The following is a 57119-nucleotide window of genomic DNA, read 5'->3' on the forward strand; positions in this document are numbered from 1 at the left end:
GTCCCCAGCCCATGAACTTGGAATCAACCTTATCCCACCAGCCGCCAGCTTGCGGCCCACCTTCTTGTTGTTCCATGTCCTTGATGCGGAAACCAAGCAACACGGCCTTCTTGGCCCACTGGTTCACGTGCCAGGATCCGTCGTCCTGCTTTTCGGCAACGCGCAGCTTACCGCTGTCCAGGGCGTTCAGCGTATCTTCGATCGCGTCACGCTGTTCGCCACGGGTCTGTGGCGTGATTGAATCACGGGCATCCCACGCAGCTTCGATGGCGGTTTCAAGTGCGGCATTCGACATGGTAATCCCTCGTGCAGTTGCAAAAACTCGCGCTGGCTATAAGCGCAGGATGGCACCGGCGCAATGTCGCGTTAACCCAAAATCAAGGTTAACGCCCCCCTTTCGTCTTTCTGTGTCCACTCAAACTTCGGGGTGAGCCGCAGGCGAGGGGCAGCGCCCCTAGCGCCATTTGATCGAACAGCCCATCGACGGGGTCTGCACGCGCGGCCCGCCCGCACCCTTCGCGACAGACATCATGGCGTTGCGCAATTCAGGCACGCGGTTGGCCGCATCCTTCATCATCGCGCTATCGATCCGGCCGCGATATTGCAATCCACCAGCCCGATCGAATCCGAATAAATCAGGTGTGCAAACAGCACCATAGGCACGGGCAACAGACTGATCCTCATCCACAAGGTAAGGCACGGTCAGCCCGTGCGTGTCAGCAAAAGCCAGCATCTTGTCCGGCGCATCCGCCGGGTAGGCGGCATAGTCATTGGACATCACACATGCCACACCGACCCCGGCCTCCTTGATTGCGTTGATGTCTGCCACCAGCCTGTCAATAACGGCGATGACATACGGACAATGATTGCAAATGAATGCGATCAGCATGCCGTTCCCGCCCATCACCCGATCGCGTGTCCACGCGACACCATCTGGCGTTTTCAGTTCGAAATCAGGGGCCTGCCAACCGAAATCGCAGACGGGCGTTTCAAGCAACATGTTGTTCTCCCATTGCATCTTGGGGCCGCACAGGTGACCCTGTCGCAAAGCAAGAAAAGGCGACGACATGAACGAACAGCGCAATCACCCATTCCGCGACAGCAGCCAGGACCGCGAGACAGCATCGCATATTCCGGTCACGCCGCAAACCCAGGCCCCGTCCTACCGCCTGGCATTCGCGGACGAGGACTTCATGTGCCGCGACGAACTGCGGCCCGTGCGGTTGCAACTGGAACTGCTGAAACCGGAAATGGGCATGAACGAGGCGGGCGTGAACTCGACCATTGTTCTTTTCGGCGGTGCGCGCATCCCCGAACCGGCGAACAAGGGCAGCGCCAAGACGGAAACACTCGCCGAACTGTCAAAATACTATGAAGAGGCGCGGCGTTTCGCGCGGATCATGACGGAACGCTCGCTCGAAAACGGCGGCACGGACGATGTCATCGTGACCGGCGGCGGGCCAGGGGTGATGGAGGCGGGGAACCGCGGCGCAATGGAGGCGGGCGGCAAATCCGTCGGCCTGAACATCGTGCTGCCCCACGAACAGGCACCAAACACCTACGTAACACCCGAACTTTGCTACAATTTCCACTACTTCGCGATCCGCAAGATGCACTTCTTGATGCGGGCCAGCGCGATCACGGTGTTCCCGGGCGGGTTCGGCACGCTGGATGAAACATTCGAGGCGCTGACGCTGATCCAGACCGGACGCATGGCGCGCGTGCCGTTCCTTCTGTTCGGGCGGTCGTTCTGGGAAAAAATCATCAACTGGGACGCATTGGCGGACGCGGGCACTATCTCGCCCGAGGATCTGGAACTCTTCCGGTTCGTGGAAACCGCCGAAGAAGCAGTCGCCGCGTTGGACAACTGGGAAGGCAAAGGCGAAAAAAGAGGCGCAATTCCCGGTCGCTGAAATGGGCCTGTCGTTACACAGTCTTAGGACGAACCATGCTAAACTGCATATGGAACGCGCAAAACATGGGTCTTATAGTGCATTTCGAATTGGCGGCTGTACACAAACCCACCGCGCATGGGCACCGCAGCAGGTGAACCGGCAGACCGAAGGCTGGAAGTACGCAGATGAATGAAGTCATTCTTGTCATGGGGGTCGCTGGGTGCGGAAAAACGACAATCGGCAAGACACTTGCCGAAGCCCGGGGCGCGGCCTTTCTGGACGCAGACGATTATCACCCGCCCAAAAACGTGACCCACATGGGGGCCGGAAAACCGCTGAACGATGAACTGCGCTGGCCTTGGCTTGATGCGCTGGGCGATGCGGTCCGCGCCAGCGCACGTGACAGGCCGACTGTGTTCACATGCTCCGCGCTCAAGCGGATATACAGGGATTACCTGCGGGCCAGCGTGCGCTATCGGCTTGTATATCCGGACGCGCCTTTTGCGGTGGTGTCGCAACGGATGGCCGCGCGCAAGGATCACTTCATGCCGGTTAAGCTCTTGCGCAGCCAGTACCATGTCCTCAATCCGCCCACGAAAGACGAAGAACCCATCGTGGTGTCAATCGAACAACCGCTCGAAGATATCATCGCTGACATCCAGACCGCGCTGTCTTAATCGTCAGTCGGGACTTCAAGCTCTTGCATCGGGGGTTTTTCAGGATCACGGATCGCTTGGATTGCGGCCTTGGCCAGAAACGCGCCAGCCGTGCCGACACCTTCCGTGATGGTCAGGATGTCGGGCCGGAACAATCGCAGAAATGGCATCGCTTCCTTGGTATGCAAATCCAGCTGCTGGCCCAGCGTGATGCCATGCGCCTCGATCGCCGTAATGGCGGCCATCGTGGCCGAGGTCGAGGCACAGATAAGGCCGTCGATCTCCGGCCTGTCGGTCAGAACGCGCTCCAGAACACGCACGACCTCGTCACTTGCACTGTCCGATGTCGCCCCCTCCAGTAACAACATGGTCTGGCCATTCGCATCGCAACGGGCTTTCACGCCATCCAGCATGTGCTGCGCATAATTGTGCGACAGGGGCGGTGCCAACAGTGCGATATGCTTGCGTCCGCGTTGGTGCAGGCGATCCGCAGCGATTTGTCCAAAGACCCCGTTGTCAAAATCAAAATAGGGGTGGCGGTCCGACCAGTTGCTGCGCCCGTGCGTGGCAAATGGAAAATTACGCTCCATCAGATAGGCCACGCGGGGGTCTTCGGGCTGGATCTGGTTCAGGATCAACGCATCTGCTGACCCGGTCTCCACGATATAACGGACCGGCTTCATCGGGTCTTCATCCGGAAAGAACGGCGTGACGATCAGATGATAGGGCGTATCGCGCAGACCACCCGCAACGGAAGAGATCAGACGCGCGGAATGGTTCATCACATCATGTTCCGTCGACATGACAAGGCTGATGACATTGGTGCGTCCTGTGCGCAGGCGGACACCCGCGCGGTTGGGCACGTAACCAATCTCGTCGGCGATACGGCGGATCAGCTTCTTGGTGCTGTCACCGATATCCGGCGCGTCATTCAGCGCTCGCGACACGGTCGGGACCGCGAGCCCGCTAATCCGCGAGATGGTCTTGAGTGTTGGTTTCGCGTCGGACGCTATGGATTTTTCGGAAGGCATATGACCCCACCACCCCGATTCTCACGCTTTCACCGCAGCGACACCCTTAGATAGGTTGCGCGAAACCTTTTTCAAACCCAGTGTTTTCAGGCCGTTGATAGAAGGTTACGTTGTTGGCGCTAACTTCGTATGATTATTTCTTGCCAGATCATTCTAAAACGATATAGATTTTTCTACAACGATTTAGAACCAGGGAGGAAAGAATCGTGAAACTCACAACAAAACTGCTGGCAGCTACCGCGATCGTCGCTGCATCTTCGGCGAATGCCGTTGAACTGGAAGTGACGCATTGGTGGACATCCGGTGGTGAAGCTGCGGCTGTCGCCAAGTTTGCGGAAGCATGGAACGCGACAGGCAACTCTTGGGTTGACGGTGCGATCGCGGGGTCCGGCGGAACGGCGCGCCCGATCATCATTTCACGGATTCTGGGCGGCGACCCGATGGGCGCGACACAGCTGAACCACGGCCGTCAGGCGGAAGAGCTGATCGAAGCCGGTCTGATGCTTGATTTGACAGATGTTGCCGAAGCCGGTGGCTGGAAAGATATCGTAAACCCGTCCTCCTTGCTGGATTCCTGCACGCTGGACGGCAAAATCTATTGCGTGCCAGTGAATATCCACTCGGCGCAGTGGCTTTGGCTGTCACATGACGCCTACGAAGCAGCTGGTGTACCGGTTCCAGCAAACTGGAACGAATTCGTAGACTCCGCACCTGCACTTCAGGAGGCAGGCATCGTCCCACTCGCGATGGGCCAGCAGGGCTGGCAGCAAAACCTTGCTTTCGGGGCAATCACGATCGCCGTTGCAGGTCTTGATGCATGGCGCGAAGTGACCGTGAACAAGAACGCTGACGTGGCCCGTGGCCCGGAATACACCGCCGTTTTCGAAGCGGTCGCAGCCGCCCGTGAACTTGCGCGTGATTCCAACGTTCAGGACTGGAACGAAGCCACCAACATGGTGATCACAGGCAAAGCCGGTGCACAGCTGATGGGTGACTGGGCGCAGGGTGAATTCTCTGTCGCGGAACAAGTCGAAGGCCAGGACTATTCCTGCCTGCCGGGTCTTGGTCTGAATGAAATCCTCGATACCGGTGGTGATGCCTTCTACTTCCCAGTGAACGACGATCCTGAAATCACAGCCGCCCAGAAAGAACTGGCAGCACTCCTGATTTCGCCAGAGGTTCAGGTGTCCTTCAACCTCGCCAAAGGCTCGCTGCCCGTGCGCGGTGACATCGACATGGCAGCTGCGAACGGCTGCATGCAAAAAGGTCTCGGCATTCTTGCAACCGGTGGCATCCTGCCATCCGGCGATATGGCACTGTCCGCAGATACGCAGACCCAGATCGAAGATCTGATGGCGCAGTTCTGGTCCTCGGACATGCCAGCTGCCGAGGCGCAGGAAAAGTACGCCGCCCTGATCGAGAGCGCTGACTAAGCGATCTCTTATCATTGGCCCGGTGTTCGCGCACCGGGCCACTTTCCTTTTCCAACCCTTGCATTGACGGAGCCGACACGATGACCGTGGCCTCGGATACCCCCGCACGCACCGCAAAACGCCCCAACAGGTTGTTCAAGAACCTGTCCGCAAAGATCGCATCGATCCCGATGATCATCACCGCGCTCTTCGTCTTCGTGGGCGGAACGACATGGACGGTGGTCTACTCCTTCACCGGGTCGCGGATGCTGCCAAAGCTGCAGTGGGTCGGGCTGGACCAATACGATCGACTCTGGACATCGGACCGCTGGATCATCTCGATCAAGAACCTCGCGCTCTACGGGTTCTTCTCGATGATCCTGACGCTGCTGATCGGCTTCTGCCTCGCGGCCTGCCTTGACCGGAAAATCCGGTTCGAAAGCGCATTCCGCACGATTTTTCTCTACCCTTTTGCGCTGTCCTTCGTCGTCACCGGGCTTGCGTGGCAATGGATCCTGAACCCCGACTTCGGGCTGCAAAGCCTTGTGCGCAGCACAGGGTGGAGCACATTCACCTTCGACCCGCTCAATAACCCCGATATCGTCATGTTCGGCCTGCTGATCGCGGGCATCTGGCAAGGGTCGGGGCTGATCATGTGCATCATGCTCGCCGGTCTGCGCGGGATCGACGAAGACATCTGGAAGGCGGCCAAGGTCGACGGGATCGGAACAATCAAAACCTATGTCGTCGTCATCATCCCCATGATGCGGCCGGTGTTCATCACGTCCCTCGTGCTGATCGCCTCGGGGATCATCAAACTCTACGATCTTGTCAGGGCGCAAACCGACGGCGGTCCGGGGATCGCATCCGAAGTGCCCGCCAAATACGTCATCGACTACATGTTCCAGGCGCAAAACCTCGGGCAAGGCTTCGCGGCCTCGACGATGATGCTGTGCTCTGTCGTGATCATCCTGATCCCTTGGGCGTATCTCGAATTCGGAGGCAAGAAACGTGGCTGATCCGGCAACTCTCAACGCGGCAGTGGCCGCCGGCGCGATGGTTGGGCCCGCGGGCCCGAAACCGAAACGGCGCTTTTCGCGGGCGAACATCTTTCTCTACGGCACGCTGATCATGGTCAGCATGTATTACCTGCTGCCGCTTTACGTCATGATCGTGACCTCGCTGAAAGGCATGCCCGAAATCCGGATGGGCAATGTTTTCGGGCCGCCAATGGAAATAACCTTTCAGCCATGGGTCAAGGCATGGGCCGAAGCCTGCACCGGGCTTGATTGCACGGGGCTGTCCAAAGGGTTCTGGAATTCGGTGCAGATCCTGATCCCGTCGGTATTCCTGTCGATCGCGATCGCGTCCATCAACGGCTACGCGCTGTCGAACTGGAAATTCAAAGGGTCCGAGGTGTTCTTTACGATCCTGATCATCGGGGCGTTCATCCCCTACCAGACAATGCTTTACCCCATCGTGATCATGCTGCGCGAAATCGGGCTGATGGGTGATCTTTGGGGGCTGGTCCTGGTGCACACCGTCTTCGGAATGCCGATCCTGACGCTGCTGTTCCGCAACTACTTCTCATCCGTGCCAGAAGAACTGTTCAAGGCCGCAAGGGTCGACGGGGCGGGGTTCTGGCAGATCTATTTCCAGATCATGCTGCCGATGGCGCTGCCGATCTTCGTGGTCGCGATCATCCTGCAGGTCACGGGCATCTGGAACGACTTCCTGTTCGGGGTGATCTACACCAAGCCGGAAACCTATCCGATGACGGTGCAGCTCAATAACATCGTGAACTCGGTGCAAGGCGTCAAGGAATACAACGTCAACATGGCGGCGACCCTGCTCACCGGCCTCGTGCCACTCATCATCTACTTTGCCTCTGGCAAACTTTTTGTCCGCGGTATCGCCGCGGGTGCCGTGAAGGGCTAGGAACATGACAAACTCAGTAGAAATCAGAAATCTCGACCTTAGCTTTGGCGCGGTCGAAGTCCTGCGAAACCTCAACCTCGACATTCAGGATGGCGAATTCATCGTGCTGCTGGGCTCGTCCGGTTGCGGGAAATCAACGCTGCTGAACTGTATCGCCGGATTGCTCGAAGTCACAGCAGGCCAGATTTTCATCAAAGGGCAAAACGTGACTTGGGCCGAACCCAGCGAACGGGGCATCGGCATGGTGTTCCAATCCTACGCGCTTTACCCGCAGATGACCGTGCGCGGTAACCTGTCGTTTGGCCTGAAGAACGCGAAAATCCCGAAACCCGAAATCGAAAAACGCGTGGCACGCGCTGCCGAAATCCTGCAAATTGAACCGCTACTAAATCGCAAGCCAGGCGCGCTTTCGGGCGGGCAGCGCCAGCGGGTCGCAATCGGACGTGCGCTTGTGCGCGATGTCGATGTGTTCCTCTTCGACGAACCGCTCTCCAACCTCGATGCAAAGCTGCGTGTCGATCTGCGGGTCGAACTCAAGCGGCTGCACAACCAACTGCAAAACACGATGATCTACGTCACGCACGATCAGGTCGAGGCAATGACACTTGCCGACCGCATTGCTGTGATGAAGGGCGGCAATATCATGCAACTTGGCACGCCGGACGAAATCTATAACCAACCGCGCAATCTCTATGTCGCCGACTTCATAGGCTCGCCGTCGATGAATTTCATCTCCGGCAATCTCGAAAGCGGCGTGTTCAAATCTGGCGATCTGGCCATGCCGATGACCGGCTACGATTTCATGAGCCAACCCGTCGACCGACCCGTCGTAATCGGCATCCGTCCCGAACATGTGGTGACAGGTGAACTGGTCGCGAATGCGCCGCTGCAATTCGAAGCCAACATCGACCTTGTCGAACCCATGGGGTCAGACACGCTGGTCTATGCGCAGTTGGGACCTGAAAACTTCCGCATCCGCATGGATGGGCAAGCCAAGGTGAAGGCTGGCGAAACGATCGCAATCGGCATCGACCCGTCACGCGCATCCTTGTTCGACACGAAATCAGAGGCGCGTTTGTGACCCAGATCGACCTGACTGGCGCATGGTCTCTGGCCGATAGCGCCGGTGATTACGCCTGCACGCTCGATCTACCCGGTGACGGGATCAGTGCGCTGCATGATGCGGGGCTGATCCCCGATCCCTACTTCGGACGCAACGAATATGATCTGCGCTGGATCTGTGAACGGGATTGGGTGGCGACACGCCAATTCAATCTGACCGATCCGCATGTCGATCTCGTGCTTTCACGCATGGATACGGTCGTCACCGTGCGTGTAAATGACACCGTCGTGCTTAAGGCCGACAATGCCTTTCGCGACTACAGGGTGTCCTTGGGCGATGTGGCGTTCGCGGGTCAGAACACGATCAGCCTCACGTTTCACAGCCCTGTCGTCGCTGGCAAGGCCCTTTTTGATGCGCATGACTTCGACATTCCGTGGTCGCGCAACTGCCCGATCCCGTACGGCAATTTCCTGCGCAAACCCGCCTGCGATTTTGGCTGGGACTGGAACATCGCGCTCGCCCCTTTCGGCGTCTATGGCGCAATCACGGTCATGCCGTCGGATGCGCCGCGGATTGACCGGCTGGCGATCCATCAGGATCACAGCGACGGGGTGGTTGTTCATGTCAGTGCATATGTCAGCAATCACACGAACGCGGTCACGCTGACCTTCGACGGTCAGAATTTCAGTGCACGCCCGGTGCACGGGGTGTGCACGTTCCGTGCCACCGTCAAAAACCCGAAACTCTGGTGGCCGGCAGGGCAGGGTGACCAGCCACTTTACGACCTGGAAGTGACCGCTGGACCGGCCAAAACGACCCGCCGCATCGGGCTGCGCAAGATGGAACTTGTCACCGCAAAAGACGAGGCGGGCCTCTCCTTTGTCGTGCGGGTCAACGGTCGGGATGTGTTCTGCAAAGGGGCGAACTGGATTCCCGCCGACGCGCTGCCGGGCCGAATTTCTATTGCGAAAACAACGGACTTGCTGCAATCGGCTGTTGACGCAAACATGAACATGATCCGCATCTGGGGCGGTGGCAGATACGAACCGACGTCGTTTTATGACACCTGCGACGAACTTGGTTTGCTGGTCTGGCAGGATTTCATGTTTGCCTGCAATCTCTATCCGTCCGACCGAAGCTTCATCGCGAATGTCAGGACAGAGGTGCAGGACAACGTCGCCCGTATGCACCACCACGCCTGCATCGCACTCTGGTGCGGCGACAACGAACTCGTCGGTGCACTCGACTGGTACGACGTCAGCAAACTGGACCGCGACCGGTATCTTGTGAATTACGATCGCCTGAACCGGGCGATCGAAGATGTGCTATTGGAAACAGACCCTTACGCGATCTGGTGGCCGTCGTCGCCGACCAAGGGTCCGCTGAATTTCGGTGATAGCTGGCACGATGACGGATCGGGCGATATGCACTTCTGGTCGGTCTGGCATGAAGGGCGCGACTTTGATCACTACCGCGATGTCGCTCCGCGCTTCTGTTCGGAATTCGGGTTTCAAAGCTATCCCACCATGAACGCGATCCGCAACTTTACAGCGCCCGAAGACCGCAACATCGCGGCACCCGTTCTGGAAAGCCACCAAAAGAACGACGGTGGCAATGCCCGCATTGCCGAGACGATGTTCCGCTATTTCCGCTGGCCTGAAGCCTTTGATGATTTCGTCTATCTGAGCCAGGTCCAGCAGGCGCTCGCGATCAAGACCGCGGTCACCCATTGGCGGTCATTGAAACCGCATTGCATGGGCACGCTGATCTGGCAGCTGAACGACACCTGGCCAGTCTGTTCCTGGGCGTCGCTGGACTATGGCGGGGACTGGAAGCTGATGCACCATGCGGCCAGGGATTTCTTTGCGCCCGTGATCTGCACTGCTGTCCCCAACTGCAGCACGACAACGATCCGCGCGATCAACGATATGGCCATGCCCGCCGAGGTCGAAGTGACCTTGCGTGCCGTCACGCCAGATGGTGCTACGCGCGAACTGGGGCAGGTAACTGCTGCGGTTGGCGCGGAAGCCGTCGATATCTTCCATGTCGAAGATCTTGGCCCGCAGGAAATGCTGCTGATCGACTGGCAAAGCGCGGACGGGCATGGGCGTGAAGTCCACGCGCCGCAGCCTTACAAATCCTACGATTTGATGCCCGCCGGGCTGTCGCTTGAAATCGATGGCGCAGAGATCACAATTGCGGCCAAAGGGCTTGGTCTGTTCGTCTTCATTGAAGCGGATATTCCCGGACGCTTCAGCGCCAACAACTTTGACCTGCTACCCGGTGAAAGCCGCAGCCTGCGTTTTGACGCCAGCGACCCGACCCGGTCAGCGAACTTCACGCTGCGCGATCTGCACAGCGCCACTTATGGAAAGACGACAACATGACCCAAGTGTCCTATCAACTTTACTGTTCCCGCAACTTTCCGCCGCTGACTGATACCTGCAAGATGCTGGCAGAGACCGGCTATCGCGAGGTCGAAGGTTACGGTGGCTTGCTTGATGATCTTGATGGCCTGAAGGCTGCACTGGATCAAAACGGCTTGCGCATGACGTCCTGCCATGTCGGGTTGGATATGATCGAAAGCAATCCGCAGATGCTGCTGGACCTTGCAGGGTCCGTCGGCCTGGAGAAAGTGTTCGTTCCCTATCTGGCGGCAGAGGACAGGCCCGTTGATTCCGAGGGCTGGCGCGCCTACGCGACCCGTGTAGTTGCCGCCGGCAAACCCCTGCGGGATGCGAGCCTTGGCTTTGGCTGGCACAACCACGATTTCGAATTCATTAAGACAGGGCAGGGCGACAGACCCGAAGACCTGCTTGCAGAGGCCGGACTTGCGCTTGAACTTGACCTTGGCTGGGTCGCCCGTGCGGGGCTTGATCCGGTCGATATGATCAAAAACTACGGTGACAAGATTATCGCCGCCCATATCAAGGACCTCGCCCCCGCTGGCGAAAATGCCGACGAAGACGGCTGGGCCGATGTTGGCCACGGCGTCCAGAATTGGGGCGCGATCCACGCCGCGTTGCAAGACGTCGGCTGCACACATTACGTCGTCGAACACGATAACCCGAAAGATCACGCAAGATTTGCCGCCCGCAGTCTTGCAACCGTTCAGTCATTCTAAGGACAGCAATCATGACACAGATGCGCGTTGGCATTATCGGATGCGGAAATATTTCGTCAGCCTATCTGCGGCTGGGGCCCCTTTTCAAAGCACTTGATATGCGGGCCGTCGCAGACATCAACATGGACGCGGCCAAGGCGCGCGCGTCCGAATTCGGCGTGCGCGCGGACACGGTCGAGGATCTGCTGACCGCCGATGATATCGACGTGATCGTCAACCTGACGATCCCTGCCGTGCACTACGAGGTAACCAAACGTATCCTTGAGTCCGGCAAGCACGCCTACACCGAAAAGCCCATTGTTCTGACGCTCGCCGAAGGGGAAGACCTGCGCCGTATTGCAACGGAAAAAGGGCTGCGCGTGGGATCTGCACCCGATACGTTCTTGGGCGGTGTGCATCAGCAGGCCCGCGCCATGCTGGACGAAGGCAAGATAGGAAGAGTGATTGGCGGCACCTGTCACGTCATGGGGCACGGCATGGAAGCATGGCACCCGAACCCTGACTTCTTCTATCAGCCGGGTGCCGGTCCGATCCTGGATATCGGTCCCTACTACGTTACAAATCTGATCCAGTTGCTTGGGCCGGTCAAATCGGTAGTTTCCCTTGCCACCACCACTTTTGCCGAGCGAACCATCGGGAATGGTGACCGGTTTGGTGAAAAGGTGCCCGTGGACACGCCGACGAACATTCACGCGCTGCTGGAGTTCGTGAACGGGGCGACAATCACGTTGGGCGCAAGCTGGGATGTCTGGGTACACAAGCACGGACACATGGAGCTTTATGGCGAAGACGGCACGCTGTTCGTGCCAGACCCCAATTTTTTTGGCGGCGCACTGGAAATCGGTGACAAGGACAAAGTGATCAGCGATGTGGCGGGATGGGACCATCCGTTTGGCCGCGTTAATGATGACGAGGGGCGCGCGAATTACCGCTGCGCCGGGCTGGCGGATATGGCGACAGCCATCGCCGAAAACCGTCCGCATCGCTGCAACATCGACCTTGCCGTGCATGCGGTCGATGTGATGACGAGCATCCTGAAGGCCGGAGAAGAGCGCCGCTTTGTCGAGATGGCCACGACCTGCGAACGACCTGCTGCCTTGTCGCCCGCAGAGGCGGGCGCGTTACTACGCTAGACTGACTTCAGTGCCTTGCGGATGAATTTTGCAGCGGAGCGAAAGTGGCTGGGGCCCGTGGCCTCGGCCCAGCGGCCCGTTGTCCATTTGCCGTTTCCGCCCACCATCGGTTCGCTGTAAAGCGCCTTGTCATCCAGCCCATCGACAAACGACATGAAATCCGCGTAGGCGTCCGACAACAGCTTGCGCGCATCGTCCCAGTTGAGATCAGCCTGCATTTCCCGCAGCTTTGCGTTGAATTCGTTCAACTGGTTCCACTTGTAGCCCTTGGCGGGAATATGGACCGGTCGGCCTGCAACGCCATCGTGATACCACCCGAGGAACAACGTGATCCAATAGGCGCGATGCCCGATCACGTCCTTGATCGATACGCCGTCGACTTTCACCGTCGCCCTGTCAGGCGGCACGCTGTCGATCAGCTTTGAAAGCTTGGTGTATTCCTTCTGGGAAATTTCCAGAAGCTCGGCCTTGGATGTCGCTGGCATTCTTTCCCTCACTTTCCGTGAGAAAAGCATAGGAAATAACGGCAGCGCCTACCTTGATCGGTGTCAATCGCTAGCCGGGAATGCCTGTTTCTTCAGCGATCTGCTTGCGCGATTTACGCGCGCGTTCTGTCGCCGATTTCAGCTGTCCGCAAGCGGCCATGATATCTTCACCCCGCGGGGTCCGGATTGGCGACGCATAGCCCGCCTTGTAGATGATATCGGCAAACTTGCGGATGCGGTTGTTGGACGACCGCGTGTAGGGCGCACCGGGCCATTCATTGAACGGGATCAGGTTGATCTTGGCAGGGATGCCGTCGATCAGTTTGATAAGGCGGCGGGCGTCTTCGTCGCTGTCGTTCACGCCGTCCAGCATCACGTATTCGAACGTGATCCGTTCGGAATTGCTGACTTTCGGGTATTCGCGCAACGCATCAAGCAACGCGTCGATGTTCCACCGCTTGTTGATGGGAACCAGAACGTCGCGCACCGCGTCCGTGGTTGCGTGAAAGGACACGGCCAGTTGGCAGCCGATTTCCTTGGCGGTGCGGGCAATTTCGGGCACAACGCCGGACGTCGAAAGCGTGATGCGACGGCGCGATAGCGAAATGCCCTGATCGTCCATCGCGATCTTCATTGCGTCGCGCACATTTTCAAAGTTGTAAAGCGGTTCGCCCATCCCCATCAGCACGATGTTGGAAAGCAGGCGGGTTTCATCCTTGGGCGCGCCTTGCACCGGCCATTCGCCCAGATCGTCACGCGCAATCATGATCTGCCCGACGATTTCGGCAGGTGTGAGGTTGCGCACCAGCTTTTGCGTGCCAGTGTGACAGAAGGTGCAGGTGAGCGTGCAACCGACCTGCGAGGAAATGCAAAGCGTGCCGCGATCGGTTTCGGGGATATAGACCACCTCGACCTCGTGCCCGCCGGCGATGCGTACCAGATATTTGCGGGTGCCGTCATCGCTGACCTGCTTGGTCACGACTTCGGGCAAGGAGATATCGAAGGTTTCCGCCAGCATTGCGCGATAGGGTTTGGCAAGATTGGTCATCGCCTCAAAATCGCGCACGCCCCAATAGTAAATCCATTGCCAAATCTGGCCGACCCGCATCTTGGCCTGCTTTTCGGGCGTGCCTGCCGCGATTAGCGCATCGCGCATCTGCGTGCGGGTCATGCCGATCAGATTCGGACGCGCCGGAACATCCTTGCGCGGAATCGTCAGCATATCTTGGGTAATCGGGGCTTTGGCATCCATCACATGGGACCTTTCAACAGGAATTGCGCCCCATATAAGCCAAAAGGCGCGGTTTCCAATGGAAAACCGCGCCTGTCGTCAAATTCAATTGTGCTGGATCAGCCGGCGCAGCGCTTTGCAGCTTCTTCTACCGCAGCGCTGAAACCCAGTAGCGAGAAGCTGTCAGTCGTCACGTTGCCGCGACCAGACCGCCCTACGAGGACCGCGTTCGCGCCGCGTTTCATGGCTGCCACGATGCGGGCATCGTCTTCGGGTGTTGCAGGCCACGCCCATTCACCATCTGTGAACAGCTGGAACGTCGTGCCGCTGATATCCATCGACACGGTAGAGCCACCTGCAAAGGGATACCCGCCGGTAAAAGCTACCTGACCCTGCACAGATGCGCCGGGACGATAGAAGACGAACAGCAGGATTTCACCACGACGGCCTTGCGTCGGGTTGCCGCTGCTGTCGCGCAGTGATGATTCCTTTGGTTTGGAAACGCCCCAGCATTCCTGCGGATTGTCTTCGACAAACACGCTCCAGTCGGTGTTCGCCAATACACGATTGTCGCTGGTTTCCTGCGCGAAAGCAGGCAGAGCCAGTGCGAGTGCGGTAACAACACCCAACGTGCGCGACATCATTTTTTTCATATTTACAGCCTCCAAGCTGTCCTTGCCTCTGTGGTCCTGACCATCGGTCCGTCTCATGCGTACCTTTTCGACTGGTCGGTCCTGTTTCAACGCGATAGCCATAGACCTAGCAAAAAACTGCCAAGCGGGGGAACCCCTGAAATTGCGGTGTATTATCGCGCTCTGGCAGCACACGAAAGGAAATCATCATGTCCGCACCGGTTGATCTGGTCGAAGTCTGGCGTGGCGATATGCGAGAGTCCATTCATCAGGGCCATGCCGTGATCTGCGATGCGGGGGGTGACATCGTGCAGGCATGGGGCGACCCGGCTGCGATGATCTATCCGCGCTCGTCCTGCAAGATGATCCAGGCCCTCCCGCTGATCGAAAGCGGCGCGGCCGCAGCCTTTGGCCTGACGCCTGCGCAATTGGCTTTGGCGTGTGCATCACACCGAGGGGCCGTGATCCACACCGCGCCGGTAAATGCATGGCTGGATGACCTTGGTTTGAATGATGACGACTTTTGCTGCGGGCCGCAGGAACCGCGCGATGTGGCAGATCGCAACGCATTGATCCGGGCAGGGAAAGCCCCGTGCCGCGTGCATAACAACTGTTCCGGAAAACACGCCGGTTTTCTGACGCTTACAAAACATCTGGGTGCCGGTCCCGAATACGTGGACATCGCCCATCCCGTGCAGATGGCTTGCAAGGCTGCGTTCGAGGAGACAACACAGGAAGACAGCCCGTGTTATGGCATTGACGGCTGTTCCGCCCCAAATCACGCCAGCACAGTGCATGGTTTGGCCCGTGCCATGGCCTTTTTCGCCGCTGCCGGCGGGCGCAGCGATGTGCGATCAAAGGCGGCTGCCAGCCTTGTGCAAGCGATGGTCACCTTTCCCGAACTCATCGCCGGAGAGACCGGCGCTTGCACCGAACTGATGCGTGCAATGGGCGGGAAGGTCGCAATCAAGACGGGCGCAGAGGGTGTTTTTGTCGCCATTATCCCGGAAAAGAAGCTGGGCATTGCCCTGAAAATTGCGGATGGCGCGACCCGCGCAAGTGAATGCGCGATTGCTGCCATTCTGGTCAAACTGGGCGTGCTGGATGTGAACCACCCGGCGGCCAAGGCACGGATGCTGGCCCCCGTCGCAAACTGGGACGGGCTTGTCACTGGGCGCATTCGCCCCACTGCCGCACTGACATAAGGAAATCGGATGCCATTCACACTTGCCACTTGGAACATCAACTCTGTCCGCTTGCGTGAAAACATCGTCGCGCAGCTGTTGCGCGATGAAATGCCGGATGTGCTGTGCTTGCAGGAATGCAAAAGCCCGGTCGAGAAAATCCCGACCGAGCAGTTTCGCGCGTTGGGTTACAATCACATGGTTGCAAGGGGTCAGAAGGGGTATAATGGTGTCGCGATCCTGTCCAAGATCCCGATGGTAGAAGCGGGGGCAGTAGACTATGCCGCCCTTGGTCACGCACGTCACGTCGCCGGCAAGCTGGAAAACGGTGTGACGATCCACAACTTCTATGTGCCCGCGGGCGGCGACGTGCCAGACCGCGAGGTGAACGAGAAGTTCGGCCAGAAGCTCGATTACCTGATGGAAATGCGTGATGCATTTCATGGTGACATGCCGCAGAAATCCATCCTTGTGGGCGATCTGAATATCGCCCCGCGCGAAGATGATGTCTGGGACCACAAGAAGCTGTTGAAAGTCGTCAGCCATACCCCTGTCGAGGTCGAAGCGCTGGGCGAAACGCAGGATGCAGGCGGTTGGATCGATGTGACCCGTGCTGATATTCCCGATGGCAGGCTTTATAGCTGGTGGTCATACCGCGCGAAGGACTGGGATGCCGCCGACAAGGGCCGCAGACTGGATCATATCTGGGCCACGCCGGATATCGCGAATGCCGCCCATGGAAGCCGCATCCTGCGCGCGGCACGCGGATGGGAGCAACCCTCCGATCATGCGCCGGTGTTTGCGACATTTGATATTTAGGATGCCTCCGGCGGAAGTTTGATTGGACAAAGAAAGACGACCGCGTGGCCTATTGCAGGGCCGCTGCGATCGCTTTGCCAAGGGTGTCATGCGCGTCTGCATCGAAATGCGTGCCATCTTTGGGATGGACGGCGATATGTGCACCCGCATCGATGAACCCGGCCCCCCATTGCGCGGCAAGTTCCTGCAGACGTGGCAGGAGTGCACGTGATTTCGCGGCACCTCCGAACAGTTCGGGCACGAAAGCGCCGGCTTCTTCGATCGGTGGCGGGCAGACAAGTGTGATTGCGAAACCGTCATGGCGCGCCTGCGTTTCGGCGTCGTTCGCCATGCGCAGCAGTCCTGCGATCCCGGCGGCGATTGCGTCAGCCGTCTTGCCATATTTCGCCTGCAGGTCATTGGTACCAAGCATGATGATCAGCCGGTCGATTGGGCCGTGCGCGTTCAGTGATATACGCAGTCCGAGGTGCCCATCCCTGTGAAGATCTGGATCGCTCGCCGTGATCTGACAGGCTGTGCGTCCGGGCAGCCCGTCTTCAATCAGTGTGCATCCGAGGATATCTGCCATAACCACAGGCCACCGTCGCGCAAGCCGGGGGTGGTGGTCGTGCGAGTCCATGGGGGGTGTGCCATGCGTGTTGCTGTCACCGAAGGCCAGAATGGTTTGTTTCATTTGGGAAGGCTAACCCCCTTGGCCTTTGGCACACAAGCGCACATATAGGTGCCAACACCAGATACGGAGACGACCATGATCGAACTTGGCGGCACACCGGCCCCGGCGGCGGGCGATAACATCATCGACGGCAGCGATGCCACTTTTATGCAGGACGTGATCGAGGCATCCCAGGCGGTGCCTGTGATCGTCGATTTCTGGGCCCCGTGGTGCGGCCCTTGCAAGACGCTTGGTCCTGCTATCGAAGCGGCCGTCACGAAGGCGGGCGGTCGTGTGAAGCTGGTCAAGATCGATGTGGACGCCAACCCCGGCTATGCGGGACAACTGCGCGTGCAATCCATTCCAACGGTTTACGCCTTTCACAATGGCCAGCCTGTTGACGCGTTTCAGGGCGCATTGCCGCCATCCGAGATTGATGCGTTCGTCGAAAAGGTTGCCGCTTTGGGCGGTGAGCCGGACAACGGGTTGCAGGACGCTGTCGACGCCGCGCAGACAATGCTGGATGAGGGTGCCGCCGCCGATGCAGCAGAAACCTTTGCCGCGATCCTGCAGGAAGACCCCAACCATGCGGTTGCCTATGCCGGGCTTGTGCAATCCTACCTTGCTTTGAACGACATAGATCAGGCCGAGGCGATCCTGAACGGCGCGCCTGCGGAAATTTCGACCCACCCGGCGTTGGAGGCCGTTCATGCCCAGATTGCGCTGGCGCGTGAGGCGGCGAACGCCGGGCCGCTGGATGAGTTGAGTGCAGCGGTCGCAGCTGACCCGACCGATCATCAGGCGCGTTTTGATCTTGCTATTGCGCAACATGCGGCGGGTCAGACCGAAGCGGCCATCGACTCCTTGCTGGAGCTGTTCCGCCGTGATCGGGAATGGAATGAAGAGGCGGCCAAGACCCAGCTTTTCAAGATTTTCGATGCGCTTGATGCCAAGGATCCGCTTGCGTTGAACGGCCGGCGAAAATTGTCTTCACTGATATTTGCCTGATGCCCCTGCCGCACTAGATCAACCTCATGATAGTCGCCAGCGAGCTGCCAGACACGATCCCGGTTTTTCCGCTTCCCGGCGCGCTTTTGCTGCCGCGTGCCCGGTTGCCGCTCCATCTATTCGAACCGCGTTATCTGGCGATGTGCGACGACATGCTGAAGACTTCGACGCGGCTTGTCGGCATGGTTCAGCCTTACGACGCCCCCGACAAGGACGGTAAGCTGCACACCATCGGTTGCGCAGGCAAGTTGACCGCCTTTTCGGAAACCGAAGACGGGCGGTATATGGTGACCCTGTCCGGTATTTCCCGCTTTCGGATCGTGGAAGAAGTCGAAGGCTTCACGCCTTATCGGCGCTGCAAGGTCGATTGGAGCGGATTTGACCGTGATCTTGGACCCGCGGAAAAGGACGACACCTTTAATCGCGACGAATTCATGCAGACGCTTGGCCGATTTTTCGACGATCAGGGCTTGCGCACTGATTGGGAATCGCTGGGTGACGCAGAAGATGAACTGCTGATCAATTCGCTGTCCATGCTGTGCCCGTTCGAACCCGAAGACAGACAGGCCTTGCTAGAAGCTCCGTCGTTGACGACCCGACGCGAGACACTTGTCACGTTGATCGAGTTTGCTTTGCGCGGCGGCAACAGTGAAGAGATGATGCAATGAGCACTATTTCGTTCGATCCCAAGATGCTTGAGGCGCTTGTCTGCCCTGAAACCCACACGACCTTGTCCTATGATGCCGACAAGCAGGAACTGGTGTCCAAGCGTGCGAACCTTGCCTTTCCGATCCGTGACGGTATCCCTGTGATGCTGGTTGATGAAGCTCGCAGGCTGGACTAGTTTTCTAGCCCTGCATCAAGCGCGGCAGTTTTCCGTTCAGTCCCGCCGCTTCGCGCATGAAACCGCGCCGAAGGCCGGGCACCGCGTTCACCACACCCATTCCGACATCGCGCGCTGCGCGCACCAGTGGATTATCGTTTGAAAACAGCCGGTTGAACGTGTCTGTCGCGATTGCAAGCTTGGCTGTGTCAGCACGACGCCAAGATTCATAACGTGCCAGAACTTGCGGATTTCCGATGTCTTCGCCGCGCTGGCGCGCATCTGACAGGACATCGACCAGTGCGCCGACATCGCGCAGACCTGCATTGAGACCTTGCCCCGCGATGGGGTGCACCCCGTGTGCGGCGTCACCAACCAAAGCGACCCGTTCACCCACGAAACTGTTCGCCAGCGTCAGGCCCAGTGGATAGGAAAATCGCTTACCTGTCAGGCTGATCATCCCGAGAAAACTGCCGAACGCCGGTTTCAGTTCTTCCAGAAATGCCGCGTCGTCCAATCCCATCAGATAGCTCGCACGGGCGTCGGTTTCGCTCCACACGATGGATGAGCGATCACCGGTCAGGGGCAGGATCGCCAGCGGTCCATTCGGCATGAAGAACTGATGCGCGATGCCGCCATGCGGTTTTTCATGTTTCACCGCGCAAACGACGGCTGTTTGCCCATATCCCCAACCGGTGCGGGAAATTCCGGCGCGTTCGGCAGTGCCGCTTTTGCGTCCGTCGCAACCGGCGATCAGGGATGCTGTCAGGGTTTTGCCGCTGGCAAGTGTCACTGTGGCGTGATTTGCAACCTCTTGGCTGACAACGGTTTTTTTGGCCAGATGTGTGATATTTGGAGCGGCATCCATCGCATCCATGAAGGCGCGGCGCAGGTGCCGGTCTTCGACCAGATAGCCCATCGGGCCTTCTTCGATTTCGGCATGGTCGAAGTGCATCATCCAAGGGCTTGGCCCTTCGCCTGCGCGCCCGTCAGTAACCTTGATTTCAAGCATCGGTTGCGCGTTGTCGCTGATGGCGTCCCAGATGCCAATTGCTTTCAGCAAGCGGTGCGAGGCGAGCGAAAGCGCATAGGATCGCCCGTCGAAATCAGGTTTCTTGCGACGGTCGACTGGCAGACTGTCAATGATAGTGACGCGCAAACCTTCCTGCGCGGCGGCAAGCGCGAGGGCCGGGCCGTTCAGTCCGCCCCCGACGATGATCAAATTCGTATCCATACCTCACATATGACCGCGCAAGCGGGATTGTCCATGCGCTGCCGCGTCGCTACCAAGGACAAAACGTGGAGACGAGCATGGACGCATGGCGCTGGAAGACCGCAACAGAACTGGGTGCCGGGATTGCGGAGGGGTCGATTGACCCGATCGATCTGACGGAAACCTTCCTGTCAGCGATTGATGCCCATCCCATGCGTGACCGAATTTATGCCCGCGTCACACATGAGCGCGCGCGCGCCGAAGCGAAAGCCGCCAGAATCCGCATGAAAGAAGGACGGCGGCAAAGCCCGCTCGACGGGGTGCCGATTTCCTGGAAAGACCTGTTTGATACGCGGGGCATCGGGACCGAGGCGGGTACAAAGCTGATGGAGGGCCGCATCCCCGACACCGATGCGGTCGTGCTGCAACGCGCCACTGCGGCTGGCCTTGTCTGCCTTGGCAAAACGCACATGTCCGAGATTGCGTTTTCAGGGCTGGGACTGAACCCGATCATGGGCACGCCACCTTGCATCAATGACGATCAGGCGGTGCCTGGTGGGTCTTCGTCAGGGGCTGCCGCCTCTGTGGCGTTCGGTTTGGCGGCGGCGGCCATCGGGTCGGATACTGGCGGGTCCGTGCGTATTCCGTCGGCCTGGAACGATCTGACGGGCCTCAAGCCGACGCATGGCCGGTTGCCGCTGGATGGTGTCGTGCCGCTGTGTTTGACCTTTGACACCGTCGGCCCACTTTGCCGGTCGATTGCCGATTGCAACGTCTTGCTGGGACTCCTTGACGTCAGTACCCCTGCTGATCTGCGCGGCGTGTCGCTCGAAGGGGTTGATCTGGCCATTCTGGACAGCGTTGCCATGGACGACCTGCGCCCCGAACCGAAGGCCGGTTTTGAAGCTGCGGTCGCCCGGCTTGAAGCCGCCGGTGCCCGCGTGTTCAGAATTGTCGTCGCGGATCTGGTGGAGGCCTTCAACATCGCGGGCGATCTTTATGCCGCGGACAGCTATGGTTGGTGGCGCGATTTGGTCGAGGCGAACCCGCAAAAGATGTTCCCGCAAATTCTGGAGCGTGTCCGCGGCGGGGCCACCGTGTCTGGAGCGGATTACGTGAGCAAGTGGAACCGGTTGCGCGAGATCCGCAAGACCTATGCAAAAGTGACCGAAACCTATGACGCCGTCATCATGCCAACCGCACCGATCCTGCCGCCGAACGCAGAGCGGTTGCTGACAGATGACGCCTATTACAAGGCCGAAAACCTGCTAGCCCTGCGAAACACGCGGATTGCCAACCTGATGAACCTGCCCGCGATCACGCTTCCCACGGGCACGCCGTCCTGCGGGATTATGTTCAACGGGCAAACCGGGCAGGAGGCCCGCTTGCTGCGCATCGGTGCCGCCGCCCAAGCCGCACTGGCCTAAATGCCACATATCGCGGCAAGGCCCTGAAAAACCACCAGCCTTATTCTGGACAGAACGGTCCTGCGCGGGCTAACTTAGCCCAAAGCGTGGCGCAAATGATCACGCACCTGAGGCAGTTATGGAATTACCGACGCGGTTTTCGGCATTACCCGAGGCGACCTGGCCCCGATTGCGTGGCCTGCTGGATGCTGTCCAGCCGGGTGGTGATCCGATCAACATGACCATCGGTGAACCCCAGCACGATATTCCTGATTTTGTTGGCCCTTTGATGGCGCAACAGGTCGCAAACTGGCGCGTCTATCCCGACAATAACGGGACGCCCGAGCTGCTGGATGCGATTAGGAGCTGGCTGAAGATGCGCTATGGCGTCGATGTCGCGCGCGATAACCTGATGGCGCTGAACGGCACCCGCGAAGGGCTTTACAACGCCGCTATGGCGCTTTGCCCTGCGACGAAAAACGGGCAGAAACCCGCGATCTTGTCGCCGAACCCGTTCTATCCGGTCTATGGCATGGCGACCCTGTCGGTGAATGCCGACCCGATTTACATGCCGGCGGACCAGTCGACGGGACATTTGCCCGATTTCAACGCACTGGACAGCGAAACGCTGGATCGCACAGCCATTGCCTACATGTGCAGCCCCGCGAACCCGCAGGGCACCGTGGCGGATCAGGGCTATTGGGAGAACCTGGTCGGTCTGGCGGAAAAGCATGACTTCATGATCTTCTCGGATGAATGTTATTCCGAGATCTACCGCGATGCGCCGCCACCGGGTGCTATGCAGGTTGCCAGATCAATGGGGGCGGACCCTGAACGGGTCGTCATTTTCCATTCGCTATCCAAACGATCCAACCTTGCAGGGCTACGGTCCGGGTTTTGCGCAGGCGGCCCCAAGTCGATTGCCCGCATTCGCCAGCTGCGTGCAGGTGCCGGTGCGCCATTGCCCGGACCCGTGCAGAGCGTATCCGCCAAGGTCTGGGCCGACGAGGCCCATGTCGTTGAAAACCGCCGCCTTTACGCGGAAAAATTCGCGATTGCAGACCGTATTCTGGGCAATGTGCCGGGCTATGAAAGCCCCGAAGCCGGATTTTTCCTTTGGCTTCCGGTCGACGATGGCGAACAAGCCGCGCTGAAGCTGTGGCAGGAAACAGGCGTGCGGGTGCTGCCCGGCGCATACATCAGCCGCGACATGGGGCAGGGCAACCCCGGCGCGGGATATATCCGGGTGGCACTTGTCGCCCCAAAACAAGATGTGCAGCGGGGTCTGGAACTGATCCGTGACTGCATCTACGACCGAGGGGAATAGCAGTTATGGCGATCTATCAGTCTCGTGGGCGCGACCCGCTTCTTGACAGCGAAACACAGGCAGCGCTTGAAAAACGCAGCAAGGAACTGCTGGGTTTTGCGCTTGGCGTTGTGGGCGTGCTGGTTGCGATGATGGTCTATAGCTATTCTGCAAACGATCCGTCGTGGATTTCTGCTACGGATGCTCCTGTGCAGAACTGGCTTGGCCGTTTCGGTGCCTCGACCGCCGCCCCGATCATGATGATCGTTGGCAAAGGAATCTGGGTGCTGCCCGTCGTACTGATCGCCTGGGGCGTGCGTTTCGTTGGCCATATGGGTGAAGAGCGCGCCATCGGTCGGATCATCTATACCCCCATCGCGCTTGCCCTTGCGTCCCTTTATGCTGCAACGCTGACCCCCGGCGTTGCGTGGCTGCCCAATTTTGGGCTTGGCGGGATGTTGGGTGATACCGTGCTTGGCGTGGTATTGAACCTTTTGGCACCTGTGATCGGGTCGACTTTTGCGATCAAGGCGCTGTCGCTTGTTCTGGGTGCATTCACCCTGTTTTTGCTGGCCTTCGCTGTTGGTTTTACAAAACCCGAACTGAAGACCGGTCTGCGATTTGTGCTTCTTGGCACCGTGATGCTTTATTCGCTGCTGCTTGGTATGATTGGCCGCGGTGCTGCTGTGTCTGCGCGTGCCGCGAGCGGTGCGACCCAAACCATTGCCGCGCGGCGGGAAGAACGACAGGCTCGCAAGGCGGCCATCGCAAACGAATGGGCTGAACATCAGGCCGCTGAACGTGCCATCCCGCAACCAGATATGAAAGCGCGCGCGGCGCAGGTTGTCCGCTCGAACCCGGTGATGCCGACGTCAGAGCAGCTTGCCGGGCGCAAGATGCCACCTTTGACACATGCCTCGCAACCTGAACCGGAACTGGTGGCACCTGCCCGTCAGGCCGAACCACAGCAAAAAGGCCTGCTGGCCGGCCTGTTGAAACGTCACGAGCCGCAGCCCGAACTGGTGCCCGAAACGGCCATGCCTGACATTGATGCGCCTGATGAAAACCGCATCAGCGCGCGTATCACGGACGCCATCCGGAACCGTGCAGGCGGGAAATCGGCCCCGAACCTTAGCACGCCCCGTGTAGAGCCACGTTTGACAGCCGGTCGCGGCCCGACGCCACTTGTGCTTGATGTGCGCAACGCCGATGCCGAAGCACCCATGCAGGAAATGGTCGCTGCCGAGGACGAGGCTGAGATCCTTGATGACACTACGCCTGATACGCCCGCCGCAGCACCGGTCTACATGCGTTCGACCCTGCCGCCCGTACCAGAAAAGCCGCTGGTTGCAGAACCGCTATTTGACACCAGCGAAAAGGCAACCGCCAAGGTCGTTCATCCCACGCCAAAAGCCGCACCAAGCAAACAGGCAAAGGCCGAAGCACAACCCGCGTTGCAATTCGAAGACAAATACCCCGGTTACGAAAACCCGCCGCTGAACCTTTTGACCAACCCGGTCGAGGTGCAGCGCCATCATCTGTCCGACGAGGCGCTGGAAGAAAACGCGCGGATGCTGGAAAGCGTTCTGGACGACTATGGTGTCAAAGGCGAAATCGTCTCTGTGCGCCCTGGTCCGGTCGTCACAATGTACGAACTGGAACCTGCACCCGGGTTGAAAGCATCACGCGTGATTGGTCTGGCCGATGACATTGCAAGGTCGATGTCGGCCCTGTCCGCACGCGTGTCTACCGTGCCCGGACGGTCGGTCATCGGGATCGAACTGCCCAACGAAAACCGCGAAAAAGTGGTTTTGCGCGAAATCCTGTCCCACCGCGATTATGGTGACGGCAACCAGAAACTGCCCCTCGCACTGGGCAAGGACATTGGTGGCGAGCCGATCATCGCAAACCTTGCAAAGATGCCCCACCTCTTGATCGCAGGGACCACTGGTTCGGGTAAGTCTGTCGCGATCAACACCATGATCCTGTCACTGCTTTACAAGCTGTCTCCCGAAGAATGCAGGATGATCATGATCGACCCCAAGATGCTGGAACTGTCCGTCTACGACGGCATTCCGCACCTGCTGTCCCCCGTTGTTACAGACCCAAAGAAGGCGGTTGTCGCCCTGAAATGGGTCGTGGGCGAGATGGAGGAACGTTATCGCAAGATGTCCAAAATGGGCGTGCGCAATATCGACGGCTATAACGGGCGCGTCAAAGAGGCGCTGGCCAAGGACGAGATGTTCAGCCGTACCGTGCAGACCGGCTTTGACGATGAAACCGGTGATCCGATCTTTGAGACGGATGAATTCACGCCGGAAGTCCTGCCTTATATCGTCGTCGTTGTGGATGAGATGGCCGACCTGATGATGGTTGCTGGCAAAGAGATCGAAGCCTGTATCCAGCGCCTTGCCCAAATGGCCCGTGCGTCGGGCATTCACCTGATTATGGCCACGCAGCGCCCCTCTGTCGACGTCATTACCGGCACGATCAAAGCGAACTTCCCGACCCGGATTTCGTTTCAGGTGACTTCTAAGATCGACAGCCGCACGATCCTTGGCGAGATGGGGGCCGAACAGCTGCTGGGCATGGGTGACATGCTTTATATGGCTGGTGGGTCAAAGATCACCCGCGTCCACGGGCCGTTCTGTTCTGATGAAGAAGTCGAGGAAATCGTGAATTACCTCAAGTCCTTTGGTCCGCCTGAATACATGTCCGGTGTGGTTGAAGGCCCGCCAGACGATCAGGAATCCAGCATTGATCTGGTGCTTGGCCTTGGGGACGGGTCGGACAGCGAGAACGCGCTGTATGACACGGCCGTGGCCATTGTGATCAAGGATCGCAAATGCTCAACCAGCTATATCCAGCGCAAACTGGCCATCGGCTATAACAAGGCGGCCCGCCTGGTAGAGCAGATGGAAGACGAGGGCGTTGTGTCTTCTGCCAACCACGTCGGGAAGCGGGAAATTCTGGTGCCGGAACAGCATCACTAGCCCAAGCGGGTTTGAAATACGCCAATCGGCCCTAGGTATGGGGCATGATCAGGACTGAGAATTTCGCGCAAGTTGAAGTGACCAGCGGGGATGCGTTGCACCGCTGGCTGCTTGATCATCACGCCCAGATGGAAAGCGTCTGGCTGGTGACCTTCAAAAAGTCTGAGCCGGACAAATACCTTGACCGTTTTGCGGTGTTGGATGAATTGCTGTGTTTCGGCTGGATTGACGGTATCCGGCGCAAGCTGGATGACGCCCGCACGATGCAGCTGATCAGTCCGCGTAAAGAGCAGACCTGGGCCCAGACCTACAAAGACAGGGTCGCACGGTTGAGGGCCGAAGGCCGGATGCATCCAGCCGGTGAAGCCGCAATTGCCCATTCCAAGGAATTGGGCAAATGGGATGAGATGGCTGATGTGGATGCGCTGATCGTGCCCGATGACCTTTTGGCTGCGTTGCAGGCGTACGCACCTGCCGATGTCCATTTTACGAATTTCTCGCCCTCAAGCCGGCGCAACATGCTGCGGTGGTTGAAACAGGCGAAAACAGGGCCAACGCGCGTCAAACGGATCGCACAGATCGCGACGTTAGCGGCGCGAAATGAAAAAGTGCCCCAAATGTAAGACGCAACGATTGGTACAAGTTTGCCTTGCCATCCTAAGACGGCCGGCTCTAGATGGGCGACATGACCACACCAATTCGCATTGCAATCAACGGGTTCGGGCGTATCGGGCGCACGATATTGCGCCAGCTTCTGGTGGGCAATCAGCCTATTGAGATCGTCCTGATCAACGATATCGCGCCGCTGGAAACCTGTGGCTACCTGTTTGCCTATGACAGCGTGTTTGGCGTCTATCCCGAAGAGGTCACGGAAACGGACGGTGGGTTGCGGATCGGATCGCGGAAGGTTCGCTTTACCCATGTGGCGGATATTTCCACGCTCGATCTGTCCGGCATTGATGTCGTGCTGGAATGCACGGGCCGCGCCAAGACCCGCGAAAGTGCCGAACGCGGGCTGAAAGCAGGTGCCCGCAATGTGCTGCTGTCGGGGCCTTCGACTATCGCCGATGCGACCGTCGTGATGGGTGCGAATGACGATCAGATGCAGGATCATCATCTGATTTCAAACGCGTCCTGCACAACGAATGCCCTTGCGCCGATCGTGCGGTATCTGGATGCAAGTCTAGGGCTGACAGCGGCGCATATGACGACAATCCATTGCTATACTTCGAGCCAACCGATGACTGACGCGCCACGCGAAAGCCTTGCACGCAGCCGTGCGGGAGCGTTGTCGATGGTGCCGACGACCACGAGCGCCACACATCTGGTCACCGAAGTCCTGCCGCATCTGAAGGACCACATCACCGGGGCTGCCGTCCGTGTCCCGACGGCCAGCGTGTCTTGCATCGATCTGACCTTTACCACACGCGATGCGACAGATCCGCAAACGCTGAATGCCCTGATCGGTGCCGCCGACAGGCACATCATTGGGACCACGGATAAACCGCTTGTTTCCATGGACTTGCGCAAAAGGTCCGAGTCGTTGATCGTCGCGACACCCGAAACCATGTCGGCGTCGGATCACCAGCATCGCGTCTTTGGCTGGTATGACAACGAATGGGGCTTTTCCGCACGAATGATTGATATGACATTGCGGATGGCCGCCCGTTAGGGGCTGACATGCGCATGTTATCGCTTAACGAACGACGCTGTGATGATGTTTTCACAGGCATGTAAGGTGCAATCTGTGATCAAAGGACTTAAATAACGGCCATGAATACAAAACGTACATTTCTGAAAGGTGCTGCCGCGTTGGCGTTTGCGACGATCGCAGCACCGGCTTCGGCGCAACAGCTGTCACTGTCACAGGTGTCCAACTATCTGAACCAGTTGCAGACGGCGCAAGGCGGCTTCACCCAGATCAACGGCGACGGGACACTGTCGACTGGCCAGATCTACATCAAGCGTCCTGGCCGCATCCGGTTTGAATACAACCCACCTGAACAGTCGCTTGTCATGGCAGGCGGTGGTCAGGTTGCGATCTTTGATGCCCGCTCCAACACCGGACCGGACCGGTATCCGCTGAACCAGACACCGCTCAAGATCATTCTAGAGCGTAACGTCGATCTGGGCCGCGCACGGATGGTCACCGGCCACACGTCCGACGGCACGACGACGACGATCACAGCGCAGGATCCCGACAACCCGCAGTACGGCAATATCCAGATGGTCTTTACGGCCAATCCGGTGGAGCTGCGTCAGTGGATCGTGACCGATGATGTCGGTAGCCAGACAACCGTAATTCTGAACGACATGGTCGCAGGTGGCAGCATCGGCGACATCAAGTTCAACATCCAGCGCGAAATGCGCAACTGGAACAACTGATCCTTAGCCGTCCGGGTCTTCGAACGTGGCATTGAACGCGATCGAGACCCGTTCGGAATCGGCCTCGTTGGGAAAAACCCAGTGCACGAGAAAGGATGGAAACAGGATCAGATCCCCCGGTTGCGGTCTGATCTTGAACTTTTGCTGGAAGGCGACTGATTTCAGCATTCGCCAGTTTGGCAGGTCAGAACGCGGGTCAAGAAATTCGATCATCCCTGACATGCCTTCTTCGACTTCTGGCTGGGCGACGTAGTAAACGCCCGACCAATGCGCACCGGGGTGGGTGTGCGGGGCGTTATAGCTGCCTTGCGGATTGATGTTCATCCAGCCCGACAGCTTCATGCGCAGCGTTTTTGTATCGACTTCATCGCTCATACGGGATGTGGCTGCATAGACGGCGTCGCGCACGCTGGACAATAGTTGTTGAAAACATTCGGTGTCGCTTGCGAAAATGTTTCCTGACGAATGCCAGCCACCCTGGTTCGATTTCGTAACGCCCTCGGTCTGGCTACGCATCTTGTGGCCTTCTTTGAGCAGGGTGGGATTCAGGGTGGCAAAGTCAGGCACCTGCCATCGAATTAAGGGGGTCGAAAACAGCATCGCGACTGTCATTGATTCAAACGTCATCACACACCCCTGTACTTTTGAACACGCCAGTAGCTTTGCCGCTGGCGGTCTCAAATACAACTGTTTTGCTGTGATTTGCCTTAGATCTTGCCGCAGGACCGCAGTTGTGCGCCATACATATCCGCACGCGCATCAACTTCGCCCGCGATCCGGATCAGCCAGCTTTTTGACCGCCAGGTGCCGCGCAGATAGCCCGAGCGCCCGTCATGATAGGCCAGATACTGGTTGCGCGTGTCGTTGAGTGGCACACCGGTTTCCGAAACCGTCTGCACCATATACCAGCCCATAAAATCGGTAGCGTCTTCGATCTTTGTCCGATCCGCGCGGCGTCCGCCCACGTCACGCACGTATTCGGCCCAGGTGCCGTCCAGCGCCTGCGAATAGCCGAGCGCCGATGACTGCCGCCCGATGGGGATCACACCCAGTGCATAGCGATGCGGTGGGCGGTTATCAGAGATGAATTTGCTTTCCTGATAGATCATCGCCATCAGCGTTGGAATCGGGACACCATACTTGCGTTCCGCAGCGCGAAACGCCCGTAGGTAGGACGGGCGTTCGTTCACGATGGAACAGGCGTTGTCCAGATTGCGCGGTGCATCGCCATAGCGCGCGGCGCAACTGCCAAGGGCCACCATCAGGGTCATAGCGAGAATGAGTCTGCTCATCTGCCTCTCACGTTTATTTTTATCGTTTTGTCGCAGTATAGCGCAGGGAATTGAATCGCGAAATGCTTAAGCGATCACAAATGACAGGATCAGCGGAAGCGTGACCACAGAAAGGAGGGTGGACACGACTACAAGACCCGCGACCGGCTTGGCGTCAGCACCGTATTTTTCCGCTAGAAGATAGGATGTGACGGCGACCGGAGTTGCAACTTGCACGATCAGAACACCCGCAGCGACAGGTTCCAGCGAAAAATAAATCGCAGCACCGTAGGCGGCGGCGACACAGATCGCGACTTTGGCAACCGACAGTACAATTGCCTGCCCGATTGCCTTTGTCTCAAGTCGTGCCACGGCGACCCCCAGCGTGATCAGCATGACAGGAATGGCGATTTGCCCGATCAGATCCAGCGTATTTGACAGGAACAGCGGCGTTTCCCAACCCTGCCAAAGAAAAAGCGCACCAAGCAGGGTTGCACCGACCAGCGGCTCTTTGAGGATGCGCGTAAAACTGCCGGCTCCGGCAACCATCCAGATCCCGATTGTGAACGACAGCATCGCCATCACCGCGAATACAACCACCGCATAGCCAAGACCCACGTCACCGAATGCAAACAGTGCAAGCGGAAGGCCAAGATTGCCTGTGTTCCCGAAGATGAGCGGTGCCAAGTAGGTTTGTGTGTCGAGCCGTCCGATTTTGACGATGACAAAAAATACCATCATCACAATGGCATAGGCCGCCAAAGACGCTAAGGAGATCGTGGCGAGGGCCTGCGGGTCGATCTCGGTCTTCATGAGCGACATAAAGATCAGGCAGGGCACCGAAAGCGTCATTGCAAGCCGTGTTACGAATTCGACCCGATATTCGAATCCGACCCGGACCCAGACGAAACCAATCGCCGCCAAAAGAAACACAGGGGCGGTGATATTCATCACTGTCAGGGCCAGGTTCACAGACTGTTTCCTTATTTTTGAGCCTTAGGGCGTGGACTCGGCCCCGCCGTGACGTCTAATAAGCGTGTGGGGGACAAGTGGCCATGTTTAAGACGCGCGCAAAATATCACCTTGGGCAAATTGTCCGTCACCGGAAGCATCCGTTTCGGGGTGTTGTCTTTGACGTGGACGCCATGTTTTCCAACACGGAAGCTTGGTACGAGGCAATTCCCGAGGATAGCCGTCCCAAGAAAGACCAGCCGTTCTATCATCTCCTCGCGGAGAATGATCAAAGCTATTACGTGGCTTATGTGTCCGAACAGAACCTTGTCGCGGATTATTCTGGCCAGCCGGTCGAGCATCCGGATGTCGATGACATTTTCGGCCCTTTTGAAGACGGGCATTATCCGTTGCAGGTTCAATTGAATTAAGCGATCTGGCTTTGGGAATTGACCCGTAGCGAAAGGGTAAATGCCCTTTTCCTGTCAATTGCGTCGCGCGCAGTGCTTCGTTCGAATGATTTGTTCGGCGAACCCCGCCGGCTTTTTTGAACCGCCAGAAAAAGCAGCGCTTGGAATTCACCTGACGTACCTTATAACTACCGCAGATTTTTTGCGATGGCGGGATAGAACATGAGTGCAGTCGCACGACACAATGTCAGGGTCTCTGGCTCAGGTGCTCGCTCGATGATGTTCGCCCATGGGTTTGGATGCGATCTATCGATGTGGCGGCATGTCGCTCCGCATTTCGAGGACACTTTCGAAGTTGTCGCGTTCGATCACGTTGGATCCGGCGGTTCTGACAGTCGCGCGTATGATCCCGAAAAGTACGCCAGCTTGGAGGGCTATGCCGCTGACGTTGTCGAGATCGGTGAGGAACTTGGCATCAGGGAAGGTATCTTTGTTGGTCATTCTGTCAGCGCGATGATTGGTGCGTTGGCAAATGTCGAACGCCCAGACATGTTTACAACCTTGGTCATGGTGGGTCCGTCGCCACGCTATATTGATGATGACGGCTACGAAGGCGGCTTTAGCGCAGATGATATCAATGACCTTCTTGCCGCGTTGGAGGAGAATCCGCTTGCGTGGTCAGCGTCGATGGCTCCGCTAATTGTCGGAAATCCGGACCAGCCCGAACATAGTCAAGAACTGGCTGAAAGTATTTGCAGGCTTGATCCGGACATTGCGACAGCGTTTGCCCGCGCGACCTTTACATCTGATAACCGCGCTGATTTGCCAAAAGTCACTGCGAAAACTCTGATACTTCAATGCAAGGACGATGTTATCGCGTCCGAACATGTGGGTGCCTATGTGCGAGACAAGATTGCGGGTAGCAAACTTATCATGCTCAACGCCTCCGGCCATTGTCCCAATTTGACCGCGCCGAACGAAGTTATCTCCGCTATTCGCAATTTCCTCTGATGTCCGATACTGAAGTGCGGACTGAAGGAGACGTCATGCTGACGAACGCACCTTGCGGCTTGCTCTCCGTAGATCACCTTGGAGTCATTCTTTCGGCGAATGAACGGCTGTGTGAATGGTTGGGTAAATCTGCAACCGAGTTACACGGGACGCATTTGATGCATCTGTTTTCCAAGGCCAGCAGGATAGTCTTTGAAACCAGTATCGTGCCGCTTCTGTCTCTCAAGGGCCAAGTCGATGGCGCAAGCATTGATCTTGTGACCAGAGAAGGAGAGAAACTGCCTGTCTTGCTCAGTGCAGAGGTCAGCGGTGCTGAAGAGAACCGCGTGACCAGCTTTGCTTTCCTTCTGGCGGGTGCAAGACGTGCTTTTGAAAAAGACCTCGCAAAGGCCCGTGCCGAAGCTGAAACGCGCCTGTCTTCATCCCAAAAAGAAGGTGAGTTGCGAGAGCAGTTTATTGCAATCCTCGGGCACGACTTGCGCAACCCTTTGGCATCTATCGCTTCTGCGATGAACATCCTTTCGCGCGAACCACTCAGCAAAAAGAGCGAACGCATCGTCAGGTTAACCAACGGCAGCGTTCGGCGCATGTCACTTCTGATCGACAATGTGCTCGACTTTGCCCGTAATCGTTTGGGCGGTGGCATCGATTTGCACATTTCCGACGAACAATCTTTGGAAAATGAAATACGGCAGGTCGTGTCTGAATTGCGTGCTGCCCATACCGATCGTGACATTAAGTTGCGCATTTCAAACACTGACAAGGTCGCATGCGATGTGCCCCGAGTTGGGCAGCTCCTATCCAATTTGCTTGGCAATGCGATTACATACGGTGATCCAACCCAACCCATCCATGTAAAGGCCGGGCTTTCTGGCGGAAATGTCTTTGAACTCAGTGTGAGGAATTTCGGCCCCCCAATCTCGGCTTCAGCGATGGAACGGTTATTCGATCCGTTTGTCCGCAGTACCAACCACGAAGACCGAGAGGGATTGGGATTGGGTCTTTATATCGCATCAGAAATTGCCAAAGCGCATGGCGGCAGCCTCGATGTGACCTCCGAAGAAAGCCATACGGAATTTACGCTGCGTATTCCCCCGGGGTGAGGCAAAACATAGACTGGCTAATTGGCCTTTATCGCGCGGTCAAACGCGACCTTTGCACTTTATGTTCTTCTCTCGTGGACAAATTCAACCAAAGGCTGTGAGAGAAACACGCCATATCAAGGTAAGTTGCGTTGACCCAGCAGACACAACGGGGCGATTCTCAGCCACTAGTAACCCAGCGCGCAGCCGTCCTTGCGCGGGTCGGATCCGCCTTCGAGCACGCCATTGTCATGCAGCAGGATAGCCTGTGCGCCCCCGATTGGTGTCGGCGGTGGTACAACCTTGTGTCCCATGTCGGCGAGCGTGGCGCGGACGTCATCGCCATACCCTGCCTCGACTCGCAGTTCGTCGCCTTCTGCAAAGGCGCGCGGTGCGTCGATGGCTTCCTGCGGAGACATGCCGAAGTCCGTGACGTTTGTCAGAAAACGCGCATGACCGGTTGATTGATACTGCCCACCCATCACACCGAACGGCATCAAGGGTTCGCTGTTCTTTTTCAGCATGGCCGGAATGATCGTGTGCATCGGGCGCTTGCCGCCTGCGGCTTCGTTCGTGTGGCCTTCTTTCAGCGTGAAGCCTGCGCCCCGGTTCTGAAACAGAATGCCGAACTTGTCTGACGCGATGCCCGACCCGAAGCCGTGGAAGATCGAATAGATCAGGGAAACGCACATGCGGTCCCGATCCACGACAGTGATATAAATCGTGTCTTTGTGGACGGCTTCGGACCCTGGCAATCCAGCCGGCAAGGCTTTGTTCGGGTTTATCAGGGCGGCCAGTTTCGCCGCTGTATCCAGTGACAGCATATGATCCAGCCTGTCCATATGGTCCAGATCACCCAGCATCCGATTGCGCGCGTCATAGGCCAGTTTGGTCGCCTCGGCCTCAATGTGCAGCCGTTCAGCGCCAAGTGGGTCCATGCCGGCGATGTCAAAATGTTTGAGCATGTTGAGGATCAGGATCGCTGTCGCGCCTTGGCCGTTCGGCGGATGTTCATAGAGGTCGAGGCCGTTATAGCTGCCGGTCACGGGCGCGGTGTATTCGGCCGCGCAGGCTGCGAAATCATCAAGCGTGTGATTGCCGCCAAGGGCGTTCAGGCTATTCACCATGTCCTCGGCGACTTCGCCCTCGTAGAAACCGGCGCGCCCGTCAAGACTGATCCGGCGCAACACCTTTGCCTGTTGGGGCGCAGCAAATATCTGGCCCGGATTGGGCACTTTGCCGTCGACCAGATAGGTCTCACGCGCCCGCCCTTGCAGTTTTTCATAGTCCTGCGCCCAGTCCGCTGCCACGCGTGGCGCCACGGGTACGCCGTTTTCTGCGTAGTAAATCGATGGTGCGAGTGATGCGGCCAGCCCAAGCTTGCCGAAGTCCTTTGACAGCAGGCAGAACGCGTCAACTGCACCGGGAATGGTAACGGCCGCAGGATCGTATAGCGGCACGGTCTTGTGCCCCTGATCGCGCAAGGTGGCTGCGGACAGGGCGGCAGGCGCGCGGCCTGATCCGTTCAGCGCGACGACACGGTCTTCGCCCGGCGGTGTCAGTAAAACAAAGCAATCACCGCCGATTCCGGTCATCTGCGGTTCGCAAATCCCGAGCAGCACAGCCCCGGCGATTGCAGCGTCCACGGCGTTTCCGCCCGCTTCGAGCATCTGCACGGCGACTTTGGCTGCGAGCGGGTGCGAAGTGGCGCACATGCCGTTGGTGGCCAGTACTGGCGAACGGCCGGGGAAGTTGAAATCGCGCATGTAGTCCTCCTGCGTTGGCAGGGAACTTAGATCATCACGTCGGGGGTGCAATGGAGTCCCGACGACGCACAACTGGGTGGGGGCTATTACTGCGCGTCGTCGGGTGAAGCTATGCAGCTACATGAGAAGCTTTGATCAAACCGTGCGGCGCGCTAGAGGCGCGATTGTGGTGATTTGTGGGCTTTCCAGTTTTTGTCCCCTGGCTTAGGCTGACGCTGCTTTCGCAACAGAGGAATTCGTCATGCGTGATGTCGTGATAACGGGTGCCGCCCGCACCCCGATGGGCGGGTTTCAGGGTGATTTCGCAGAGCTGGATGCCGCGACACTTGGCGGTGTCGCGATCAAGGCAGCGCTTGGGGATCAAACACTTGTCGACGAATTGTTGATGGGTTGTGTCCTGCCCGCTGGCCAAGGCCAGGCCCCCGCCCGTCAGGCAGGTTTTGCCGCCGGACTGGGAGAGAACGTTCCTGCGACGACCCTGAACAAGATGTGCGGATCAGGCATGAAAGCGGCGATGATGGCTTTTGACCAGATTGCCCTTGGTCATGCCGATGTGATGGTCGCAGGCGGCATGGAAAGCATGACGAATGCCCCGTACCTTATGCCCAAGATGCGGGCCGGTGCGCGGATCGGCCACCAGCAAGTGATGGATTCCATGTTTCTTGACGGATTGGAGGATGCCTATGACAAGGGGCGTCTGATGGGCACCTTTGCCGAAGATTGTGCCGAGAAATACCAGTTCAGCCGGAAGGATCAGGATGAATATGCGCTGGGCTCGCTTTCGAACGCATTGGCCGCGCAGGACAGCGGTGGGTTCGATGCAGAAATCGCAGCCGTCACCTTGACCAGCCGCAAAGGCGAGATCACTGTCGCGGCAGACGAACAACCTGCGAAAGCACGCCCTGACAAGATCCCGCATTTGAAACCGGCCTTTCGCAAGGACGGGACAGTCACGGCAGCGAATGCATCTTCGATCTCGGATGGTGCTGCGGCACTGGTGCTGGCAGCGGGCAGTCCGGGGCGCGCGGTAATCCGGGGCCATGCATCCCACGCGCAAGCGCCGGGATGGTTCACGACGGCACCCGTGCCGGCAGCACAAAAGCTGCTGGCGAAGATCGGATGGTCTGTCAGCGATGTCGATCTGTGGGAAGTGAACGAAGCATTTGCCGTCGTCCCCATGGCCTTTATGCGTGAAATGGGTGTGCCGCGCGAAAAGATGAATGTGAACGGTGGGGCTTGTGCGTTGGGTCATCCCATTGGTGCGTCCGGTGCGCGTATCATCGTGACACTGCTTCATGCACTTGAAACCCGCGGGCTGCGTCGCGGCGTGGCAGCGATATGTATCGGTGGCGGCGAGGGCACTGCCATCGCGATCGAAAGGGTTTGAGCATGACAATGGCAGAGGCCCCGGATCAGGTCCGGAGCACGTTGGACCACGATGATTTGCACAAGCGTATCATGGCCTTGGTGGCCGGTGAAACAGACGAAGTCGCACTCATGGCGACGGTTGCCTGTGAAGTGCATCACAGTGACGACCGCTTTGACTGGACCGGCTTTTACCGTGTCGTCGCGCCAGAGCTGATGAAGATCGGCCCTTATCAGGGCGGTCACGGGTGCCTTGTCATTCCGTTTTCGCGTGGTGTGTGCGGCGCGGCGGCGCGCACCGGCCAGTCGCAGCTTATACCGGATGTGGATGCATTTCCGGACCATATCGCCTGTGCCAGTTCCACTCGGTCCGAATTGGTGCTGCCTGTTTGGGGGTGTGATGGTGCGCTGATCGGTGTGTTCGATATTGATAGCGATCAGCCGGACGCATTTCAGAAGGCTGACGCAGACGCGTTCCGCAAGATGCTTGATGATGTCTTTCGTGGCTGACCAGCGTTCGTGAAAAAATCCTTTGTTTTTTCACGGAGCCTGTGACAGCGTCAATCTGACCAAAGGTGAGTCGGATCAGAATGCTGCATGACATGCCAAGCAACGCCCGGACATTGGGAGCCGATCTGCGCGCATTGCGCAAGGCGCGGGGGCTGACCCTTTCCGATCTGGCGGCAGTCCTCGGGCGTTCTGTCGGATGGCTCAGTCAGGTGGAACGCGGCCTGTCTGATCCGTCGGTCAACGACCTGCGTGACCTTGCAGGGCAACTGGATGTGTCAGTGTCCAGCCTTTTCCGGGCGCAGGCCGCGCCTGGCGAGGAAGGTTTCGTCGTCCGCCGTGATGCCCGCCGCCCCATCGGTTCGCGCAGTGACGGTTTGGTCGAGGAACTGCTTTCGCCCGACCTGACCGATGATTTCGAAATGGTGCATTCGACGTTCGAACCACATTCGAAAATGCCCGCGCCAATCCGCCGTCCCACGCAGGAAGTGGGCTATATCGTATCGGGCCAGTTGGACCTGCGCATTGGCGAACGGCTTTTCCATCTCAAACCGGGCGACAGTTTTCGCATTCGGGGTGATCTTTATCACTGGGCCAATCCCCACGACGCGCCATGCATCGCGATCTGGGTTATCGCCCCACCGGTGTATTGATGAGCATTGAAGGCTGGATCATCTTTGCCCTGTTCTGGGCCGTGTTCGTTACCACGCCGGGCCCGAATGCGGTGAACTGCATCAACAACGGCATGACTATTGGGTTCCGCCGGTCAGTGCCGGGCATCCTTGCGATCTTGACACAGGCGAGCCTGTTTCTGATTTTGTCGGCGTTCGGCATCACCGCCGTTTTGGCGGCATCACCCGAAGTTTATCAGGCGGCCAAGCTGATCGGGGCGGCGTTTCTGATCTACCTTGGCATACGGGGCTGGATCATGGCGACAAGGCCGGTGCGCGTGCCTGCGACCAGTGGGTCGATCTACTGGCGCGCCTTTGCCATTGCGACCATCAATCCCAAGTCGGTCGCGGGCTATTTCGCGGCCTTCAGCCAGTTCGTTCAGCCAGACCTCCCGATCGGTCAGCAAATGTGGGTCATCGTGCCGACAGCGCTGACCCTGACTGCGTTTAGCTACACCATATATACCGCGTTGGGCGCTGGTCTGGGACGCGCGGCATTGGGGGCTGTGTTCAATACGTGGTTCCGCCGCGTGATGGCGGCCAGCTTTGTCGTCTACGGGGTTCTACTTGGCAGCACCACAGCTCCGGGGAGAGTTTGATGTATCGTGGATCATGCTTGTGTGGCGCCATTACGTTTGTCGCCAAAGGGGCGGCGAAAGACCCTGCCGCGTGCCACTGCAGCCAGTGCCGCAAGCAATCGGGACACTATTGGGCTGCCATGCAGGTCGCTGACGCCGATCTGGAAGTGACGGGCGACGTCAGCTGGTATGAAGCCAGCCCCATGGCCAAACGCGGGTTCTGCGCGACATGCGGGTCGTTCCTTTTCTGGAAGGGATATGCAGAACCGGACACCGGCATCGCCCTTGGGGCGCTTGATGGTCCGACTGGCCTGAAACTCGAACGCCATATCTTTACCACCGACAAGGGCGATTACTACGACATCACGGACAACGTCCGGCAGGAGGAGCAAGAAACATGAGCGATTTCCCAACACAAGCCCGTGTCGTCATCATCGGCGGCGGTGTCGTCGGAGTATCGACCCTTTACCATCTGGCCAAGATGGGCTGGACCGATTGCATTCTGCTGGAAAAGAACGAATTGACCGCCGGATCCACGTGGCACGCCGCTGGCAACTGCCCGAATTTTGCACCGAACTGGGCCGTCATGAACATGCAGCGCTATTCGCTGGAAATGTATCGTGGCCTTGCGGACGAGGTCGATTATCCGATGAATTATCATGTCACCGGTGCCTTGCGGCTTGGTCACACGAAAGAGCGGCGGCAGGAATTCCAGCGCGTCGCGGGGCAGGCACAGGCGATGGGCCTGCCACTTGAAATGATCGACGTGTCCGAGGTCAAGAATTTCAACCCGTTTGTCGAAACGCATGATCTGTCAGGTGTGCTGTGGGACCCGCTGGATGGTGATATCGACCCCGCACAACTGACACAGGCGCTGGCCAAGGGCGCCCGTGATCTGGGGGCAAAGATCGAACGTTTCTGTCCTGCGACTGGTGTGTCGCAGACCGATACCGGTGACTGGATCGTCCACACCGACAAGGGCGATATCCGCTGCGAAAAAGTTGTCAACGCTGCCGGTTACTATGCCGCCCGCGTCGGCGAATGGTTCAAGCCATACGGCGGGCGCGATGTACCGATGGTCGTCATGTCCCACCAGTATTTTCTGACCGACGAGATCGAGGAAATCAAAGCCTGGACCAAGGAAAACGGGAAGAAGACCCCGATGATCCGCGATGTGGACTCATCCTACTATCTGCGGCAGGACAAGAACGGTCTGAACCTTGGCCCTTATGAGCGCAACTGCAAGGCCCACTGGGTTACGCCGGATGACCCCATGCCGCATGACTTCAGTTTCCAGCTTTATCCCGACGATCTGGATCGGTTGGAATGGTATATTGAAGATGCAATGGCCCGTGTGCCTGTGTTGGCCACTGGTGGTGTCGGCCGCAACATCAATGGCCCCATCCCCTATGCCCCTGATGGTCTGCCAATGGTCGGGCCGATGCCAGGTGTGCGCAATGCTTATGAAGCCCACAGCTTTACCTTTGGCATCGTGCAGGGTGGCGGCGCCGGTAAGGTCATGGCCGAATGGCTGGTCGAGGGTGAGACAGAGATGGATATGTGGGCCGTCGATCCACGCCGCTACACCGATTACTGCGACCATGATTATTGTCTGCAAAAGGCCCTTGAAACATATGGCCACGAATACGCGATGCACTTTCCGCACAAGATGTGGCCGGCTGGGCGCAACAAGAAACTGTCGCCAAACCATGACGCGCTTATCGCTGCCGGTGCGCAGATGGGGGCCTACAACGGGTGGGAACGTGCGACGTGGTTCGCGCATGACGGCGAGGATACTTCGTTTGAATCAACGGAAACATGGGAACGTGACGGCCCCTGGAAAGCAGGTATCAAGCGCGAAGTCGAAGCCGCGACACATGATGTTGCGGTCCTCGATATGCCGGGCTTTTCGCGCTACACGCTGACCGGGGCAGGAGCAGCAGAATGGCTGCGAGGTCAGATTACCGGTGCATTGCCAAAGATCGGGCGGATGAATCTTGGCTATTTTGCCGACAATCGCGGCCGGATCGTGACCGAGGTGTCGATCATTCGCTGGGGCGAAGACGACTTCTGGCTGATGACGGCTGCCGTCGCGCAGTGGCACGACTTTGAATTCCTGCGTGACAGGCTGGCGGAAGGTCTGGCGCTGAAGGACATTACGACCGACTGGTCAACAGCACTCGTGTCCGGCGCGAAATCGCGCGACCTGCTGGCCGGACTGACGGATGCTGATCTGACAGCAGGGTGGCTTTCGGTTCAAGACGCTACTTTTGCGGGGGTTTCCGCCAAGTTGTTCCGCGTCAACTTTGCGGGCGAGCTTGGCTGGGAGATACACACATCATTCAGTGATGCGTCTTCTGTCTATCTGGCTTTGCGCGACTCCGGTGCCACACCATTTGGGATGTATGCGCTGAACGCGATGCGGATCGAAAAGGGCTATCGGACGTGGAAAGGCGACCTGTCCACTGATTATTCCATGCTTGAAGGCAAGTTGGATCGCTTTATCCGTTTTGACAAACCGCAGGATTTCCCCGGAAAGGCGGCCCTGTTGGCAGAAAAACAGCGCGGCACCAAGAAAAGCTTTGCGACAATGACGCTGGACAACCCCGGTGCGGAAGACGCGCCATACATGTCCCCGATCTGGCATAACGGGGACGTTGTAGGTGAAACGACATCATGCGATTGGGGCTTTCGTATCGATAAGTGCATTGCCCTTGGCATGTTGCGCACCGATCTGAACATACCGGGAAACAAGGTTGAAATCGAAATCTATGGCGAAAGATATGCTGCGACCGTCCATGAGGACGCACCGCTTTGGGATGCTGACAATCAGCGTATCAGGGCCTGAACGAAAATGACCGATATCATACTGCTTGATGGGGGGATGGGTCAGGAACTGATCCATCGCGCCGGTGACAACCCGACACCCCTTTGGTCCACGCAAGTGATGCTGGATCAGCCTGACCTTGTGCGTGATGTGCACGCCGATTTCTTTGCTGCAGGTGCCACCATTGCGACGACGAACACGTACGCGGTGCACCATGACCGCTTGGTCGGCACCGGACGTGAAGCAGATTTCGGTCGGCTGCATCGCACGGCAGTTTCTTTGGCGCGAGAAGCGCGGGACAGTTTTGGCAGTGGCCGCATCGCCGGGGCTATCGGCCCGATTGGCGCATCCTACCGCGCAGATGTGCATCCGGGACATGACAAGGCGGTCGCGCTTTATTCGGAAATTGCCCGGGAACTTGCTCCTGATTGCGATTTGCTCATTTGCGAGACGGTCGTTTCACTGGCACATGCGCGGGCCGTACTGGAGGGCGCACGCACAGGCGGCAAACCTGTCTGGATCGCGATATCGGTCGATGATCATGATGGCACCCGCCTGCGGTCGGGCGAGTTGGTTGCCGATGTGCTGCCGGTTGTTGAACAGGCGGACGCGATCCTTGTAAACTGCTCTGCCCCCGAAGTGATCGGGGACGCGTTGGCTGTGCTTGCGACCGGGTCCTTGCCGTTCGGGGCTTACGCGAATGGGTTCGAGCAGATCACAAGCGACTTTCTGCAGGACAAGCCTACGGTCGATGCGCTGCAAGCGCGGCGTGATTTTTCACCGCAAGCCTATGCACAGCACGCGCTGGGCTGGGTGGCACAAGGGGCAACCATTGTCGGCGGCTGCTGTGAAGTCGGTCCAGCGCATATCGCAGCGTTGCGCGATGCATTGATTGCCGCAGGGCACAGGATCGTCTGATGCAAACCGCTTTCAGTTTTTTGCGCGTCCCGTGTGCATTGCCGCAACCGCCCCGCACGCGATCGGGCAATCTCGTCGTCTTTCAGGCATAGGATAATATCATGGCCTCAGTCCCGTCCGCTGCGCGTGTCGTCATTATCGGAGGCGGCGTCATCGGCTGTTCCGTCGCCTATCACCTGTCAAAGCTCGGGTGGAAAGACGTGGTTCTTTTGGAACGCAAGCAGCTGACAAGCGGCACCACTTGGCACGCGGCAGGTTTGATCGCGCAGCTGCGGGCGACCGCGAACATGACGAAGCTCGCGAAATACAGTCAGGAACTTTACGGCAATCTTGAGGACGAAACTGGCGTTGCAACAGGTTTCAAGCGCGTGGGGTCCATCACTGTCGCCCTGACGGCTGAACGCAAAGAAGAGATTTTCCGGCAAGCAGGCATGGCCCGTGCCTTTGGCGTCGAAGTAGAAGAGATCAGCCCCGACGAGGTCAAGCAGCGCTATGAGCATCTGAACATCGACGGTGTGACGGCTGGCGTCTACCTACCGCTTGACGGGCAGGGCGACCCTGCGAACATTGCACTGGCGCTTGCGAAAGGTGCGCGTCAGAACGGGGCGCAGGTCATCGAAAAGACACTTGTGACCGGCGTGAAACGTGACGGCCGCTGTATTACCGGTGTCGATTGGGAACAAGGCGCGGAAACGGGGCATATTGCCTGCGATATGGTGGTGAATTGCGGCGGCATGTGGGGTCATCAGGTCGGCAAGATGCTGGGTGTGAACGTGCCGCTTCACGCCTGCGAACACTTTTATATCGTCACCGAGGCGATCCCCGGCCTGACCCAGATGCCCGTACTGCGGGTTCCTGACGAATGTGCTTATTACAAGGAAGACGCGGGCAAGATGTTGCTTGGTGCCTTTGAACCCAATGCGAAACCTTGGGCGATGGATGGCATCCCCAAGAATTTCGAGTTCGACCAACTTCCAGAGGACTTCGACCATTTCGAACCGATTTTGGAAGCTGCTTGTGAGCGCCTCCCGATGCTGGCCGAGGCGGGCATTCATACCTTCTTTAATGGGCCGGAATCTTTCACCCCGGATGACGCCTACCACCTTGGCCAGGCACCAGAGATGGACAATGTCTGGGTGGCCGCAGGATTCAATTCCATCGGCATCCAGTCGGCAGGCGGTGCTGGAATGGCGCTGGCCCAGTGGATGGAGACAGGCGAAAAGCCGTTTGATCTGGGCGATGTCGACATTTCGCGCATGCAGCCGTTTCAGGGCAACAAGACCTATCTGTTCGAACGGTCCAAGGAAACGCTGGGACTGCTGTACGCCGATCACTTTCCCTTCCGGCAAAAAGCGACTGCGCGAGGTATCAGACGCACGCCGTTCCACCATCATCTATTCGAACGCGGCGCGGTCATGGGTGAACTTGGCGGATGGGAACGGGCCAACTGGTTCGCGCGCGACGGGCAAGAGCCAGAGTATCAGTACAGCTGGCAGCGTCAGAACTTTTTTGAAAACGTCCGCGATGAACATCTGGCCGTGCGCCAGAACGTCGGCATGTATGATATGTCGTCCTTCGGAAAAATTCGCGTCGAAGGACGTGACGCGACTGACTTTATGAACCATGTCGGCGGCGGGCAGTACGATGTGCCGATTGGCAAGATCGTCTATACCCAGTTTCTGAACCGCGAAGGCGGAATCGAGGCTGACGTGACAGTCACCCGCCTTTCGGAAACCGCCTATCTTGTCGTGACTCCTGCCGCGACCCGGCTTGCCGATGAAACCTGGATGCGGCGCAATACCGGTGACTTCAATGTCGTCATCACAGATGTAACGGCGGGCGAAGGCGTGTTGGCGGTGATGGGACCGAATTCACGCGCGCTGCTGCAGGCGGTGTCGCCGAATGATTTCAGCAATGACACGAACCCCTTTGGCACGGCGCAGGAGATCGAAATCGGCATGGGTCTTGCCCGCGTACATCGCGTCACCTACGTCGGCGAGCTGGGGTGGGAAGTTTACGTTCCGTCCGACCAATGCGGGCACGTCTTTGAAACGCTTGCCGTTGCAGGGCAAGACTTTGATCTGAAATTCTGCGGTATGCACATGATGGATACTTGCCGGATGGAAAAGGGGTTCCGCCACTTCGGTCATGACATCACATCCGAAGATCATGTGCTCGAAGCCGGATTGGGCTTTGCGGTCAAGACAGACAAGCCGGATTTCATCGGGCGCGACGCCGTTCTGAAACGCAAGGAAGAGGGGCTGCGTTCGCGGCTTGTGCAATTCAAACTGACCGATCCCGAACCGCTGCTATACCACAACGAACCGATCTTGCGGGATGGCGCGTACGTGGGTCATCTGACGTCTGGCGGATATGCTCACCATCTTGGTACTGCGATCGGTATGGGCTATGTGCCTTGCCCCGCTGAAACGGTCGCCGACCTTCTGGCCAGCAGCTTTGAAATCGACGTCATGGGGACAAGGGTCAAGGCCGAAGCGCAGCTGAAGCCGTTTTACGATCCGACTGGCGAACGGGCGAAAGCTTAGGGTTAAGGTAACTGCATGTAGGCCAACCGCTTTGGGCTTTCGGGCCCTGCGTGTACGTTTCAGTAGTTCCAAAGCGTTCCGTCTTCGAGCCGCACGACGGGATGGCTGCCGGGCTTGTATTCGTATCTCGCGGCCTCGCGTTCGTCGAAGTCGACGCCATGTCCCGGGGCGTCGCTGACGTAAACCATGCCGTCGCGCATCACATGATCCGATGGGAAAAGTGCGTCGCAGGCGGGTGTGCCCAGCACAAGGTATTCCTGTATTCCAAAGTTGGGTGCCCAGGCGTTCAGGTGGTGTTGTGCGGCCATCGAGATCGGGGAATGGCTGGGCGCACCATGAAAACCGGTACGCACGTTGTGCATACCCGCAAGGTCGATGATCCGTTTTACATGGGTGATTCCGCCCGCATAGGTCACCGCGACGCGGATAAAGTCGATCAGTTCTTCTTGGATCAGCTTGTTGCATTCCCAGATTGAATTGAAGACCTCTCCAATGGCAATGGGTGTCGTTGAGTGCTGACGGATCAGCCGCAGCGCGGCCTGATCTTCTGCCGGTGTCGGATCTTCCAGCCAATAAAGCCCGATTGGTTCGACCGCTTTTGCAAATGCGGCGGCCTCACGTGGCAGCAGGCGGTGATGGACGTCATGCAGCACTTTCAGGTCCGGCCCGAATCTGTCCCGGATGTCAGCCAAAGCACCGGGCATGAAGCGCATATATCGGTCTGTATCCCAGATTTCCGTCTTGGGAATGATACCGCTGAAGTCAGTGATGAAATCCCCTTCGGTCCCTTTCTTGTCGGGGACTGCGTAACTTGCCGTCGGCATGCCCGGGATACCGCATTGCACGCGAACCGCCTTGTAACCTTGGGCAACATAGGACGCGATCGACTCCATCAGATCGGGCAGGTCCGCCCCTGTCGCATGGGCGTAAACGATTGCACCGTCTCGGCTTTTGCCGCCGAAAAGCTGATAAAGCGGCATGTTCGCCAGCTTGCCCTTGATGTCCCAGAGTGCAGTGTCGATGGCCCCGAAGGCAGCCATCGCAATCGGACCTTTGCGGAAATACGCGCCGCGATAGAAGAACTGCCAGATGTCTTCACTGTTACGCGGGTCCATCCCGATCAGGTTTGGGATTAGGTAGTCCTGCAAATAGGCCGCCGGAAGCGTTTCTCGGTTGTTCAGCGTCGCATCGCCGAGACCATAAATCCCTTGATCGGTCATGATCTTGAGCGTCACGTAGTTCTTGCCGGGGCCCCCGACGAAGACTTTTGCATCAGTGATCTTCATGTTGTTGGTCCTCTTGCAATAGCATCCCGGTTTTCCAGTTTATCGCGCCGCCGCACTAGATCATGCCGCAACGTCAGACCGTTTCCAATCACCGCGCCATAGGCGGCGATGGAACGCGGGAAATTTCAGCACTTCTTCCCAAAGGAACAGGGACAGAATCCAGAAGGCAGACAGATCGAAATAGAGTACGAACAAGGCTGTTGCCGGAACGCGGAACGCCCATTGCGACCAGACAAAGATGTGCATGACATAGACGGTGTCACCCGCCGCGCGCAGCGTGTTGCCGCAGATCGCGTTTGTGGCGCGCGGAAACTGAATGATCAGAAGGATCGGCAAAAACCCGAAAAGAATCGCGCGTGTCTCTGCTTCGAGTTCTGGGTAGATCCAGTTGAGTGATAGGCACATCGCCAGAAAGACGCATGCGACGACACCTGCGGCCACGAACGCCCCTTTCCAGGCTTGCGACAGGAACCGGTCCAGAACGGCTTCGGGTGTGCGCTTGCCCAAGAGCTGGGCCACCAGAATACCGGTGGCCTGTGTCCATTGCATTGCGACCTGTCCGGCCAGCAGGTTCCATGGCGCAATCAGTGTCAGGGCTGCGAAGTCATTCAATGCCATCTTCGCATAGATGAGCGAGCAGACATGCGTTGAAAGCGTCGCGCTGACGAATGTGGCGGCGATCGGCAATGCAAAGCGAAGGTGCCGTTTGACCGTTAGCAGGAACGTTGTGTGATGCCAGCCGGCGACGCGGCGCAGATGTCCGTTGGTGCGCAACAGCAGGATGGACCAGAACAGCGTCTGCACGGTGATTGCGACAGCACTCCCCAGTGCGGCACCCGCGACGCCAAGCTCTGGAAACCCCCAAAGTCCATGGATCAACGCGATGCTGCTAAGCACATTGATCGGCACAGACAACAGGTAGCCGTAGAGTGGTAGTTTGCTTCGGCTGCACCCGTTGAAGAAGCTGGCAATACACTGCCCGATCGCTTCGCCAAGGATGACGATGGTGAAGATGGAAAGATAAGTCTGGGCCTGATCCGCGATTTCTTGTGACGGGGCCAGCGCCGCGATCAACGTGCCGCCCCATATCAGGATCAGGGCGACCCCGATAATCCCGATGGACAGGCTGACAGCCAGACCGGACGCGAGCACCGATTTCAGAAACACCTGATCGCCGCCACCAAATGCCTGGGCCGTGCGGATTTGCATCGCGTGGGAAAAGGCAAAGATCACACCCAGGACGATCCCGCCAAGCGCTGCCGCCAATCCCATCGCGGCCAGTGCACCCTCGCCAAGGCTGGATAGCAGGAAACCGTCGATCACTACCGTGCCGTGCAGGAATAGCGCCTTGAGTGTCATTGGCCATGCAAGCGAAAATATCTGACGCGCGCCCGGTGCAGGCGTTGACGCGGTGTGCGCTGTATTTGCTTGCATGGGCTACTTTCGTTTCACGAAGCGCAAGGTGTGCTGTTGGGTGTGGCTGGAAACAGCCGTTGCGACGTCAGTCGTCAGCACGCTCGAAATAGTAGGCGTTTGACGCTCTGATCCGCTTGATCGTTTCATCAAGGCGCGACAGATGCTTTGTTCCAGCTGCAATTGCGGCATTGGCATCATGCGATTTGACGGCATCAGCAATGGCGCGGTGATCATCAAGAAGCACCGGAATCCGCTGCTCCTTGGACAGGCCCAACATGCACAAGCGGTCCACTTTGGCCTTTTCTTCCATGATCACTTCAAACGCGTAATCGACGCCAGCGATCTTGCAGAGTGTTTTGTGAAATTCGTAATCAAGCTGACCGAATGCTTCGACATCCGTTGCGTCTACGGCAGCTTCCTGTTGCGTCAGTGACTTGTCCAGCAGAGAGGCACCAGCGTCATCGCATTCGCGCGCAGCGCGTAGCAATACTTCCTTTTCGATGGCGGCACGGACAAACCGCGCTTTTTCGATCTGGCGCATGGAAAATCGCCGCACTTCCGTGGCGCGCTGCGGGCGGATGAGCAGTAGATCAAGGTTCGCCAACCGGCTGAAAGCGTCCCGGACAGGCTGGCGCGATACACCGAACTGTGCCGCAATTTCAGCCTCGGATATCCTGTCCCCCGGTTTCAACTGGAGTGATGAAATCTGCTCGAACAGATAATCGAACACGTCATCAACAGACGTGCGTCGTTCAGTAACTGCAGGTGCATGATCCATGCGGGCGCTCCTTTTGAGCTGACACTAACATCTCACCTAACAAGAATTCAAACTAGTATACAAGACTAGCAGCCTAGTTTTTTTACTAGTATACCTGTTTGAGGGAGCGATTCGGCGCGAACATCAACCGAAGGCCCGAAACGCCATGGGAGGGGACAATGGCCGGTGTGAATCTTAGCGGGATCGTCAAGTCTTACGGCGCTTTGCAGGTTGTTCACGGGATCGATCTCGACGTTTCCGAAAAGGAATTCGTAGTGCTCGTCGGCCCGTCCGGTTGCGGTAAATCCACGACTTTGCGGATGATCGCGGGGCTGGAAGAAATCACAGCTGGTGAATTGACCATTGATGGTCGCCGCATGAACCGCATCGCCCCGAAAGACCGGGACGTGGCGATGGTGTTCCAGAACTACGCTCTTTATCCCCATTTGAATGTTGCAGACAATATGGCCTTCGGGCTGCGTATCCGCAAAATGCCGAAGGCCGAAATCAAGACGACCATCGATGATGTCGCTGAAATTCTTGGCCTGACCCCATATCTTGAACGTCGCCCCGCCGATTTGTCGGGTGGGCAGCGCCAGCGTGTTGCCATGGGCCGCGCCATCGTGCGCCACCCCAAAGTGTTCCTGTTTGACGAACCGCTGTCCAACCTTGATGCCAAGCTGCGCACGCAGATGCGCGCCGAGATCAAGCGCCTGCACAACCGTTTGGGTGTGACATCCATCTACGTAACCCACGATCAGGTCGAGGCCATGACGCTTGCTGATCGGATTGTGGTCATGAATGACGGAAATATCGAACAGGTCGGGACCCCGATGGAACTGTTCAACAACCCTGCCAACACCTTTGTCGCCGGCTTCCTTGGCTCTCCTCCGATGAACCAGATGAAGGGAAAGCTGACCGAGACCGGTGCGCGGATCGGTGATGCGGAAATCAAGATCGACAGTTCCAGTGCCGGGCATGCAGGGCGTGACGTTATCGTGGGTATCCGCCCCGAACACGTGACCCTGACGGCCGAAAACCAGTCATCTGCACTTCCCATTGCGCTTGATCTGGTCGAGCCGCTGGGCTCTGAAGCTTTGCTGCACGCGCGGCACGGGGAATACGAGCTTGTCTTCAAGGCCGATACCAATGGCGACATCGCGCATTTATCGGGTGTTGGCGCGGTACATGTGCCCTCGCATCTGGTGAAACTGTTCGATGCGGAAACCGGTCGTGCGCTGAACCTGGGGGGTTAGGACCATGTCAGATCGCAATTCCGACGTTGGCGGCATCCCCATAGAAGAAGTCGTTGTCGAAGCTTCAGAAGCGCTGCGCGACCGTCGCCAGACCCGCACGCCTGACAGTTCCTGGGTCCGCACGTTGGACCATTTCAAGCGGGAATGGCAGATCTACGTGATGCTTCTGCCGACGATCATCTGGTTTATCGTCTTCCTTTACAAGCCGATGTACGGCTTGCAGATCGCCTTTAAGGACTATTCGATCTTCCGTGGTGTTGCAGGCAGCCCGTGGGTCGGCTGGGACCATTTCCAGACGCTATTTTCGAATGACCAATTCCTGCGGGCTGTCAGAAACACGATCACCATCAGCTTTTACAATCTGCTGTTCGGCTTCCCTGCGCCGATCATCCTTGCATTGATGTTCAATGAAATCATGCACGCGACTTACAAGCGGACGGCGCAGACGATTGTTTATCTGCCGCACTTCATTTCATCGGTCATTATCGCAGGTATCGTCATCACTGCTTTCTCGCCGACTGCGGGCATTATCAACACCTTCATCGGGTGGCTAGGCTTCGAGCCGGTGTATTTTCTGACCCAGCCTGATTGGTTCCGTCCGATCTTTGTCGGGACCGGTATCTGGCAAGAAGCGGGCTTTGGTTCCATCGTTTTCCTTGCAGCGATCGCAGGGGTCAATCCATCGCTTTATGAAAGTGCTGTGGTTGATGGCGCGAACCGCTGGCAGATGATGTGGAAAATCACCATTCCGTCGATCCTGCCGACCATCCTGATCATGCTGATCATCCGCATCGGCAACGTGATGGAAGTATCGTTCGAACTGGTCATTCTGCTTTACCAGCCTGCGACCTACGAAACCGCCGATGTCGTGAATACATGGGTCTATCGGCAGGGTCTTCAGTCCGGTCAGTATGACCTTGCCGCTGCCGCGGGCCTGTTCAACGCCGCTGTCGCCTTTGTTCTGGTGATGACCGCGAATACTCTGTCGCGCCGCTACTCGCGCACATCGCTTTGGTAGGGGGATCACGCAGATGATGAACTGGAACCTTTATTCGCGCGGCGACAAGTTCTTTGCCATCGTGGTTTCCGTCCTGATCGGGATGTTTACGGTCGCCACACTTTATCCGTTCATCTACATCGCGGCGGTGTCGTTCAGCTCGGGTTTTGCGGCACAGGCCGGCAAAGTCGTGTTTACGCCGATCGACACGACGGTAGAGGCCTATGGCTATATTCTGAAGGATCCGCAGTTCTGGATTTCGTATCGCAATACGTTCATCTACACGATCGGCGGCACGTTGATGAGCCTCGCGTTCATTATCCCCGGGGCCTATGCGCTGTCGCGTCCGCAGCTGAAGGGGCGGCGGTTCTTCAACCTCTTCATCGCCTTTACGATGTGGTTCAACGCGGGCCTGATCCCGTTCTTTCTGAACATGCGCGACCTTGGCCTGCTGGACAGTATGTTCGGCATCATCCTTGCCTTTGCAGTCAACGCCTTCAATATCATCCTGCTGCGCAATTTCTTCGAAGCCATTCCGCAAAGTTTTGAAGAAGCTGCACGCATGGACGGGGCAAATGATTTCCAGGTGCTTTGGAAGGTGTATGTCCCGCTGTCCAAGCCCGCGATCGCGACAATCACCCTGTTCTGTATCGTCTCACGCTGGAACGGGTTCTTCTGGGCGATGGTCCTGCTGCAATCGGAAGAAAAAATTCCGTTGCAGGTGTTCCTGCGCCATACGATTTCGAACCTCAGCGACGATGACGAATTCGCCATCGTCCAGACCGCAGCAGGGTTCAGCGCCGAAACAGTCACGGCGGCGATTATTGTCTGTTCGATCATCCCCGTGCTGATCGTCTACCCGTTCATCCAAAAGTACTTCGAGAAAGGCATTCTCCTTGGAGGTGTCAAAGAATGAAAACGCAAATGGGAGGAAATCTAATGCGTAAACTTAGCCTAACGGCGGCCCTGCTTGTCGGGAGTGCGATATCAACTCCGGCATTCGCGGACGGCCATCTGCGTATCGTAGAAGAACCGCTGGAATTGACGATCCAGATGAACCACCGCGCATATCCGATCTACGAAGAAGACTGGCCAGTCGAGCAAGCCGCCCGCGAAATGACCGGTATCCATCTTGTTGACGTGACCGTCGGTGCGAATATGCGCACAGACTCCGAAAATACTGGTAACACAGAAGCGCTGAACCTGATGCTTGCGTCTGGTGCAATTCCGGACATCGTCGGATCCAGCCGGATTAAGGATTTCGTCAACCAATACGGACCCGAGGGTGCCTTTGTGCCGTTGAACGATCTGATCGCGGAACATGCACCCAATATTGCGGCCTATTACGCCGAACGGCCTGAGATCGCCGCCGCCGTCAAAGCAGCTGACGGCCAGATGTATTACGTGCCCTATCTGCCAGATGGCAAATACGGCCGTGCCTACTGGATCCGCACGGACTGGCTCGATGCGCTTGGACTGGAAGTGCCGACAACGGTTGAGGAATACGAAGCTGTTCTGCGTGCATTCAAGACACAGGACCCCAACGGTAACGGCGAGGCTGACGAAGTGCCATTCTTTGCACGTCAGTGGCCAGAGCTGATCCGTCTTGTCACGCTCTGGGACGGTCGCGCGCACGGATCGGACACCTACCATGACTTCCTTGTTGAAGACGGCACGATCAGCCACGGCTATATCGGCGAAGGCTATCGCGATGGTATCAGCAATCTGGCCCGGTGGTACGCTGACGGTCTGATTGATGCAGAAGTCTTTACGCGCGGTTCGTCTGCACGGGACTTTCTGCTGTCCGAAAACCTTGGCGGGGCGACCCACGACTGGTTCGCGTCCACTGGTGGTTATAACAGCCTGTCTTCTGAAATCGACGGATTCAAGTTCGAAGCAATGGTTCCGCCTGCCTCCGTGGGTGGCAACCAGATCGAAGAACACCGTCGTATCCTTGTAAAGCCGGACGGCTGGGCGATTGGCCACACCAACGAAAACCCTGTCGAGACAATCAAGTACTTTGACTTCTGGTTCACCGAGGAAGGCCGCCGTTTGGCAAACTTCGGCGTCGAAGGAATGCACTACGAGATGATCGACGGTAAGCCGATCTTCACGCAGGAATTCCTGGATCAGGGCCCGGTTAACCGGTCTCTTTATCAGGTCGGTGCCCAACTTCAGGGCCGTGGCTATTTCCAGGACTACAACTATGAAATCCAGTGGACGAACGAATTTGCGCTGGCCGGGATCGACCTCTACGAACAGGGAGACTATCTGATCCCCGATTTCCTTGGCGTGGCCTTCACGGCCGAAGAACAGGAAGTCTATGACCGGACCTGGGGTTCTATCCGCGACTACATGCTGGAACGTCAGCAAGGTTGGATCCTTGGCAATGGAGACGTCATGGAAGACTGGGATGCCTACCTTGCCCAGCTGGACGAAATGGGCCTGCAGGAACTGCTTGGGGTTATGCAATCCGCGTATGACCGTCAGTACGGCGGCTGATATTCCACTCGTTCGGGGCGGCGATAGGTGCCGCCCCGAACCTTTTACTCTCTCATTTCGAACGGGATCCCTCCACGATGTCGGCTAAGACCCTTCCATTGCTCGATGAACCCAAGGCGGGGCGTCTGACGATCCAGTACAGCCCAACGGCAGACACCGATGTGACAGAGAACCCGCCGCGCTTCATGTGGATTCCCGTGATCGAAGACGATGCGCGCTATGTGCTGCGCGTTTCGAACGACGCGAAATTTCCCAATGACAAAACGCAGGTTTTTGAAGACCTGCCGCTGAACTTCTTCACGCCTGATACTGTTCTGGAACCGGGTGACTATCACTGGTCCTATGCTACATGGGACCCCAAAGCGGGCAAGCCAACCAGCGCGTGGAGCAGTAATCGCAGCTTTACCCTTGCAGACGGTCTTGCCGAGACGCCGCTCCCATCGCGCCAAGCGCGGCTCGCTCGTGTCGCGTCAGGTCATCCGCGCCTTTGGATGACAGCGGACCGGGTGAAAGACTTCAAAAAGGCAATCAACGCGGACCCCGATCACTGCACATGGTCCACATTTTACGAGAAGTCGGTCCTGCCGTGGATGGACCGCGAGGTCATGCGCGAACCCGTAGGCTACCCGGACAACAAGCGTACAGCCCCTATCTGGCGGCAAACCTACATCGACCTGCAAGAGCTGTGGTATGCCATCCGTCACCTCGCCATCGGCGGCAAAGTCACAGACAACGCCGAGATGACCGCCCGCGCGAAAGAGTGGTTGCTGGAGGCGGCAAGCTGGGACCCCATGGGCGTCACCAGCCGTGCCTATACCGACGAATGGGCCTACCGCGTCTGCAACGCGCTGGCTTGGGGGTATGACTGGCTTTACGATGATTTGTCAGAGGACGAACGCGCAACCGTCCGCGCGGCGCTTTTGGAACGGACCCGTGACATCGCCGAACACGCGATCCTGAACGCGAAAATCCATCTCTTTCCCTATGACAGCCACGCAGTGCGGTCCGTGTCGTCCTGTATCATCCCGGCCTGCATCGCCCTCCTGCGCGATGACGAAACGGGTGCTGCAGAGGACTGGCTGCACTATTCGATCGAATTTCTCTACACGGTTTATTCGCCCTGGGGCGACGCGCAGGGCGGTTGGGCAGAGGGACCGCACTACTGGATGACGGGCATCTCCTATCTGCTCGACGCTGCGAACTGGCTCAAGTCCTACACGGGACTCAGTATTTACGAACGGCCGTTCTTTCAGAACACCGCTGATTTCCCACTTTTCACCAAGGCACCGGATACACGACGCGCGACCTTCGGTGACGATAGCACCATGGGTGACCTCACCTGTATCAAGATCGGCATGAATCTGCGGCAGTTTGGTGGCGTCACCGGGAATGGTGCGTACCAGTGGTATTGCGACGAAAACCACCGGCTGAACCCCGGTACGGAAGGCGATTTCTACAACTGGGGCTGGTGGGACACGCGGTTCGATGAATTGGCGTTCCGGACCGACTGGCCCACCGTAGAGGCGACGGAGCCCCCCGGGGGCATGCGTCACTTCAAAGGCGTGGGCTGGGTCGGCATCCAGCATGCGATGGCCGATCCAGACGAACATATCCAGTTCGTTTTCAAATCGTCCCCCTATGGCTCGATCAGCCACAGCCACGGCGACCAGAACGCATTTTGCCTGTCGGCTTATGGCGAAGATCTGGCAATCCAGTCCGGCCACTACGTCGCTTTCAATTCCTCCATGCATCGCGAGTGGCGGCGGCAGACCCGCTCGAAAAACGCAATCCTGATCAATGGTAAGGGCCAATACGCAGAAAAGGACAAGGCAAAGGCGCTGGCCGCTTCGGGCCGGATCATCGCGGCAGAAGAGCGCGAGGATCACGTCTATATCTGCGGCGATGCAACGGCTGCCTATCAAAGCCTGTCGCCAGAAGTGACGCGTGCCGAGCGGGAGATCTATTTCGTTCGCAACTCGTATTTCGTGATTGTCGATAAGGTCGATGCAGCGACCCCCGTGACTGTCGACTGGCTGCTGCATGCCAACAATACATTCGATCTAGGCAAGTCATCCTTCCGCAACACGGGCGAACGCGCTGGTTTCTATGGCCAGTTTGTCTGGTCCGAAGCGGGCAAACCTGAAATTCGTCAGGAAACCGGATTTCCCGATGTCGATCCTGCGGAATACGAAGGATTGCCAGTCAGCACCTACTTGTCCGCGACCTTTCCGAAGGCGACGCGCCACCGGATCGCAACGCTTCTGGTGCCCTACAAGCTCGATGAGCCGAAACGGATTTTCAACTTCATGGATGATCAGGGTTATGACGCTGATCTCTATTTCACGGACCCGGACGAGCAGACCTTCAAGGTTGTGATGAAGAAACTGGCAAACACCTGAGAGACGCGTGGAGACACAGATGACCGTTAAGAATTATTTTCCAGAAGACGAAAGCGAGCGTGTCGCGGTGGACGCGGGGCTTAGCCGCAAGGTGGGCGCACACAACGACAATTTGATGGTGGTCGAGGTTCATTTCGACAAGGGCGTCACCGCGCCGCTGCATCACCATCCGCACGAGCAGATCACCTACGTCATGTCGGGCAGGTTCGAATTCACGATCGGCGATGAAACCTACATCGTCGGCGCAGGTGACTCGCTCTATAAACAACCCAATATCGAACACGGCGCGACCTGCCTTGAGGCCGGTACGCTTTTGGATGTCTTTACGCCGCGCCGCGATGACTTCCTTTGATCCATTGGACACCAGAAACGCATCGGAGAACGCGCCATGACCAAACCTGTGATCGGTTTCATCGGCCTCGGCCTAATGGGCGGCAATATGGTCGAGAACCTTCAAAAGAGAGGTTTCGAACTGGTCGTAATGGGCCGTAAGAAAGATGCCGTCGCCGCCGTCGTGGATCGCGGCAATGCGCGCGAGGTATCGACACCCAAGGAACTGGCCGAAGCCAGCGATATCATCATGCTTTGCGTCACGACCTCTGACGTTGTTGAATCGCTCGTCTATGGCGACGACGGTATTCTGGCAGGTATCAAGGAAGGTGCTGTGCTGATCGACTTCGGGACGTCCATCCCTGCATCCACCCGCAAAATCGGTGCGGACCTTGCTGCCAAAGGTGCGGGCATGCTCGACGCGCCGCTTGGCCGCACCCCGGCACACGCAAAGGACGGTTTGCTGAACATCATGGCGGCTGGCGACAAGGAAACCTTTGATAGGGTGAAACCAGTGCTCGACGAACAGGGTGAGAACGTATTCTACCTTGGAGCACTTGGGGCTGGACATGTCACGAAGCTGATCAACAACTACATGGGCATGACCACCGTCTGCGCGATGAGCCAGGCATTCGCCGTCGCCGATCGCGCCGGTGTGGATCGCGCACAGCTTTTTGACATTATGTCTGCGGGCCCGTCAAATTCGCCTTTCATGGGATTTTGCAAGAAATACGCCGTCGACGGTGTCAGCGATCTTGGCTTTTCGATCGACAATGCCAACAAGGATTTGCGCTATTTTCTACAGATGGTCGAAGACATGGGCACGCAGGCACCGATCGCCGAGGGGGCATCGCATGCCCTTCAGGCCGCTGCCGACGCGGGCATGGGAAGCGGCAACGTGCCCGAAGTCTTCGACTACTTCATGAAGTTGAAGCGCTAGCCCAAGACCGCATTGTACGAGCCGAACAACAGGAAGGACGACCATGAAACTCGCCGGAAAAACGGCCATCGTCACAGGTGGTGGACGCGATATCGGAGCCGCTGTGGCCACGAAACTTGCATCCGAAGGTGCAAATATTGCGATTAGCTATTTTGAAAGCTCAAAGGGTGCTGATGCGGTTGTCGCCAAGATCGAAGGGGCAGGCGGCAAGGCAATCGCCGTGCAGGCCGATCTGAACACGCAAGACGGTGTGAACGCGTTGGTCGGGGCCACGGTCGACGCCTTTGGTGGTGTTGATGTGCTCGTCAATAACGCTGGCGGGCTGATCGCGCGCAAGACCATTGCCGAGATGGAGCTTGCCCATTGGGAAGCGGTCATAACGCTGAATGTGACGTCGACCTTCATGATGACCAAGGCCTGTCTCGCCCATTTGAAGAGCGGAGCAATCGTGAATATCGCCTCTCAGGCGGGGCGCGACGGGGGTGGCCCGGGTGCCGTGGCCTATGCGACGGCCAAAGGTGCTGTGATGGCCATGACGCGCGGGCTGGCCAAGGAACTTGGCCCCGACATCCGCGTCAATGCGCTGTGTCCAGGAATGATCGACACCGATTTTCACAACATCCACACGCCGGATGCCGGTCGTCGCGGGTTCGAAGCAAACGCGCCGCTCAAGCGTCAGGGTCATGTAGACGATGCCGCAAACCTCGTGTTGTTCCTTGCCTGCGATGACAGCGCATTCATGACCGGCACGAATATCGATATCAACGGCGGTATGCTGTTTTCTTAAAAGGTCCATGATCATGCGTGTTCTGGCGATTGGCGAATGCATGGCCGAACTGGCCCCAACCGACAAAGCCAGCGATTTCCGCTTGGGTTTTGCGGGCGATACGTTCAACACGGCATGGTATCTCGCCCGATGTGCGCCGGATGTGCAGGTGTCTTAT

54 protein-coding genes and 1 pseudogene (2 of these 55 cut by a window edge) are annotated in these 57119 nt (G+C 57.8%); 40 read left to right on the forward strand and 15 right to left on the reverse strand.

Annotated features, from left to right (window positions below; translation table 11 throughout):
* Together dapD and BMY44_RS16560 are read right to left on the reverse strand one after the other, a co-directional pair.
* A protein-coding gene (dapD, locus tag BMY44_RS16555; protein WP_089996995.1) for a 2,3,4,5-tetrahydropyridine-2,6-dicarboxylate N-succinyltransferase crosses the window boundary here: on the reverse strand, positions 1–295 show its beginning. The gene continues 533 nt to the left of window position 1, outside the view; the window shows 295 of its 828 coding nt (coding positions 1–295); the start codon lies at positions 293–295; its stop codon lies beyond the left edge, outside the window.
* Between the two features lie 159 nt (positions 296–454).
* Positions 455–1000, reverse strand: coding sequence for a thioredoxin family protein (locus BMY44_RS16560; protein ID WP_089996996.1), 546 nt, complete (start codon positions 998–1000; stop codon positions 455–457).
* A gap of 67 nt (positions 1001–1067) precedes the next feature.
* Between BMY44_RS16560 and BMY44_RS16565 the strand changes: the two genes are divergently transcribed.
* Together BMY44_RS16565 and BMY44_RS16570 are read left to right on the forward strand one after the other, a co-directional pair.
* Complete coding sequence (locus tag BMY44_RS16565; protein ID WP_089996997.1) at positions 1068–1913, forward strand: LOG family protein; 846 nt, start codon at positions 1068–1070, stop codon at positions 1911–1913.
* A 167-nt stretch (positions 1914–2080) separates the two neighbouring features.
* Positions 2081–2572 (forward strand): gluconokinase, encoded by a 492-nt coding sequence (locus BMY44_RS16570; RefSeq protein WP_089996998.1) that lies wholly within the window; start codon positions 2081–2083, stop codon positions 2570–2572.
* Here the strand turns inward: BMY44_RS16570 and BMY44_RS16575 are convergent.
* The gene (locus tag BMY44_RS16575; protein ID WP_089996999.1) at positions 2569–3582 is read right to left on the reverse strand and encodes a LacI family transcriptional regulator; all 1014 of its coding nucleotides are present in this window, start codon (positions 3580–3582) and stop codon (positions 2569–2571) included. The two genes, BMY44_RS16570 and BMY44_RS16575, sit on opposite strands and share 4 nt — an antisense overlap.
* A 206-nt stretch (positions 3583–3788) precedes the next feature.
* Here BMY44_RS16575 and BMY44_RS16580 point away from each other — a divergent pair, with 206 nt between their 5' ends.
* From BMY44_RS16580 to BMY44_RS16610, 7 genes are all read left to right on the forward strand, one after another.
* Positions 3789–5015 carry an ABC transporter substrate-binding protein gene (locus BMY44_RS16580; protein ID WP_089997000.1) on the forward strand — a complete coding sequence of 409 codons (1227 nt, stop codon included), beginning with the start codon at positions 3789–3791 and terminating at the stop codon, positions 5013–5015.
* A gap of 80 nt (positions 5016–5095) precedes the next feature.
* Entirely contained in the window at positions 5096–6013 is a 918-nt protein-coding gene (locus tag BMY44_RS16585; protein WP_089997001.1) for a carbohydrate ABC transporter permease, read from the forward strand.
* A gap of 37 nt (positions 6014–6050) precedes the next feature.
* Positions 6051–6932 carry a carbohydrate ABC transporter permease gene (locus BMY44_RS16590; protein WP_089997228.1) on the forward strand — a complete coding sequence of 294 codons (882 nt, stop codon included), beginning with the start codon at positions 6051–6053 and terminating at the stop codon, positions 6930–6932.
* A 4-nt stretch (positions 6933–6936) separates the two neighbouring features.
* Positions 6937–8013, forward strand: coding sequence for an ABC transporter ATP-binding protein (locus BMY44_RS16595; RefSeq protein ID WP_089997002.1), 1077 nt, complete (start codon positions 6937–6939; stop codon positions 8011–8013).
* The gene (locus tag BMY44_RS16600) at positions 8010–10382 is read left to right on the forward strand and encodes a beta-mannosidase (RefSeq protein WP_089997003.1); all 2373 of its coding nucleotides are present in this window, start codon (positions 8010–8012) and stop codon (positions 10380–10382) included. The genes BMY44_RS16595 and BMY44_RS16600 overlap by 4 nt, the downstream gene beginning before the upstream one ends.
* On the forward strand, positions 10379–11119 hold the full coding sequence (locus BMY44_RS16605; protein WP_089997004.1) for a sugar phosphate isomerase/epimerase family protein: 741 nt from the start codon (positions 10379–10381) through the stop codon (positions 11117–11119). The genes BMY44_RS16600 and BMY44_RS16605 overlap by 4 nt, the downstream gene beginning before the upstream one ends.
* Positions 11120–11130: 11 nt before the next feature.
* On the forward strand, positions 11131–12252 hold the full coding sequence (locus BMY44_RS16610; protein WP_089997005.1) for a Gfo/Idh/MocA family protein: 1122 nt from the start codon (positions 11131–11133) through the stop codon (positions 12250–12252).
* On the opposite strand, the gene BMY44_RS16615 is transcribed toward BMY44_RS16610, so the two are convergent.
* The 3 genes from BMY44_RS16615 to BMY44_RS16625 all read right to left on the reverse strand — a co-directional run bounded on the left by BMY44_RS16615 (position 12249) and on the right by BMY44_RS16625 (position 14621).
* The gene (locus BMY44_RS16615) at positions 12249–12737 is read right to left on the reverse strand and encodes a ClbS/DfsB family four-helix bundle protein (RefSeq protein ID WP_089997006.1); all 489 of its coding nucleotides are present in this window, start codon (positions 12735–12737) and stop codon (positions 12249–12251) included. The genes BMY44_RS16610 and BMY44_RS16615 overlap by 4 nt on opposite strands.
* 70 nt (positions 12738–12807) lie before the next feature.
* Positions 12808–13989, reverse strand: coding sequence for a dual-specificity RNA methyltransferase RlmN (gene rlmN / locus BMY44_RS16620; protein WP_089997007.1), 1182 nt, complete (start codon positions 13987–13989; stop codon positions 12808–12810).
* A gap of 98 nt (positions 13990–14087) precedes the next feature.
* Complete coding sequence (locus BMY44_RS16625; protein WP_423219757.1) at positions 14088–14621, reverse strand: invasion associated locus B family protein; 534 nt, start codon at positions 14619–14621, stop codon at positions 14088–14090.
* Positions 14622–14809: 188 nt separating this feature from the next.
* Between BMY44_RS16625 and BMY44_RS16630 the strand changes: the two genes are divergently transcribed.
* Entirely contained in the window at positions 14810–15805 is a 996-nt protein-coding gene (locus BMY44_RS16630; protein WP_089997008.1) for an asparaginase, read from the forward strand.
* A gap of 9 nt (positions 15806–15814) precedes the next feature.
* The gene (locus tag BMY44_RS16635; RefSeq protein WP_089997009.1) at positions 15815–16603 is read left to right on the forward strand and encodes an exodeoxyribonuclease III; all 789 of its coding nucleotides are present in this window, start codon (positions 15815–15817) and stop codon (positions 16601–16603) included.
* Between the two features lie 49 nt (positions 16604–16652).
* Here the strand turns inward: BMY44_RS16635 and BMY44_RS16640 are convergent, their stop codons facing one another.
* A complete protein-coding gene (locus BMY44_RS16640; RefSeq protein ID WP_089997010.1) occupies positions 16653–17276 on the reverse strand; it encodes a GDSL-type esterase/lipase family protein in 624 nt (207 codons plus the stop codon).
* A 75-nt stretch (positions 17277–17351) separates the two neighbouring features.
* On the opposite strand from BMY44_RS16640, the gene BMY44_RS16645 reads away from it, so the two are divergent.
* Genes BMY44_RS16645 through BMY44_RS16655 form a run of 3 tightly spaced genes read left to right on the forward strand, consistent with a single transcriptional unit; the run spans position 17352 to position 19107 of the window.
* Positions 17352–18263 (forward strand): thioredoxin family protein, encoded by a 912-nt coding sequence (locus BMY44_RS16645; protein ID WP_089997011.1) that lies wholly within the window; start codon positions 17352–17354, stop codon positions 18261–18263.
* A 26-nt stretch (positions 18264–18289) separates the two neighbouring features.
* Positions 18290–18931, forward strand: a complete 642-nt coding sequence (locus BMY44_RS16650) for an LON peptidase substrate-binding domain-containing protein (protein ID WP_089997012.1) — start codon at positions 18290–18292, stop codon at positions 18929–18931.
* Positions 18928–19107 (forward strand): Trm112 family protein, encoded by a 180-nt coding sequence (locus BMY44_RS16655; RefSeq protein ID WP_089997013.1) that lies wholly within the window; start codon positions 18928–18930, stop codon positions 19105–19107. The genes BMY44_RS16650 and BMY44_RS16655 overlap by 4 nt, the downstream gene beginning before the upstream one ends.
* Before the next feature lie 4 nt (positions 19108–19111).
* On the opposite strand, the pseudogene BMY44_RS16660 reads toward BMY44_RS16655, so the two are convergent.
* Positions 19112–20355, reverse strand: a pseudogene (locus BMY44_RS16660) (UbiH/UbiF/VisC/COQ6 family ubiquinone biosynthesis hydroxylase).
* 42 nt (positions 20356–20397) lie between these two features.
* Here BMY44_RS16660 and BMY44_RS16665 point away from each other — a divergent pair.
* From BMY44_RS16665 to BMY44_RS16690, 6 genes are all read left to right on the forward strand, one after another.
* Positions 20398–21726: an amidase gene (locus BMY44_RS16665; RefSeq protein WP_089997015.1), complete on the forward strand. Its 1329-nt coding sequence runs from the start codon at positions 20398–20400 to the stop codon at positions 21724–21726.
* 118 nt (positions 21727–21844) lie between these two features.
* Complete coding sequence (locus BMY44_RS16670; protein WP_089997016.1) at positions 21845–23032, forward strand: aminotransferase class I/II-fold pyridoxal phosphate-dependent enzyme; 1188 nt, start codon at positions 21845–21847, stop codon at positions 23030–23032.
* Between the two features lie 5 nt (positions 23033–23037).
* Positions 23038–26004, forward strand: a complete 2967-nt coding sequence (locus tag BMY44_RS16675; protein WP_089997017.1) for a DNA translocase FtsK — start codon at positions 23038–23040, stop codon at positions 26002–26004.
* Positions 26005–26048: 44 nt separating this feature from the next.
* Positions 26049–26627, forward strand: coding sequence for a YdeI/OmpD-associated family protein (locus BMY44_RS16680; protein WP_089997018.1), 579 nt, complete (start codon positions 26049–26051; stop codon positions 26625–26627).
* Positions 26628–26689: 62 nt separating this feature from the next.
* Entirely contained in the window at positions 26690–27676 is a 987-nt protein-coding gene (locus tag BMY44_RS16685) for a type I glyceraldehyde-3-phosphate dehydrogenase (protein WP_089997230.1), read from the forward strand.
* A 101-nt stretch (positions 27677–27777) separates the two neighbouring features.
* Positions 27778–28389 (forward strand): LolA family protein, encoded by a 612-nt coding sequence (locus BMY44_RS16690; RefSeq protein ID WP_089997019.1) that lies wholly within the window; start codon positions 27778–27780, stop codon positions 28387–28389.
* 3 nt (positions 28390–28392) lie between these two features.
* On the opposite strand, the gene BMY44_RS16695 is transcribed toward BMY44_RS16690, so the two are convergent.
* The 3 genes from BMY44_RS16695 to BMY44_RS16705 form a co-directional block, all read right to left on the reverse strand.
* Entirely contained in the window at positions 28393–29016 is a 624-nt protein-coding gene (locus BMY44_RS16695; protein ID WP_089997020.1) for a TIGR02466 family protein, read from the reverse strand.
* A gap of 80 nt (positions 29017–29096) precedes the next feature.
* A complete protein-coding gene (locus tag BMY44_RS16700) occupies positions 29097–29681 on the reverse strand; it encodes a transglycosylase SLT domain-containing protein (protein WP_089997021.1) in 585 nt (194 codons plus the stop codon).
* A 66-nt stretch (positions 29682–29747) separates the two neighbouring features.
* Positions 29748–30632 carry an AEC family transporter gene (locus BMY44_RS16705; RefSeq protein ID WP_089997022.1) on the reverse strand — a complete coding sequence of 295 codons (885 nt, stop codon included), beginning with the start codon at positions 30630–30632 and terminating at the stop codon, positions 29748–29750.
* Between the two features lie 83 nt (positions 30633–30715).
* Between BMY44_RS16705 and hspQ the strand changes: the two genes are divergently transcribed.
* The 3 genes from hspQ to BMY44_RS16720 all read left to right on the forward strand — a co-directional run bounded on the left by hspQ (position 30716) and on the right by BMY44_RS16720 (position 33135).
* On the forward strand, positions 30716–31042 hold the full coding sequence (hspQ, locus tag BMY44_RS16710; protein ID WP_089997023.1) for a heat shock protein HspQ: 327 nt from the start codon (positions 30716–30718) through the stop codon (positions 31040–31042).
* A 255-nt stretch (positions 31043–31297) separates the two neighbouring features.
* Positions 31298–32032 (forward strand): alpha/beta fold hydrolase, encoded by a 735-nt coding sequence (locus BMY44_RS16715; RefSeq protein WP_207510570.1) that lies wholly within the window; start codon positions 31298–31300, stop codon positions 32030–32032.
* A 35-nt stretch (positions 32033–32067) separates the two neighbouring features.
* Complete coding sequence (locus tag BMY44_RS16720; protein ID WP_207510572.1) at positions 32068–33135, forward strand: PAS domain-containing sensor histidine kinase; 1068 nt, start codon at positions 32068–32070, stop codon at positions 33133–33135.
* Positions 33136–33302: 167 nt separating this feature from the next.
* Here BMY44_RS16720 and BMY44_RS16725 read toward each other — a convergent pair whose 3' ends face one another.
* Positions 33303–34880: a gamma-glutamyltransferase family protein gene (locus BMY44_RS16725; RefSeq protein WP_089997026.1), complete on the reverse strand. Its 1578-nt coding sequence runs from the start codon at positions 34878–34880 to the stop codon at positions 33303–33305.
* A gap of 241 nt (positions 34881–35121) precedes the next feature.
* Between BMY44_RS16725 and BMY44_RS16730 the strand changes: the two genes are divergently transcribed.
* From BMY44_RS16730 to BMY44_RS16765, 8 genes are all read left to right on the forward strand, one after another.
* Positions 35122–36267 (forward strand): thiolase family protein, encoded by a 1146-nt coding sequence (locus tag BMY44_RS16730; protein WP_089997027.1) that lies wholly within the window; start codon positions 35122–35124, stop codon positions 36265–36267.
* 2 nt (positions 36268–36269) lie between these two features.
* A complete protein-coding gene (locus tag BMY44_RS16735; RefSeq protein ID WP_242650586.1) occupies positions 36270–36755 on the forward strand; it encodes a GAF domain-containing protein in 486 nt (161 codons plus the stop codon).
* Positions 36756–36847: 92 nt separating this feature from the next.
* Complete coding sequence (locus BMY44_RS16740; protein ID WP_242650587.1) at positions 36848–37405, forward strand: helix-turn-helix domain-containing protein; 558 nt, start codon at positions 36848–36850, stop codon at positions 37403–37405.
* A complete protein-coding gene (locus tag BMY44_RS16745; protein WP_089997232.1) occupies positions 37405–38022 on the forward strand; it encodes a LysE family translocator in 618 nt (205 codons plus the stop codon). The genes BMY44_RS16740 and BMY44_RS16745 overlap by 1 nt, the downstream gene beginning before the upstream one ends.
* Entirely contained in the window at positions 38022–38402 is a 381-nt protein-coding gene (locus BMY44_RS16750) for a GFA family protein (protein WP_207510574.1), read from the forward strand. The genes BMY44_RS16745 and BMY44_RS16750 overlap by 1 nt, the downstream gene beginning before the upstream one ends.
* The gene (locus BMY44_RS16755; RefSeq protein WP_089997030.1) at positions 38399–40849 is read left to right on the forward strand and encodes a GcvT family protein; all 2451 of its coding nucleotides are present in this window, start codon (positions 38399–38401) and stop codon (positions 40847–40849) included. Before BMY44_RS16750 ends, BMY44_RS16755 begins: the two co-directional genes overlap by 4 nt.
* Positions 40850–40855: 6 nt before the next feature.
* On the forward strand, positions 40856–41746 hold the full coding sequence (locus BMY44_RS16760) for a homocysteine S-methyltransferase family protein (protein WP_089997031.1): 891 nt from the start codon (positions 40856–40858) through the stop codon (positions 41744–41746).
* Positions 41747–41847: 101 nt separating this feature from the next.
* The gene (locus tag BMY44_RS16765) at positions 41848–44292 is read left to right on the forward strand and encodes a GcvT family protein (protein ID WP_089997032.1); all 2445 of its coding nucleotides are present in this window, start codon (positions 41848–41850) and stop codon (positions 44290–44292) included.
* Between the two features lie 59 nt (positions 44293–44351).
* Here BMY44_RS16765 and manD read toward each other — a convergent pair whose 3' ends face one another.
* From manD to BMY44_RS16780, 3 genes are all read right to left on the reverse strand, one after another.
* The gene (gene manD / locus BMY44_RS16770) at positions 44352–45578 is read right to left on the reverse strand and encodes a D-mannonate dehydratase ManD (protein ID WP_089997033.1); all 1227 of its coding nucleotides are present in this window, start codon (positions 45576–45578) and stop codon (positions 44352–44354) included.
* A 60-nt stretch (positions 45579–45638) separates the two neighbouring features.
* A complete protein-coding gene (locus BMY44_RS16775; protein WP_089997034.1) occupies positions 45639–47012 on the reverse strand; it encodes an MATE family efflux transporter in 1374 nt (457 codons plus the stop codon).
* 67 nt (positions 47013–47079) lie between these two features.
* On the reverse strand, positions 47080–47772 hold the full coding sequence (locus tag BMY44_RS16780) for a GntR family transcriptional regulator (RefSeq protein WP_089997035.1): 693 nt from the start codon (positions 47770–47772) through the stop codon (positions 47080–47082).
* Positions 47773–47930: 158 nt separating this feature from the next.
* Here BMY44_RS16780 and BMY44_RS16785 point away from each other — a divergent pair, with 158 nt between their 5' ends.
* The 9 genes from BMY44_RS16785 to BMY44_RS16825 all read left to right on the forward strand — a co-directional run.
* Positions 47931–49007, forward strand: a complete 1077-nt coding sequence (locus tag BMY44_RS16785; protein ID WP_089997036.1) for an ABC transporter ATP-binding protein — start codon at positions 47931–47933, stop codon at positions 49005–49007.
* Between the two features lie 4 nt (positions 49008–49011).
* A complete protein-coding gene (locus BMY44_RS16790) occupies positions 49012–50025 on the forward strand; it encodes an ABC transporter permease (RefSeq protein ID WP_089997037.1) in 1014 nt (337 codons plus the stop codon).
* Between the two features lie 13 nt (positions 50026–50038).
* A complete protein-coding gene (locus BMY44_RS16795; RefSeq protein ID WP_089997038.1) occupies positions 50039–50920 on the forward strand; it encodes a carbohydrate ABC transporter permease in 882 nt (293 codons plus the stop codon).
* A gap of 23 nt (positions 50921–50943) precedes the next feature.
* Positions 50944–52506 (forward strand): extracellular solute-binding protein, encoded by a 1563-nt coding sequence (locus BMY44_RS16800; protein WP_089997039.1) that lies wholly within the window; start codon positions 50944–50946, stop codon positions 52504–52506.
* Positions 52507–52583: 77 nt separating this feature from the next.
* A complete protein-coding gene (locus tag BMY44_RS16805) occupies positions 52584–54905 on the forward strand; it encodes a DUF4962 domain-containing protein (protein WP_089997040.1) in 2322 nt (773 codons plus the stop codon).
* A 19-nt stretch (positions 54906–54924) separates the two neighbouring features.
* Positions 54925–55257 (forward strand): cupin domain-containing protein, encoded by a 333-nt coding sequence (locus BMY44_RS16810; RefSeq protein WP_089997041.1) that lies wholly within the window; start codon positions 54925–54927, stop codon positions 55255–55257.
* A gap of 36 nt (positions 55258–55293) precedes the next feature.
* Positions 55294–56175 carry an NAD(P)-dependent oxidoreductase gene (locus BMY44_RS16815; protein ID WP_089997042.1) on the forward strand — a complete coding sequence of 294 codons (882 nt, stop codon included), beginning with the start codon at positions 55294–55296 and terminating at the stop codon, positions 56173–56175.
* 43 nt (positions 56176–56218) lie between these two features.
* Positions 56219–56962, forward strand: a complete 744-nt coding sequence (locus BMY44_RS16820; protein WP_089997043.1) for an SDR family NAD(P)-dependent oxidoreductase — start codon at positions 56219–56221, stop codon at positions 56960–56962.
* 13 nt (positions 56963–56975) lie between these two features.
* A protein-coding gene (locus tag BMY44_RS16825) for a sugar kinase (RefSeq protein WP_207510575.1) crosses the window boundary here: on the forward strand, positions 56976–57119 show its 5' end (the start). Its footprint extends 780 nt past the window's final position; 144 of the gene's 924 nt are visible here — the first part of the coding sequence; the start codon lies at positions 56976–56978; its stop codon lies off the right edge, out of view.

The sequence above is a fragment of the Cognatiyoonia koreensis genome, from assembly GCF_900109295.1.
In the GTDB taxonomy this organism is placed as follows: domain Bacteria; phylum Pseudomonadota; class Alphaproteobacteria; order Rhodobacterales; family Rhodobacteraceae; genus Cognatiyoonia; species Cognatiyoonia koreensis.

What these genes read in the sequence shown, in the direction of transcription:
- BMY44_RS16745 (WP_089997232.1), top strand. Translation starts at nt 37,405, where the DNA reads ATGAGCATTGAAGGCTGGATCATCTTTGCCCTGTTCTGGGCCGTGTTC.
- BMY44_RS16635 (WP_089997009.1), top strand. Translation starts at nt 15,815, where the DNA reads ATGCCATTCACACTTGCCACTTGGAACATCAACTCTGTCCGCTTGCGT.
- BMY44_RS16700 (WP_089997021.1), bottom strand. Translation starts at nt 29,681, where the DNA reads ATGAGCAGACTCATTCTCGCTATGACCCTGATGGTGGCCCTTGGCAGT.
- BMY44_RS16750 (WP_207510574.1), top strand. Translation starts at nt 38,022, where the DNA reads ATGTATCGTGGATCATGCTTGTGTGGCGCCATTACGTTTGTCGCCAAA.
- BMY44_RS16795 (WP_089997038.1), top strand. Translation starts at nt 50,039, where the DNA reads ATGATGAACTGGAACCTTTATTCGCGCGGCGACAAGTTCTTTGCCATC.
- BMY44_RS16805 (WP_089997040.1), top strand. Translation starts at nt 52,584, where the DNA reads ATGTCGGCTAAGACCCTTCCATTGCTCGATGAACCCAAGGCGGGGCGT.
- BMY44_RS16670 (WP_089997016.1), top strand. Translation starts at nt 21,845, where the DNA reads ATGGAATTACCGACGCGGTTTTCGGCATTACCCGAGGCGACCTGGCCC.
- BMY44_RS16695 (WP_089997020.1), bottom strand. Translation starts at nt 29,016, where the DNA reads ATGACGTTTGAATCAATGACAGTCGCGATGCTGTTTTCGACCCCCTTA.
- BMY44_RS16590 (WP_089997228.1), top strand. Translation starts at nt 6,051, where the DNA reads ATGGTTGGGCCCGCGGGCCCGAAACCGAAACGGCGCTTTTCGCGGGCG.
- BMY44_RS16630 (WP_089997008.1), top strand. Translation starts at nt 14,810, where the DNA reads ATGTCCGCACCGGTTGATCTGGTCGAAGTCTGGCGTGGCGATATGCGA.
- BMY44_RS16690 (WP_089997019.1), top strand. Translation starts at nt 27,778, where the DNA reads ATGAATACAAAACGTACATTTCTGAAAGGTGCTGCCGCGTTGGCGTTT.
- BMY44_RS16820 (WP_089997043.1), top strand. Translation starts at nt 56,219, where the DNA reads ATGAAACTCGCCGGAAAAACGGCCATCGTCACAGGTGGTGGACGCGAT.
- BMY44_RS16570 (WP_089996998.1), top strand. Translation starts at nt 2,081, where the DNA reads ATGAATGAAGTCATTCTTGTCATGGGGGTCGCTGGGTGCGGAAAAACG.
- BMY44_RS16720 (WP_207510572.1), top strand. Translation starts at nt 32,068, where the DNA reads ATGCTGACGAACGCACCTTGCGGCTTGCTCTCCGTAGATCACCTTGGA.
- BMY44_RS16640 (WP_089997010.1), bottom strand. Translation starts at nt 17,276, where the DNA reads ATGAAACAAACCATTCTGGCCTTCGGTGACAGCAACACGCATGGCACA.
- BMY44_RS16610 (WP_089997005.1), top strand. Translation starts at nt 11,131, where the DNA reads ATGACACAGATGCGCGTTGGCATTATCGGATGCGGAAATATTTCGTCA.
- BMY44_RS16810 (WP_089997041.1), top strand. Translation starts at nt 54,925, where the DNA reads ATGACCGTTAAGAATTATTTTCCAGAAGACGAAAGCGAGCGTGTCGCG.
- hspQ (WP_089997023.1), top strand. Translation starts at nt 30,716, where the DNA reads ATGTTTAAGACGCGCGCAAAATATCACCTTGGGCAAATTGTCCGTCAC.
- BMY44_RS16755 (WP_089997030.1), top strand. Translation starts at nt 38,399, where the DNA reads ATGAGCGATTTCCCAACACAAGCCCGTGTCGTCATCATCGGCGGCGGT.
- BMY44_RS16780 (WP_089997035.1), bottom strand. Translation starts at nt 47,772, where the DNA reads ATGGATCATGCACCTGCAGTTACTGAACGACGCACGTCTGTTGATGAC.
- BMY44_RS16735 (WP_242650586.1), top strand. Translation starts at nt 36,270, where the DNA reads ATGACAATGGCAGAGGCCCCGGATCAGGTCCGGAGCACGTTGGACCAC.
- BMY44_RS16560 (WP_089996996.1), bottom strand. Translation starts at nt 1,000, where the DNA reads ATGTTGCTTGAAACGCCCGTCTGCGATTTCGGTTGGCAGGCCCCTGAT.
- BMY44_RS16680 (WP_089997018.1), top strand. Translation starts at nt 26,049, where the DNA reads ATGATCAGGACTGAGAATTTCGCGCAAGTTGAAGTGACCAGCGGGGAT.
- BMY44_RS16650 (WP_089997012.1), top strand. Translation starts at nt 18,290, where the DNA reads ATGATAGTCGCCAGCGAGCTGCCAGACACGATCCCGGTTTTTCCGCTT.
- rlmN (WP_089997007.1), bottom strand. Translation starts at nt 13,989, where the DNA reads ATGGATGCCAAAGCCCCGATTACCCAAGATATGCTGACGATTCCGCGC.
- BMY44_RS16760 (WP_089997031.1), top strand. Translation starts at nt 40,856, where the DNA reads ATGACCGATATCATACTGCTTGATGGGGGGATGGGTCAGGAACTGATC.
- BMY44_RS16740 (WP_242650587.1), top strand. Translation starts at nt 36,848, where the DNA reads ATGCCAAGCAACGCCCGGACATTGGGAGCCGATCTGCGCGCATTGCGC.
- manD (WP_089997033.1), bottom strand. Translation starts at nt 45,578, where the DNA reads ATGAAGATCACTGATGCAAAAGTCTTCGTCGGGGGCCCCGGCAAGAAC.
- BMY44_RS16565 (WP_089996997.1), top strand. Translation starts at nt 1,068, where the DNA reads ATGAACGAACAGCGCAATCACCCATTCCGCGACAGCAGCCAGGACCGC.
- BMY44_RS16730 (WP_089997027.1), top strand. Translation starts at nt 35,122, where the DNA reads ATGCGTGATGTCGTGATAACGGGTGCCGCCCGCACCCCGATGGGCGGG.
- BMY44_RS16775 (WP_089997034.1), bottom strand. Translation starts at nt 47,012, where the DNA reads ATGCAAGCAAATACAGCGCACACCGCGTCAACGCCTGCACCGGGCGCG.
- BMY44_RS16715 (WP_207510570.1), top strand. Translation starts at nt 31,298, where the DNA reads ATGATGTTCGCCCATGGGTTTGGATGCGATCTATCGATGTGGCGGCAT.
- BMY44_RS16790 (WP_089997037.1), top strand. Translation starts at nt 49,012, where the DNA reads ATGTCAGATCGCAATTCCGACGTTGGCGGCATCCCCATAGAAGAAGTC.
- BMY44_RS16615 (WP_089997006.1), bottom strand. Translation starts at nt 12,737, where the DNA reads ATGCCAGCGACATCCAAGGCCGAGCTTCTGGAAATTTCCCAGAAGGAA.
- BMY44_RS16575 (WP_089996999.1), bottom strand. Translation starts at nt 3,582, where the DNA reads ATGCCTTCCGAAAAATCCATAGCGTCCGACGCGAAACCAACACTCAAG.
- BMY44_RS16815 (WP_089997042.1), top strand. Translation starts at nt 55,294, where the DNA reads ATGACCAAACCTGTGATCGGTTTCATCGGCCTCGGCCTAATGGGCGGC.
- BMY44_RS16685 (WP_089997230.1), top strand. Translation starts at nt 26,690, where the DNA reads ATGACCACACCAATTCGCATTGCAATCAACGGGTTCGGGCGTATCGGG.
- BMY44_RS16765 (WP_089997032.1), top strand. Translation starts at nt 41,848, where the DNA reads ATGGCCTCAGTCCCGTCCGCTGCGCGTGTCGTCATTATCGGAGGCGGC.
- BMY44_RS16625 (WP_423219757.1), bottom strand. Translation starts at nt 14,621, where the DNA reads ATGAAAAAAATGATGTCGCGCACGTTGGGTGTTGTTACCGCACTCGCA.
- BMY44_RS16675 (WP_089997017.1), top strand. Translation starts at nt 23,038, where the DNA reads ATGGCGATCTATCAGTCTCGTGGGCGCGACCCGCTTCTTGACAGCGAA.
- BMY44_RS16605 (WP_089997004.1), top strand. Translation starts at nt 10,379, where the DNA reads ATGACCCAAGTGTCCTATCAACTTTACTGTTCCCGCAACTTTCCGCCG.
- BMY44_RS16595 (WP_089997002.1), top strand. Translation starts at nt 6,937, where the DNA reads ATGACAAACTCAGTAGAAATCAGAAATCTCGACCTTAGCTTTGGCGCG.
- BMY44_RS16665 (WP_089997015.1), top strand. Translation starts at nt 20,398, where the DNA reads ATGGACGCATGGCGCTGGAAGACCGCAACAGAACTGGGTGCCGGGATT.
- BMY44_RS16585 (WP_089997001.1), top strand. Translation starts at nt 5,096, where the DNA reads ATGACCGTGGCCTCGGATACCCCCGCACGCACCGCAAAACGCCCCAAC.
- BMY44_RS16655 (WP_089997013.1), top strand. Translation starts at nt 18,928, where the DNA reads ATGAGCACTATTTCGTTCGATCCCAAGATGCTTGAGGCGCTTGTCTGC.
- BMY44_RS16785 (WP_089997036.1), top strand. Translation starts at nt 47,931, where the DNA reads ATGGCCGGTGTGAATCTTAGCGGGATCGTCAAGTCTTACGGCGCTTTG.
- BMY44_RS16645 (WP_089997011.1), top strand. Translation starts at nt 17,352, where the DNA reads ATGATCGAACTTGGCGGCACACCGGCCCCGGCGGCGGGCGATAACATC.
- BMY44_RS16725 (WP_089997026.1), bottom strand. Translation starts at nt 34,880, where the DNA reads ATGCGCGATTTCAACTTCCCCGGCCGTTCGCCAGTACTGGCCACCAAC.
- BMY44_RS16800 (WP_089997039.1), top strand. Translation starts at nt 50,944, where the DNA reads ATGCGTAAACTTAGCCTAACGGCGGCCCTGCTTGTCGGGAGTGCGATA.